This is a genomic window from Serratia sp. MF1(2023), assembly GCF_030954545.1.
Lineage (GTDB): Bacteria > Pseudomonadota > Gammaproteobacteria > Enterobacterales > Enterobacteriaceae > Serratia > Serratia sarumanii.
Map to the genome: position 1 here is coordinate 55392 of NZ_JAVHUX010000009.1, position 55829 is coordinate 111220.

Sequence of the window (55829 nt, forward strand, 5' to 3'; positions counted from 1 at the left end):
CTTTACATTCAAGGCTGCTCGCCGGGCAACGCAGGCGCACGTGCATGTGCGCGCGGTGACCGAACCACGGCCGCACCTTGTGCAACCAGGCGCGATCGGCGCCGGCATCCAGACACAGACGCTGTTTGATGGCCGGATTGACGAAGATGCGCGTCACGTCCGCATCCTGCGCCGCCAGCTTAATCAGTGACTCGATCTGCGGCTGCCATTGGCGCGCCACTACCTGCTTGCCGTCCCCTGACACCAGATCGATCGGCTGCGGCTTCAGCAACTGCTGCGCGCTCCAGCGTTGACGCGGCAGCTGCAGCCAGATGTCGACGTCGAGCCCCGACTGGTGGCTGGCGTGGCCGCTGCTGAAGCGCCCGCCGGCCGGCATCGCCATATCGCCGATCAGCACCGTGCCCAGCGCTTTCTGGTTCGCCTGGCTGCTGAGGCGCTGAATGAACGCCAACAGATCCGGGTGGCCGAAATAGCGGCGCTGGTCGGTACGCATCACCTGGTAGTTCGGTGAGTTCAGCGGCAACGGCTGGGCGCCGATGACGCAGCCGTTGGCGAAACCGCCCACCGCCTGCGGCGCGCCGGCCACCGGACGATCGATTTTCTGCCACGGCGTCAGCGCCATGGCGGAGGCGGAGGCCGTCAGGGCCACCAGGCCCAACATCCAGTTTTTCATGGCGATTACCAGCGCGGCACGTCGGAAACCACATCACCGTTTTGCGCACGCTGGCGCAGCAGGTGATCCATCAGCACGATCGCCATCATCGCTTCGGCGATCGGCACGGCGCGGATACCCACGCACGGATCGTGGCGGCCGCGGGTGACCATTTCCACCGCTTCGCCCTGGCGATTGATGGTGCGGCCCGGCACCATGATGCTGGAGGTCGGCTTCAGCGCCAGATGCGCCACCACCGGTTGGCCGCTGCTGATACCGCCGAGAATGCCGCCGGCATGGTTGCTCTGGAAGCCTTCCGGGGTGATTTCATCGCGGTTTTCGCTGCCGCGCTTGGTCACCACGGCAAACCCGTCGCCGATCTCCACGCCTTTCACCGCGTTGATGCTCATCAGCGCGTGCGCCAGATCGGCGTCGAGGCGGTCAAACACCGGCTCGCCCAGGCCAACCGGCACATTTTCAGCAATCACGCTGACCTTGGCGCCGATGGAGTCGCCCTCTTTTTTCAGCGCGCGCATCAGTTCGTCCAGCGCTTCCAGCTTGTCCGGATCCGGGCAGAAGAACGGATTCTGCTCAACCTGATTCCAATCTTTCAGCTCGCAGGTCACGTCACCGATCTGCGCCAGATAGCCGCGCACCTGCACGCCGAACTTCTGCTGCAGGTATTTCTTGGCGATAGCGCCCGCCGCAACGCGCATGGCGGTTTCACGCGCCGAAGAGCGGCCGCCGCCGCGGTAATCGCGCAGGCCGTATTTCTGTTCGTAGGTGTAGTCGGCATGCCCCGGACGGAACACGTCTTTGATAGCGCTGTAGTCTTGCGAACGCTGATCGGTGTTCTCAATGATCAAGCCGATGCTGGTGCCGGTGGTCACGCCTTCGAATACGCCGGAGAGAATGCGCACCTGATCCGGTTCGCGACGCTGGGTGGTGTAACGCGAGGTGCCCGGACGACGGCGATCCAGATCGTGTTGCAAATCGGCTTCGGTGAGCGGGATGCCGGGCGGCACGCCGTCGACAATACAACCCAGCGCCACCCCGTGAGATTCACCGAAGGTGGTGACGCGGAAAATCTGCCCAATACTGTTTCCTGCCATCACGGCTCCTTACCGTTAGTCTTTTATCGTTATGAGGCCCGCCGTGCGGGCCTTGAAAATGCGGCTTAGCTGCGATAGAGGCTGAAGTGTTCCTTGCAATCCACCAGTTGCTGCTTGGTCAGCATGAACACGCCGTCACCGCCGTTTTCGAACTCCAGCCAGGTGAACGGAATATCCGGATATTGTTCCATCAGGTGTACCATGCTGTTGCCCACTTCACAAATCAGCACGCCGTCGTCGGTCAGGTAGTCCGGCGCGCAGGCCAGGATGCGGCGCACCAGCTTCAGGCCGTCGCTGCCCGCCGCCAGGCCCAGCTCCGGCTCAAAGCGGAACTCCTGCGGCAGATCGGACATGTCTTCCGCATCGACGTACGGCGGGTTGGTGACGATCAGATCGTACTGGATCGCGGGAACGTCGCGGAACAGATCGGAACGGATCGGGATCACCTGGTGTTCGACGCCGTGCGCCTGAATGTTGCGCTCGGTCACCGCCAGCACCTCGCTGGAGATGTCCACCGCGTCCACTTCCGCTTCAGGGAAAGCGTAGCCGCAGGCGATGGCGATACAGCCGCTGCCGGTGCACATGTCGAGGATATGGCGCGGCGGGTGCGGGATCAGCGCGCTGAAGCGATCGTTGATCAGCTCGCCGATCGGCGAACGCGGCACCAGCACGCGCTCGTCGACGTAGAATTCCATGCCGCAGAACCAGGCCTTGTTGGTCAGGTAGGCGACCGGGATGCGCTCGTTGACGCGGCGGATCACGCGCTCAACGATGCGATGGCGCTCGCTGGAGGTCAGACGGGCGGTGTGCATGTCCTCCGGAATGTCCAACGGCAGGAACAGGCTTGGCAGCACCAATTGCACCGCTTCGTCCCACGGATTATCGGTTCCGTGACCATAATAGATATTGGCGGCGTTGAAGCGGCTTACCGTCCAGCGCAGCATATCTTGAATGGTGTGCAGTTCGTTCACTGCTTCGTCGACGAAAATTTTGTCCAATTTGCCCTCCGGCAGGCGCTGTGTTTCATGATTTAGCCGCATAGTTTGCCATGAAGCCCGCGACAAATCACGCTTGCCCCTCGCGCTTTTCACTCTGGCCCGAGTTTTGCGTCGACAGCGCTCATTCACAAGGTAAACTAGCGAAATAAACGATTTCCGGTGAATGAAGCATGAAGAACAAGCCCCCTCTGAGCCAAGACGAACAACAGCTCTTCAGAGAGTCGGTGGCGGGCGCGAAAAAGCTGCGCCAGGACACCATCGTCCACCGCCCGCCGAAACCCAAGGTCAAACAGATTGCCCCGCAGCGGCTGCTGCAGGAGCAGGTCGATGCCAGCTATTATTTTTCAGATGAATACCAGCCGCAGCTGGAAGAAGAAGGCCCGACGCGCTACGTGCGCCCCGGCAGCAGCCCGTATGAGCTGAAGAAGCTGCGACGCGGCGATTACTCGCCGGAGCTGTTTCTCGATTTGCACGGCCTGACCCAGCTGCAGGCCAAGCAGGAACTGGGGGCGCTGATCGCCGCCTGCAAACGCGAACACGTGCACTGCGCCTGCGTGATGCACGGGCACGGCAAGCACATTCTCAAACAGCAAACGCCGCTGTGGCTGGCGCAGCATCCCGACGTGCTGGCGTTTCATCAGGCGCCGAAGGAATGGGGCGGCAACGCCGCCATCCTGCTGTTGGTGGAGCTGGCCGAGTAGCCCCCGCCGCAGAAACGACTCAGGGCGATGTCAGACATCGCCCTGAGTTTATTCCGCACCGCATCCGCGGTTCACACTTTGGCCATCACCTGCGACGGGCTGACCTGCCATTCAAACTTGCCGTAGCTGCCGTCCGCCGGCAGATCGACGTTGGCAATCGCCGAGGTCGCGAACATCGGCGGGCACTCGCCTGGGCACAGTTCGGCCACCAGATAGCCCACCAGCGGCAGGTGCGACACGATCAGCACCGAGCTCACCCCTTGCATCGCCAGCGCCTGCAGATAGCTGCCGACCTGTTCGGCGTTGCCGCCCGGCGTCAGCTCGGGCAGCACTTCTTCGCCCTCCGGCAGCGTCAAGGCTTCACGCACCGTCGCCAGCGTCTGTTCGGCCCGCAGATAGGGGCTGACCAGCACGCGTTCAATATCCACAGACTTGGTGTTCAACCAGGCCGCCATCTGACGGGACTCGTCGCGGCCGCACAGGGTAAGGGGCCTTACCGCATCGCTGGCTGCCTCGAGCGCCGCCTCTCCGTGACGCATAATCAAAACTTGCATATTGCACCGCTGTTGTTGACAAAGTAACGCTATACAGAAACGCCGTGCGTGCTGTACCGCCGAGTTTTACAACCCAAAGCCAAAGCTTTAAAACGATAACGCGCCGTCTCTTTATGGCGGCCGGGCATTTTGCCTGAAAGTTTGCCTAAAGAAAACGCTGTTTTTTACAGCAATTCTCCCCGGGCAAACCTCGATTGCTCACAGAACAATCAATTCAACGGGTTAAATTTTAACCTTTCCGCCATGAAATTTATTGATGGCGGTCAAGCTAACTTACCGCTGCCGCAGCCTCGCTGTACAGCCTCACCGGCTGACGCTGTTGCAAGGAGTGATGGCGATCACAACGCGGCCCTGTTGCAACTATAGTGCAAATCGGGCCGCCCTGCGTTCAGCTCCCCAGCGGGTAAAAGCGCTCGCCCTGCTGCGCCATGCGCTGCAGGCGTTCGCACGGGGCGAAATGCTCGCCGTGCTGCTGACGCAGGTAGTCCAGCGTCTTCACCACTTTCTCGGCGCCAAGCTCGTCCATATAGCGGAACGGGCCGCCGAGGAACGGCGGGAAGCCGATGCCGAACACCGCGCCGATGTCGCCATCGCGCGCGCTGCGGATCACGCCTTCGTCCAGGCAGCGTGCCGCTTCGTTCAGCATCATCATCACGCAGCGCTGAGCGACGCTCGCCGGCAGCATGTGCGCCTTCGGCGTGACGCCGAGCAGCGTATACAATGAGGTATCCGCACGTTTGCGCCGCTGCCGCTGCTGCCCTTCGCTCGGGTAGAGATAGAAACCGCGGCCGTTCTTGCGCCCTTTGCGCCCGTCTTTCAGCACCGCATCGAACGCGGCAGGCGCGGCGAAGCGGGGCCCCAGCGCCTCGACCAGCACGGGAATGATTTTGGTGCCGACGTCGATGCCCACTTCGTCCAGCAGGGTGATCGGGCCGACCGGGAAACCGAAGTCCACCAGCGCCTTGTCCAGCGACTCAATCGGCTCGCCTTCCAGCAGGCAGCGCGCCGCTTCGTTGATGTACGGCGCCAAGATGCGGTTGACATAAAAACCGGCGCTGTCGCCCACCACGATGGCGGTCTTGCCCTGCTTGTGCGCCAACGCCACGGTGGTGGCGATGGTCTCTTCGCTGGTGCCGGCGTGCGGGATCACTTCCACCAGCGGCATCTTGTCCACCGGGCTGAAGTAGTGCAGGCCGATCACCTGCTGCGGCCGCTCGGCCTGTTCGGCGATGCGGCCGATAGGCAGCGAGGAAGTATTGGAGGCGAACACGGTATGCGGCGCGCAGTTGGCTTCTACCTCGGCCACCATCTGCTGCTTCAGCGCCAGATCTTCGAACACCGCCTCGACCACGATATCCACCTGTTCAAAGCCAGTGTAATCGGTAGAGCCGGAGATCAGCATCATCTGCTTTTGCCGTTCCGCCGGGCGCATGCGCCTGCGGCGCACCCGCTTGCCGAGCACGTCCCAGCTGTATTTCAGCGCATGGTTGATACCGGTTTCATTGATGTCTTTGATGCGAACCGGCAATCCGCCGCGGGTGGCGGTGACGCAGGCGATGCCGCCGCCCATCAGGCCGCCGCCGAGAATGCCGACGCGATGCAGGGCGTGCGGCTGGGCATTGCCGCCCCGCTCCTTTTTCAGCGCGGTGGAAGCGAAGAACAGGCTGCGCAGCGCCGCCGACTGCGGCGTCATCGCCAGCTCGCCAAAGGCGCGCGCTTCGGCCTCATAGCCGCTGGCGCTGCCGTGATCCAGCCCGGTGCGCACCACCTGAATGATGCGCTCCGCCGCCGGGTAGTTGCCGTGGGTTTTCGCCAACGTTTTCTTGCGCACGATGCTGAACAGCAGACTTCTGCCCAGCGGGCCGTTGAGCAGGCGATCCTGCCACGGCAGCTCGCGCTGATGCTTCCAGCCCTGCTTCACCCGCTCGATGGCGGTCTGCAACAGAATCGACTGCGGCACGGCGTCGTCCACCAACCCCATGCGCAGCGCCTGGCGGGCGCGAATGTGCTTGCCGGCCAGGATCATGTCCAGCGCCTTGGCGGCGCCGATCAGGCGCGGCAGGCGCTGCGTGCCGCCGGAGCCTGGCAGCAGGCCCAGCTGCACTTCCGGCAGCCCGAGCGCGGTTTTGTCATCCAGCGAACAGACGCGGCCGTGGCAGGCCAGCGCCAGCTCCAGGCCACCGCCCAGGCAGGCGCCGTGAATGGCCGCCACTACCGGCACCGGGAACGCGGCGATCTGCGCCAGCGTGCTCTGCCCTTTCCTGGCCAGCGTTTCCGCCTCTTTGGCGCTGGTGCAGGCGGCAATCATAGTGATGTCGGCGCCGGCGATAAACGAGTCCGGCTTGCCGGAAACGATCACCAGCCCTTCCAGCGCAGTATGCTGCTGCGCCCGGATCAGCACGTCGTTGACCTGTTCGACGAACTCGGCCTTGAGCGTGTTCACCTTGTCGCCCGGCACGTCGATGGTGATCACGCCGATGTTGTCGGGGCGAATCGTCAGCTGAAAGGCCGACGGTTTGGCGCGCTGTTCATGCAATGCGTTTTCGAAGCTCATCATTCCACCTCCACGATCATCGCGGCCCCTAACCCGCCGGCGGCGCAGGCGGTGGTCAGGCCCAGCCCGCCGCCGCGGCGTTTCAGCTCATGCAGCGTCTGGGTGATCATGCGCGCGCCGGTGGCGGCGAACGGGTGGCCATAGGCGATGGAACCGCCCAAGACGTTGAATTTGTCCATGTCCACCTCGCCGATCGCCTGGCTGCGGCCAAGCTTCTCACGGGCGAACTCTTCGCTGGCGAACATCTTCAGGTTGGCCAGCGTTTGCGCAGCGAAGGCTTCATGCATGTCGATGAGCGTCAGATCGGCCAGACCGATGCCGGCGCGATCCAGCGCCAGCGGCGTAGCGTAGGAAGGCCCCAGCAGCATGTCTTCCCACACGTCGATGGCGGCGAAGGCGAAGCTGCGCAAATAGCCCAGCGGCTGCAGCCCCAGCTCTTTGGCGCGCGATTCGCTCATCATCAGCACCGCCGCCGCGCCGTCGGTCAGCGGCGTGCTGTTGGCCGCGGTGACGCTGCCATGCTTGCGATCGAACGCCGGCTTCAGCTTGGCGTAGGAAGCCAGGCTGGAATCTTTACGGATGTTGTTGTCTTCAGAAAGCTGCGCGCGGTAAGGCGGCACATAGGCGGTCATCACCTCGTCGCGCAGCCACCCTTCCCACCAGGCCTTGGCCGCCAGCTCGTGGGAACGGTGCGCCAGCGCATCCTGCGCCTCGCGGGTGATGCCGTGGCTCTTCGCCATCTGCTCGGCGGTATCGCCCATGCGCAGGCCGGTGGAATACTCCGCCACCGCCGGCGGCACCGGCATCAGATCGCGGAATTTCAGCCGGCTGAACAGTTTGAGGCGCTGCGACAGCGTGCGCGCCTTGTTGACGTCCACCAGCGTGCGCGCCAGCGCCTTGCTGACGCCGATCGGCAAGACGGAAGAAGAATCCGCCCCGCCGGCGATGCCAACGCTGATGCTGCCGGCCATGATGCTCTCCGCCACGTTGGCGATCGCCTGGAAGCTGGTGGCGCAGGCGCGCGACACGCTGTAGGCGTCGGTATGGACGCTCATGCCGGTGCCGAGCACGATTTCACGCGCGATGTTCGGCGCCTCGGGCATTTGCACCACCTGGCCGAACACCAGTTGTTCGATAAGCTGCGGATCGATGCTGCTGCGCGCCAACAGCTCGCTCACCGCCGTTTTCCCTAAATCCACCGCCGGAATGCCGTGATAGGCAGTCGCCTGTTTGGCAAAGGGGGTACGCAGTCCATTCACAATCGCAATGCGGTCACCATGACGGGTCACCAACGGCAGTGCCTTACTCATAAATGCTCCTGAAGAAAATAACGTCAGCGCAATGGGCAGAAAGAGGTCTGACCTGATGAGGTCATTGTTAACCAAACGGTTACATTTGGCAAATCGGCAGAGATCAAAACTGCGAGCAGGCGCACTTTCTATCGGGGGCGGTGTGGGGAAAGGCAATCCCCGGCACGCGGCAGGCGGCGCCGGGGTAAAACGGGGATTAACGCAGGCCGAGCTGGAAGATCAGGGTTTCCGCTTGGCAGGCGAAGGTAAAATCGGCCTCCAACTGCACGCCGCCGTCAACCGGTTTAATGCTACTGCTGATGTCACAAGGGTCGGATTCTACCGCGCGCGCCTTTTCGCTCAGGGCGGCCAGCATCGCCTCCGCATCTTGTTGATTGCTGAACACCTGGCTGTAGGACGCGGTGCAATCGGTGTTATCCATCACGGTGCCGACATCCACACAGCAACACGCGGCGGTTTCCTGGGCGCTGCATTTATTAATTGCATCTGACATGATTGGTTCTCCTCAAAGGCCTCGGTTATCAGCCCAAATTGCCGTTTTACTCACCGGCACAAAGCTACAAAATTCTGCAGGTATTTTACGCTTCCACGCCGGCAATCACTAGCACTTACTTTTAATGGGTGTTTTAAGTGATGGAAATCACAAATAAAAATGAGCGCCTGCTAAGGAATGGTAAGAATTTTGTTATTTACCGCTGGCGTTTTGTTAAGCAGATCTCTTTTTTGATATCAGGTTGGAAATATTTCAAAAACAAACTTGCAACATTTTCACAGGTCAGACCTATACTTCAGCCACTGGTCTGATTTGTCTGAACGATAACGGACCCTACAATCCCGCGCTCCTTGTTACCTCGTGTAACAATAGTTTAAATAATAAACACATAATGAGGTTTTGGTCATGAGCCAGAAAAACCTATTGACTAAATCAGCTCTCGCAGCTGCAGTGGCAATTATCTCTTCAAACGTGTCTGCCGCAGGATTCCAGCTGAATGAGTTCTCATCAGCTGGTTTAGGACGTTCGTATTCTGGCGAAGGCGCCATGGCGGATACGGCGGCCTCGGCAAGCCGCAACCCGGCTTTGCTGATGATGTATACCCGCCCGGAACTTTCTTTCGGCGCGGTCTTCATCGACCCGGACGTTGACATTACCGGTCAATCCCCTTCCGGCGCCAGTTTGGATTCGAAAAACATCGCGCCGACCGCCTGGGTGCCGAACCTGCATTATGTTCACCCGATTAACGATCAGTTCGCCGTAGGCGGCTCGGTCACCAGCAACTACGGTCTGGCGACAGAATTCAACGACGGCTATACCGCCGGCGCTTACGGCGGCAAGACCGATCTGACCACCCTCAACCTGAACCTCAGCGGCGCATACCGTCTGAATCAACACTTCAGCTTCGGTCTGGGCTTCGATGCGGTGTACGCCAAAGCCAAACTGGAACGTTACGCCGGTGAACTGCCGAAGCTCATCGCCGGTTCCGGCCAATTACCGCCGCAGCTAGCCGGCCCTGTTTCGCAGATCCCGGCAGATACCCAGATTTCGCACCTGAAAGGCGACGAATGGGGCTTCGGTTGGAACGCCGGTATTCTGTACGAAGTGGATGAAAACAACCGTTATGGCCTCACCTACCGCTCTGAAGTGAAAATCGACTTCGACGGCGACTACAAGAGCAGCCTGCCTTCAGCCTTCAACCCGCTGCTGGCCTCTCAAGGTCTTCCGTGGGGCACCAACGGCAACACCATTCCGGGTTCTCTGAGCCTGCACCTGCCGGAAATGTGGGAGCTGTCCGGTTACAACAAAGTGGCGCCGCAGTGGGCCATTCACTACAGCCTGGCCTACACCAGCTGGAGCCAGTTCCAGGAGCTGAGAGCCACCGGCAACAACGGCCAAACGCTGTTCGAGAAGCATGAAGGCTTCAAAGACGCTTACCGCATCGCGCTGGGTACCACCTACTTCTACGACGACAACTGGACCTTCCGTACCGGTATCGCCTTCGATGACAGCCCAGTGCCAGCACAGAACCGTTCGATTTCCATTCCGGATCAGGATCGCTTCTGGCTGAGTGCCGGTACCACCTATGCGTTCAACAAAGACGCGTCGGTCGACGTCGGCGTTTCCTACATGCACGGCCAGAAAGTCACCATCAAAGAAGGCCCTTACACCTTCAACTCTGAAGGTAAAGCCTGGCTGTATGGCGCCAACTTCAACTACCGCTTCTAATCTCGCCTGAGATGGATGCCAAAGCGCCCCGCGGGGCGCTTTTTCTTTGCCTGCCGCGTGCCGCCGGCATAAAAAACCCGCCTGCCGGCGGGTTTTCATTGGCGTGACGCCCGTGATTACTGCGAGTCGATCTCGTCCAGTTCGCCCTGAATCGCCTTGGCGTTCGGGTTCTCTTCCGGCTTGAGCGAGCCGCCGTTGGCGATGAAGTCGTGGCGCTGGAAGTAAGCTTCGCGCACCATGATGTAAGGATCGGAGGAGTTGCGCAGCAGGCCGTCGGAATCCAGCAGCTGGGCGCGGGTTTCGATCCCCTCGACCACCCATTTGCCCGCCGACATCCAGAAGGTGAGGTAGCTCAGCATCGGATACAGCGTATCCGCAAAGTCGCCGCCGTCTTCACGCAGGGTGAAGCTGCCGTAGCCCGGCAGCATCACGTACGGGCCGTAACCCACATCGTAATGCCCCAACGTGCTGCCGAAGCGGTTCGGCTCTTCGCGCGCCAGTTTCGGGTTGGCCATGCCGGCCACGTCGATCAGGCCGCCCATCCCGAGCAGGGTGTTCAGGAAGAAGCGGTTGAAGTGAATCATCCCGCGGTAAGGGTCGCCCTTGAGGAAGGCGTTGACCATGCTGGCCGGCTCTTCCAGGTTGGAGGTGAAGTTGCTGATGCCGTTACGCGCCGGCATCGGCACGTAGTCACGCCAGGCCACCGCGACCGGACGCAGGATATAGGGATCCAGGACGTTGTAGTTGAAGTCGAACATCGTCCGGTTGAATCCTTCCAGAGGATCGGAACGCCCTTGCGGATCGTTGTCTGGCGCGCTGGCACAGCCCACCAGTAATACCGTTGCGAATGCCACCCCAGTCAGGCGAAAGTTCATATTTTTCTCCATAAAAACACGTTCGGTCTTATTTTTCAGTGACCTGCTTGTTTATCTGAACGCTAACCTGCTCTTTACCGCTGAATGTCTGCAGCGAGCTTTCGCCGAACCAGTCCCCCGGCTGCGGCGTGGCCAATCCGTCCTGTGAGAGGCGCACACGCACCTGCACCTGATGCTGCGCCGAGAGCAGACGCTCGGGCATCATGGCGTTGCCGTCATCCAGTGAGAAAGACAGCGGAAAACGGCTCAGCGGCAATTGTTTTACCGCCACCGGCACCGGGCTGACGCCGTCAGTGACCGAAATGACCAGCGTCCCCTGCGCCGGCAAGGCTTTCGCCGCCTGCGGTGACAGCGAAACGGTCACATTCAGTTTAACATTTTCTCCGCCTGCCTGGGCTTTTGCTTGTGCAATGCTGCGCTTTATCACTTCCGCGCGCGGATCGTTGGCCGGCAGCAGCTCCAGCATCACCTGCCAGGCACCGATCGCCTGCTTGAAATCGCCCTGTTCGAAGGCATTGAACGCCAACAGGCTCAGCACCCGCGGATCGCCGTGGTTTTCCGCGATCATGCGCCGCAGCAGCTGCGTCGCCTGCTTGTTATCCTCCGGATCGTTGGAGCGCGTCAAGACCTCGGCATAGCCGAGCCGCACTTCCAGACTATTCGGATCCAATTGATAAGCATGGGCAAACGCCTGCGTGGCGGTGGTGGCGTTGTTCAACGCCATGCCGACGCGCCCCAGCATCATCCAGTCGTTGATGTTGCGATCGTCCTGCTGCAGCGCGGTGCGCAGCCCCAGCCCGAGGCGGGCGATCTCTTCCATGCTCAGCGGTTTGGCGCGCTCATTGGCAACGCGCTCGCGCAATTCCGGCATTTGCGCCTGCACCAGACGCCAGTCCAGCACCTGCGCCAATCCGCCGGTTTTCAGATAAAAGCCAACGGTCACCGCCAGCAATAACAGCACGCCCGGCACCAGCGCCCAAGGATTGATCGGTTTCGCCTGCGCCGCTTGCTCGGCCGGGATGTCGTTCAACAGGTTCTGTTGCAGCTCTTTCACCAGCTCCGGGCGCTCGGCCACCACGCCCTGCTGCTCGTCCTGCTCCAGCTCGCTGAGACGATCCTGATAAAAAGCCTTGTTCAACGCATCGCGCGTGGCGGCGCTCTGCTTGCCGTGGCGCATTGCCGGCACCACCAGCAACGCGGCGGCGCCGGCCAGCAACACGCAAATAATCAGCCAAAAAGCCATTAGGGTTTCTTCCTGTCAGTCTCTTGCAACAGCGCCGCCAGGCGCTGCCGTTCCCGTTCGGAGAATACATCGTCCACCGCCGCGTCGGGCCGGCGCCGAGCGCGCAGGATCACCACCGCCCCGCCGATCAGCACGAACAGCAGCGGGCCGATCCACAAGATCAGCGTCGCCGGCGTCACCGGCGGTTCATAGGTGACGAAATTGCCGTAGCGCGCCACCATGTAATCAATGATCTGCTGCTTGCTTTGCCCCTGCATCATCAGCTCGTACACCTTGATGCGCATGTCGGCGGCGATGATGGCGTTGGAATCGGCAATGCTGTTGTTTTGACATTTCGGGCAGCGCAGCTGTTCGGTCAACTCGCGATACTGCTGCTCCTGCTCGACGGAGTTGAAGCGATAGGTATCGATCGCCGCGGCGGCGCTCCAGCTCAGCAGCGCGGCGCACAGCAGGACAATCAGCCTCATGCCTCACCTCCGTACTTTTTATACAGCGGCAGCACTTCCTGCTGCCAGACGCGCTCGTTCATATCGCCGGCGTGGCGATAGCGAATAATCCCCTGGCCGTCGATGAGAAAGGTCTCCGGCGCGCCGTAGACCCCGAGATCCAACCCCAGCATGCCGTCGCCGTCGTACAGGCTGAGGGTATAGGGATTGCCGAGGGAATTCAGCCAGGTCACCGCCTTGGCGCGATCGTCTTTATAGTTCAGGCCGACCACCCGCACGCCGCGCGCCGCCAGCGTGTTGAGATACTGGTGTTCCGCGCGGCAGGTCGGGCACCAGGTGGCCCAGACGTTGAGCAATATCGGCTTGCCGTCGCGCAGCACCGCCTGATCGTAGGTTTTGCCGGGCTGATCCAGCGATTCCAGCCTGAAGGTCGGCACCGGTTTGCCGATCAGCGCCGATTCCAGCATGGTCGGATCTTCGCCGCCGGCGTTGCGCGTCAGCTGCACCATCAGCGCCGCCACCAGCAGCAGGAAGAGTACCAACGGGATAAACAGCAGCTTGCGCTTCATGATTGCGCCTCCAGCTTGCCTTCGCGCTTGAGTTTTTTGCTCATGCGGTAACGCGGGTCGAGGATGCACAGCAGGCCGCCGATCGCCATAAAGACGCCGCCGAACCAGATCCAGCGCACAAAGGGTTTGTAATACAGGCGCACCGCCCAGGAACCGTCCTCCAGCTCTTCGCCCAGCGCCGCATACAGATCGCGGCTGAAACCGCCGTCGATCGCCGCCTCGGTCATCATGCTGCGCGCCACGCTGTAGTAGCGTTTCTCCGCGCGCAGCGTCGCCTCCGGCTTGCCGTTGCGCGTGACGTCGATGATGCCGACGCCGCCGCTGTAGTTCGGGCCGCGAATGTCGTGCACGTCGCGGAACACGAAGTGATAGTTGTGGATATCCACGCTGTCGCCGGCCTTCATCCGCACGTCGCGCTCCACGCTGTAGTTCTGGCTGAAGGCGATGCCGATCACCGTCACCGCCACGCCGAGGTGGCCGAGCACCATGCCCCAGTGGCTGCGGGACAGCTGCCGCAGGCCGCGCCAGAAACCGTGACGGTGGGTGGCACGCTCATGCAGTTCCATCAGCGTCAGGATGATCACCCACAGCGCCATGATCAGGCCCACCACCGTCATGCCGGCGATACTGTCCTGCAGCAGCCACGGCAGCAGAATCGACAGCGCCAGCGTCGCCAACAGCGCCACGCCGAGGCGGCGCCACAGCTTGCTCGGCTCATCGCGGCGCCAGCGCACCAGCGGGCCGATGCCCAACAGCAGCGCCAACGGCGCCATCAGCCAGGTGAACATGGTGTTGAAGAACGGCTCGCCGATCGAAATGCTGCCCAGCCCCAGCTGTTTGTGCACCAGCGGCAGCAGCGTGCCCAACAGCACCACCAGCATGGCGGCGATCAGCAGCACGTTGTTGCCCAGCAGGAAGGTCTCGCGCGAGAAGGTGTCGTGCTGCACCCGGCTGCGCACCTGGCCGCCCTTGACCGCGTACAGCAGCAACGAACCGCCGATCACGATCACCAGATAGGCGAGGATAAACATACCGCGCGCCGGATCGGAGGCGAAGGAGTGCACCGAGACCAGCACGCCGGAGCGCACCAGGAAGGTGCCCAGCAGGCACAGCGAAAAGGCAGTGATCGCCAGCAGCACCGTCCAGGCTTTGAACGTGCCGCGTTTTTCGGTCACCGCCAGCGAATGCATCAGCGCAGTGCCGGCCAACCACGGCATAAAGGAGGCGTTTTCCACCGGATCCCAGAACCACCAGCCGCCCCAGCCCAGCTCATAGTAGGCCCAGGCCGATCCGAGCACGATGCCCAGCGTGAGAAACACCCAGGCGGCGGTGGTCCACGGGCGTGACCAGCGCGCCCAGGCGGTGTCGAGCCGGCCGGCCATCAGCGAGGCGATGGCGAAGGCGAAGGCGACCGAGAAGCCGACATAGCCCATATACAGCAGCGGCGGGTGGAAGATCAGGCCGATATCCTGCAGCAGCGGGTTGAGATCGCTGCCGTCGATCGGGAAGTTCGGCAGCGTGCGGGTGAACGGATTGGAGGTCATGATGATGAACAGCAGGAAACCGGCGGTGATCATCCCCATCACCGACAGCACCCGCGCCACCGCATCCTGCGGCATCGCCCGGCTGCACAACGCCACCGCCAGCGACCAGCAGCTCAGCAGCAGCACCCACAGCAGCAGCGAACCTTCATGCGCCCCCCAGGTGGCGGCGATGCGGTAATACACCGGCAGCCGGGTATTGGAGTTGGTGGCCACATAGGCGACGGTAAAATCGTTGACCACGAAGGCGTGCACCAGGCACAGGAACGCCAGCGCAATCGCGGCGAACATGCCGTAGGTCAGCGGCCGGGCCACCGCCATCATGCGGCTGTCCTGCCGCGCCGCGCCCCACTGCGGGTAAATGCTCAGCAGCAGCGCGATCGCCAGCGCCAGGCACAGCAGAAAACTGCCCAGTTCCGGCATCATGACTTGGCGCCCTCCGCCTGCGGCGCGTTATACGCTTCCGCCGGGCCTTTGTGGTTCTCTTTCATCGCGTCGGCCACTTCCGGCGGGGTGTATTTCTCGTCGTGTTTGGCCAGCACTTCGCGCGCATTGACCACGTTGCCCTCACCCAGCACGCCCTGCGCCACCACGCCCTGCCCTTCGCGGAACAGGTCCGGCAGAATGCCGGTGTAGGTCACGCCGATCGCGCCGCGCGCGTCGTAAATCTTGAAGCTGACCTGCAGCGTATTGGGATCGCGTTTCACCGAGCCCGGCATCACCATGCCGCCGATGCGCAGCCGCTGGCCGACCTCGGGCTTCTCATGATTCTCGCCCTTGCCCTGCAAAATTTCACCCGGGGTATAGAACAGATCGATATTGGAGCGCAGCGCGTACAGCATCAGGGTCGCGGTCAGCGCGATGCCGATCAGCACAACGATCGCCAGATAAAGGCGGCTTTTACGACGTGGATTCACAATGATTTCTCCCGCGGTGCGGCGGATTTTTGTTTTGATTGTTGCGCATGGCGAATGCGCCGCTCGCGCGCCTGACGGCGGCCGATCTCGGCGAGCAGCTGGCGCCGTTGCCAGACGGTGTGCGCCACCAGCCCCAATAGCGAAATCAGCGTGGCGGCGACCGCCAGCCAGACATAGAAGGCGTAACCGCCCATGGCGAAAAACGCCGACCAGGAATCGAATGCGGCATTCATGACTGACGCTCCTTATTCACCAGCCCGGCGACCCACGGGCGCTGGCGTTCCTGGAACAGGATCAGATTGCGCAGGCGCATCAGCGTCAGCGTGACGAACAGCAGCAGGTAGCCGAGGATCGCCCAGCGCAGCGGGGTGCGCATACTGGGCGCGATGGACTGCTGCATGTTGGTCGAGCCCTGATGCAGCGTATTCCACCATTCGACCGAGAAATGGATGATCGGGATATTCACCACGCCCACCAGCACCAGAATCCCGGCGGCGCGGCCCGCCAGGCGGCGGTCTTCGAAAGAGTTATACAGCGCGATGACGCCCATATAGAGGAACAGCAGCACCAGCTCGGAGGTCAGACGCGCATCCCACACCCACCAGGTGCCCCACATCGGCTTGCCCCAGGCGGAGCCGGTCACCAGCGCGATAAAGGTGAACACCGCGCCGATCGGCGCCATCGCCGCCACCACGGTATCGGACATTTTCATCTGCCACACCAGGCCGATAAACGCCGCCACCGCCATCGAGGCGTAGATGCCCATCGACCACATGGCCGCCGGCACGTGAATATAAATGATGCGGAAGCTGTCGCCCTGCTGATAATCCTTCGGCGCGAAACCAAAGCCCCATGCCCAGCCAAGCAGCAGGCAGGCCGCCGCCGCCAGCCCCAGCCAGGGGATAAAGCGGCCGCAGACGTGATACAGCCGTTCAGGCCGCGCCAGTTGATGTAACCATTTCCACATTGTCGTCAGTGCTCACGGTAATTTTTATGCGTCGGCCGCCCCGAGGGTTCGAAACGGCGAAAATCTTCTGCGGGGTACGCTCTTGTCGGCCTTGCCCGTCTGTTCATTCAATACGTTAGCTAGTGTACGCTCACCCGCAGCGCCGCCGCGGTGGCAAATGGCGCCAATGTCACGCTGCCCGCCAGCATCGCGCCGAGTATCGCCAGGTAACCGTCGATCGGCATGCCCATCGAAGCGGCGTCGATCGCCCCGGTGGCGAAGATCAGCACCGGAATATACAGCGGCAGCACCAGCAGGCTGAGCAGCACCCCCCCTTTGCGCAGGCCGACCGTCAACCCCACGCCGATAGCGCCGATCAGGCTCAGCGTCGGCGTGCCGAGCAGCAGCGTCCCCGCCACCGCCAGCCAGGTCTGCATATCGAGCGACAGCAGCAGCGCCACCAGCGGCGACAGGATCAGCAGCGGCAGACCCGTCACGACCCAGTGAGCACACACTTTGCCCAGCACCGTCATCGGCAGCGGCGTCGGCAGCAGCAACAGCTGCTCCAGCGAGCCATCGAGGAAATCATCGCGAAACAGCCGCTCCAGCGACAGCAGCGAAGCCAGCAGCGCCGCCACCCACACGATGCCCGGCGCAATGCGCGCCAGCAGCTGCGGCTCCGGGCCAATCCCCAACGGGAACAGCGTGATCACTATCAGGAAAAACCACAGCGGGTTGACGATCTCCGAGCCTTTACGGCAGGCGATCTTCAGTTCGCGGCGCACCAGGGTCAAAAACATCACAAACTCCCCGCGTCGTGTTCCGCCAAACGAACTTTGCCCACCGTTTGGCCGACGCCGGCCAAATCCTGATGGGTGGTCAACAATACCATGCCGCCCCGCTGCGCATGTTGTTCAAAAAGGCTAATCAACTCGGCCACGCCCTGTTTGTCGATCGCCGTCAGCGGTTCATCGAGGATCCACAGCGGCGCCGCGCTGAGCCACAGCCGCGCCAGCGCCACGCGCCGCTGCTGCCCGGCGGAAAGCTGCGCCACCGGCAGATCTTCGTAACCCACCAGCCCCACCTGCTCCAGCGCGCGCCAGATGGCCTGATGCTCGGCCGCGCCGCGCACCGCCTGATAAAACTGCAGATTTTCGAAGGGCGTCAATACGGCTTTGATGCCGGGCTGATGGCCGATAAACAGCAAATCTTGCTGGTAATTCGCGCGATCGCGCAGCGTGTTGCGCCCGCGCCAGCACACCTCGCCGCCGTCCGGCCGCGCCAGGCCGGCGAGAATGCGCAGTAAACTGGTCTTGCCCGCGCCGTTCGGCCCTTCTACCTGAATGATATCGCCCGGCTGAACTGAAAAGCTTAGCTCGCTAAACAGGATGCGCTCATCGCGCACGCAACTCAGACTTTTGGCTTCCAGCATCGGGGAACTCATATTTTTCTTTGGGATAGCGAATCATAGCATAAGCCTTTCCCCGCACGCAGCCCGCGGCGGGCGCGCCGACGGGCCAATATGGCGAGCAGGATCAATAATGCGTGGAAAAAATCGGCGGATTTTAACTCTTGTTACCTTTTTCTGTATTTCGCCGCATTTAACTACGCTTAATGACGTGAACTCACCCTTATGAAGCAGGAGCGACAGCATGAACGAACAGCGACGCCAGGAGCACGAGCCGGATGAGACGATGCAGGTAGAGAGCAAAGAACAGGAACAGGGCAAGCGCGAAATCGAAGTCAGGGAAGAAAATCTGCCGTCGCGCGCGGCGGCGGTGCATGAACAGATCCGGATGGAAGGCGAAAAAGAGCTGGAGCGCGACTGGCTGGCATTGCTGTGGTCGGCGATCGCCGCCGGGCTGTCGATGGGCGCCTCGCTGGCGGCAAAGGGCATTTTCCACGCCCGCCTGCCGGACGATCCCAGCCGCTTTTTCATCGAGAACCTCGGCTACACCTTCGGTTTCATCATTGTCATCATGGCGCGCCAGCAGCTGTTTACCGAAAATACCGTCACGGCGGTATTGCCAATCATGCATAAACCCACGCCGCGCAACCTGCTGATCCTGCTGCGCCTGTGGGGCGTGGTGCTGCTCGGCAACCTGATCGGCACCGGGCTGGCGGCGCTGGCGTTTACCCATATGCCGCTGTTCGACGCCGAGACGCGCGGCGCCTTCATCAGCCTGGGCGAAGAGGTGATGCGCCATACGCCGGGAGAAATGTTCGCCAACGGCATCCTGGCCGGCTGGATCATCGCCACCATGGTGTGGATGTTCCCGGCCGCCGGCGCGGCGAAAATCTGGGTGATCGTGCTGATGACCTACCTGGTGGCGATTTGCGATCTGACCCATATCGTGGTCGGTTCGGTCGAGATCCTCTATCTGGCGTTCAACGGCGCGATTGAATGGCAAGAATTCATTTACCCGTTCGCCCTGCCGACGCTGGCGGGCAACATCATCGGCGGCACCTTTATCTTTGCGCTGATAAGCCACGCGCAGATCCGCAACGATTTGAGCGCCAAAAATCGGGCGGCGCGCCTGCAAGAGGAAAAACGGCGCCACGGCGGGGAAAAACCGTGATCGCCGTCGGTTAGCCGAGGAAATTTCGGCATGAACTGGCGAGGTATTGAGCAAACGCGCCGCTAAGCGCTTATTCTGCGGGTAAAAAAAGGTATAATGCCCCGGCAGCTTCGGTTGCCGGCCCGCAGCGTCCCCGTAGTTAAACGGATATAACAAGCCCCTCCTAAGGGCTAGTTACTGGTTCGATTCCAGTCGGGGACGCCATTCTTTCTCATCCAGCCATTCCCCGTCATCTGCACGCGCAATCCGCCCTTTTCCCCCGTTCAGATTCGATTTCCCCCGAGCGTTATGATTGGCATTAATTAAAAAACTTAATATCCGTCGGAGTAGAAACCGTCGTTGCCTGCCCTCTGGCCTGCAACTCGCCCTTCTCATCATCGAAATCGAACAACATAACGGTATTGGTAAACACATTCGTCACATAGAGATGGTTACCGCCGGCATCGAAAGCGAGCGCACGCGGTTCAATGCCGCCGGCCTCATAGCGCGTTGGTGCGCCCGGCAGCCCATCCTCGCCAATTTTTAATACCAGCAGGTGGTTATCGGCACCGCGATTGGTGGCAATAAGATATCTGCCGCTCGGGCTGAGGATTATTGCCCCACCGCTTTTCGCCTCCGCTGAATCCTGCCCGCCGTGCAGTTTCACCTTCCCTTGCCGCGTCAATCGATGGTCGCTGACGGCAAACACCTCGATTTCACTCGCCATTTCAGTGATGACGTAGGCGTATTCCCCTTCTGGCGAGAACGCCATGTGCCGTGGGCCGGCGCCGGGTGCGAAGGCGACATCGCGCGAAGCATCCGCCTGCAAAGGCTGCGCGTTGTCCGAGCGATAGCGGTAGGCGCGCAGCTTGTCCCCGCCGAGATCCGCCGCGTACAGGTATTGGCCATCGCGGCTGAAGGTGGTGGAGTGCGCATGGCCCCCTTCCTGGCGCCCCTGCACGGTGCCGGAGCCGGGCGTGAACGGAAAATGCTGCCCCCGTTCCCCCAGTTTGCCGTCGCCGCCAATCGGTAATACCGTCACCCCCGCGCCGCCTTTGGCGACGGAGTAGTTGGCGACAAACAGAAACTTGCCATCCGGGCTGAGGGTGGCATGCGTCGGCTGCCGGCCCGCGCTGCTCACCGTATTCAGCACCCGCACGGCGCCGTCTTTGTCTATCGCCAAGGCAGTGACCGTTCCCGCGTTCTCCTCATTGGTGACATAGGCGAAACGGCCATCGCGAGATTTTACGATCCATGACGGGCTTTTCATTTTAATCACGTCGAGCAGCGTTAATGTGCCGTCGCCATTAACCGCCAGACGATAGAGGCCTTCACTGGGGTGCGCCGGTTTCTGCACCGCAGGCGCATCCGGAATATGGGTCCAGGTGCCGACTAACGCTATTTGCTGATGCTCCCGATTATTTGCCATCGCATTTCCTGAAAACATGAAAAGAGTTAATGCCAACGCGAATTGAATGGCCTGCCTGGCTAAACCGGCCACGCTCGCTCCGCCAGACACAGACAATGTCAAAGGTAGCATACGGCGCGCATAATGACGCTTATTCATCGAATCGGGGGATTTCTCTATACTCATGATGTTTCCTTTTCTCAACGCTACGCTACAGGAATAAGTATATCGACATTGACGACGCGACTGTGTAAATGCTCATGTCTATATAGTTCGATAAAAAAACTTTCTCTCACCTTGACATTGATAGCCGGCAGATAGGCGTCATAGATATCTGCAAAAAAATCAATGTACTCAGACAACTCACCCATAAAGGGGATGACAATATATTTCCCTCTGGGTATGTAGAAATTGAAGATAGAATGAAAAACCTCTTGCTCCTTACCGTTTGAATGCCATTTTCCCGCTCTGTTGTTTTCCGCACGATAAGCCTTCCCATGCTTGCTTAACCATTTCTCATTAGTCTGCGTAATGTCACCGGCATCTCTGTATTTCCTTATGGAGTGGAAGATCAATGCCTTGTACTGCTTTAACAGCTCGATATCATCCGGCATGACCGTGTGATAAAAATAGGGTTTCTTGTCAATGCCATACGGTGGGATCTGGGTGGAAAAATCCCATCCCCGGCTGTTCCTAAAGCTGTTGGGCGTTTCGCCAAAGAAACGTTTAAACGCCCGCGTGTAACATTGCTGAGAGGCAAAGCCCGATGCCAAGGCGACATCCAATATGTTCCCTTGATGTTGTTTAAGCAAGATTGCGGATCGGCTCAGTTTTCTGTTTCTGATATAAGTCCCTAACGTAATGCCAAAATAATGTTTAAACAGCCGCTGTAAATGCCATTTAGAGTAACCCGAGATAATAGACACTTTCTCAACGGAAAGTCCCTCTATAATATTCTTCTCCATATACTCTAACACCTGTAAAAGAATATCTTTTCGATAGTCCATGCGCGCTCCTTGCTTTTATAAAAATCGTGTCCTTTTCATTAAAATCGTTAACCAACCAAATCAAGTCATTAAGATTAATCCTAAAAAAATCACCCTGACAACACCATTTTTACGGCATGGGAAAAGTCATCATATAAATAACTGAAAATGATCATGTTATATAAATACGCTTGCGAAAAACACGTGAATAAAAAATGCGCCACGCAAAGTGCATCCATTAAAGATGCATTTGCCCCGCCGTGGCAAATCACACTTTATGTTAATTGTTTTATCTTAAAGTGTTTTTTTGCGTCCCAATTGCATGACCAAATAGGAATTTCATCATTGCAAATTAAAATGCATTTTATAATCAGGCTGACTGATAAAACTTATTGAGACTAATAAATAAAATCATGAGCAGCGTTTGAAAAGAAGATAGGGACAGGCTCATTTTCTGAACATCGGGCCAGAAAATCACAGATCATAATAGGGAGCTTCTTTTATCTTTTTCCTGCGCTGAGAAGAACCGATGTTTTAACACATCTTGCTCGATGCCCTATTTTACCCTCCACGCCAATTGGGGCGCTACTTTGCCCACCGTGAACCGCCGGCCCTCCAACGTAAAAGCCTCGTGCCGACTCGCACCGTGCGTTGTTGCCAGAATAGCCTGATTGCCCAGTAAAAAGCCCAGCCTATAAGGCCGGGCCTTTCATTAACGGCCTGATTAATCAGCCAGGTTGTCGATCTCTGCGGATCTGTGCTTGCGCAACAGATACAGCAGCAAAGATACCCGCCGCTCGGTGCGTTCCGGGGTATCCGGCGGCAGGTTGTAGCGCAGGGTGTAGCGCTCGTTATTCTCGTTGCAAAAATCGATGACGAGCACGGGAGCAGAGGCCCCCGCTACTTTTCGATAATTCAGCGAGATGCACGACAGGTTTTTTTTCATCTCAACTTACCGCGACAGTGCGGCGGGTTGATTCGGCAATCCGCCCCACGCCGGCGCTCAGCGCGGCGCCCAACAGCAGCATCAACAGCGAACCCCAAGCGGCGCGCGACAGCTGTTTGGCCGCTTCGTCGGCCGCTTCACGCGCTTTCTGCTCGGCCTCGGCCTTGAGTTTTTCCACTTTCTGCACCGCCTGCTGGTAAGCCTGAGCATAGTTATCGACGATTTGGCTCGCTTCATCGCGGCTTTTGCCGGTGCGCGCCGCAACGATATTCACCAGCGCATCCTTGTCGGCGGCGCTCAACGTCGGCTCACCGGACTGCTTGACGCGGTCGAACCACTGCTTGAGCTCGGAGGCGGCCTGCGCCGGATCGGCAGCCGCGTCCATGGCCGATTGCTTGCCGTCGGCGGTCGCCCTATCGGCCTTCTGTTCCAACCGAGCCGGATCCAGTTCCGGCTTGCCGGTCTGCTTGAGCGTGGTGTTCAACTGGTTTTCCAGGCTTCCCCAGTCAAGGCTGATGCCCTTTTTATCCAGCTGTTGCTTGAGGCCTTCGCCCACGTTTGGCGCCGCCGCCGCCAGGCCGCTGCCCGCCAGCGAAAGCCCTTTGCCCACCGCGCTGCCCGCCAGCCCCACCACGCCACTCGCCAATGAAACCACCAGCCAGGTGGTCAGCAAGGTGGTGATCGCCCAGCTCAGCAGACCATGCAAGCCGCCGCGGTTCGGTGCGGTGCGGCCGGCGACGAACGCGCCTGCGGCCAGCGACGCCAGCGTTGAAACCAGCAGCCAGATCCCGGTGCCGGTGCCAAAGCCGCTCAGCGGGTTACCCTTTTGCATCATATCCACGGCCTGGGCGCCGATAGCCGTGCCCAGCACGCTGAAGATCAGATAAGTCACCAGCGCCACGGCACTCCCGGCCAATATCGAGCCCCATGACACCTGAAACGCAAAGCGATTTGATTCATAGACAGTGGTCATCGTTGTTCCTTATATTTTCTGGACAAGTGATTGCACGCACGGCGGATAACCGCGCAGACAGATGCAGTCTGCCGCGCGGCGTCGTCGGCCGTCCCGGTTCATTTGCGCCAGAATGACTAGTGCATTCACACCCTGCGAATACGCACGTTATGCACTAAGCTGCTCAGCGAGTAGCGTAACCCGCGGCCCCGGTCAGAGGCCGCTCCCTTCTGTCTAGCGGAGAACACATGAGCCAATCCGTCCTGGCCAGCGAAACCCACCGCGGCCACCTGCAGCAAATCATCTCCGGCTTGTCCGACGGCGTGATCCTGACGGATACCGATCGAACGCTGCTCTGGGCCAACGAGGCCGCGTTGGCCATGCATGGCGTGAGTCATCAGAAAGCCCTGGGGGCCAATGCCGGCGAGTACGCGGCGCGTTTTGCCCTGCGCTATCGCAACAATCATCCGCTGGCTTTGGAACAGTATCCGCTGAACCGGGTTGCCGATGGCGAGACCTTCACCGATGTGGTGGTGGAGGTTCGGCAGGCCGACGATCCGGACAGCTTCTGGGTGCACCGCCTGCGGAGCCTGATTATCACCGATGCGCAGGGGCAACCGGAGCTGCTGGCGCTGATCCTGAGCGACGCGACGGAGTGGGCCAGCGCCGAACAGCGCTTTGAAAAAACCTTCAACGCCAATCCGGCGCCGGCGGTCATTTGTCGGCTAAGCGACCTGCGCTACGTCAAGGTCAATCAGGGGTTCCTCGATATGACCGGTTACCAGCGTGAACAGGTCATGGGCCGTTCGGTTTATGAACTCGACGTTTTGGAACAGGCGGAGCACAAAGATCTGGCGATACAGCGCCTGGGGGAAGGCGCCACCATTCCGCAAATGGAGGCCGAACTGAAACTGCCCGGTGGCGGAAGCAAGCTGGTGGTGGTTGCCGGCCAACCGCTGGACATCAATGAAGACGACTGCATGCTGTTCACTTTTACCGATCTCGAACCCCGGCGCCAGGCGGAATCGGCGCTGCGGGAAAGTGAAGAGCGGTTCGCCAAGGCATTTCGCCTGAGCCCGGTGCCGACGTTGCTGTGTACCGCGCACGAGCGGCGCGTGCTGGACGTCAACGAAGCCTTTACCCGCACCACCGAGTACGACGCCGAAGCCTTGATCGGCAAGACGATCGATGAGATCCCGTTTATTGACGATCCCGAGGCGAACCGCCGTTTGTTTGCCGCGCTGGAAAAAAGCGGCAACGTCGAAGGGCTGGACATCCGGGTGCGCAAGAAAGGGAGCGAGTCGATCGACTGCGTGGCCTCGGCGGATGCCGTCAGCATCCACAATGCGCCCTGCTACCTGCTGGTGCTCATGGACATTACCGAACGCAAACGCTCGGAGCTGGAGCTGGTCAGCGCCATCGAAGAAGTGATGCAGGACGCCTCCTGGTTCAGCCAAACCCTGATTGAAAAACTGGCCAACGTGAAAAGCATCAACCGGCCCGACCAGGCCGGATTGACCGCCAGCGATCTCACGCCGCGCGAGCGCGATGTGCTGGAATTGATTTGCGAGGGGCTGCCGGACAAGAAAATCGCGGCGCGTCTCAATCTGGCGCTCAACACCATTCGCAACCATGTCGCGACGGTCTATTCCAAACTTGGCGTGCACAGCCGCAGCGAAGCCATCGTCTGGGCCAGAGAACGCGGGCTGTTTACCGGCGGGCTGGCCGCCAGGAACGGAAAGTAGCCTGCAAATGCACTATCCGCACCGATGCAAACGCCCCTTATAGGCTCAAAGTGAAGTGCATAACATGGAGGTGCAAATGCAGGCTTTCGCCCTGTGCGGAAGCCTAACGGATCGAACCTTAGGAGCGCATCACAATGAACAGCGAAAAAGCCAATGGCATGATGGAAAAAGTGGCGGGCAAGGCGCAGGAAATGGCGGGCGACGTCACCGGAAACCCACGTTTGCAGGCCGAAGGCGCCACGCGCTATGCAGCGGGCGCGCTGCAAGAAAAATACGGCGACGCCCTGAGCTGCGCCGGCAGCATGATGAAGAAAAACCCCCTCGCCGCATTAGCCCTCATTGCCGGCGCTGGCCTGTTGACCGGCCTGCTGCTGCGCCGCCGTTGATACGCGCCGGCGAGCAAACCGCTTTTCCCTGAACGCCGCGCCCGGTTAACGACAACCGGGCGCGGTGCTATCGGCCAACGGGCAATGCCGTGCGAGCATATGGCCTTTTCGATTTATTCATCCGTTACGCCGACAATGATGATTAACGGCTATTCAGCGGCATCGGGTTATTATGGCGAAACGGCGATATCCCTCATGGAATAGACGGCATTCTTTTTCATACCGTCGCACGCCGCCTTTACTCACTGCTTAACGACAGCCATTTTATTTTCCTCGCGTATTCCTGATTTTTATCGTCTTCTCAACCCAAACCCCTCGGCGGTTATTTACGGTCTTGGTGCAATAAATCGGCTTACCCTCAACATCATTAAAACCATCAGGTTAAAATTCGACTCCATTCGTCAACCTGGGTTTATCCTCCTCTCCATTAAATGTTAAGATCGCTGTATTGCGCGCACGGAGAAATAGCATGTTCCCCACTAAAAAACATTCACAGCGGGCCACCCCGCTGACCAGCTATCAATTTTCCCGGCTGCATACTTTCGAATGCGTCGCCCGTCATTTATCTTTTGCGCTGGCGGCGCAAGAATTGTCGATCACCCCCAGCGCCGTAAGCCACCGCATTAATTTGCTCGAAAAGGAGTTGGGTTTTCTGCTATTCCAACGCTTTCATCGCAGAATTACCCTGACGCCGGAGGGCGAGCGCATGCAATGGGCGCTGGACAGCTCCTTCAACACGCTGAATCAGGAAATTCTGGACATCAAGAATCGCGAGCTGACGGGGACATTGACCCTCTACTCGCATCCGTCTCTGGTGCAATGCCTGCTGCTGCCGCGCATCGGCGACTTTATCGCCCAGCACCCCACCATTCACCTCAACATTCTGACCGGGCAAGAGATCATCAACCTGGCCAACCGCGGCGTGGACTTGGCGATGTACTTCGGCAAACTGCCCTCGGGGCGGCATCTGGACGAGGCCTTTATGCAGGAATCGATGGTGCCGATCTGTACGCCGCAGTACGCCGCCGCACATAGCCTGTACGATGCGCCGGAAAATTTGGCCCACTGCACGCTGCTGCACGATCGCTACAACTCCGGCGAAGACGAGTGGCAAACCTGGTCGCAACACTTTGCGCTGGGGCTGGATACCGACAGCAAAAGCATGGAGTTCGACCGTTCCGATCTCGCGGTGCTGGCCGCCACGCGGCACCTTGGCGTCGCCATGGGGCGGCTCAATCTGGTGCAGGACTGGATCAAAAGCGGCGAGCTGATCATTCCGTTCACCGACATGACCGTGCCCTGCGAGCACTGCTATTTTACCTCGACCATCTCCGAGCGGCAGTGGCCGAAAATCCTCGCGTTTAAGCAGTGGATCATGAAAATCGCCCCTCTGGTCTGATGGCCGGAGGGCTAGCGCGTTATTTTAGGGGAATAAGAAAAATTCAGCGCGCAGGCATAGAGCCGGCCGGCCTTTGAATAAGAGATATATTTGCGGTTTTTATCCCAGGCCAGCAGGGAGTTATTGGCAAAATAATAAACCTCCAATTGCATCCCATTAGCCAACCTCGACCAGCCTCGGCTTCGTATCACGGTAAAATCACCGTTATCGCCGAGCGTAATCAGCGGCACGCCCCAGGCATAGCGGGATATTTGCAGCTGAATAATGAATTGGCTTTCGCAGCTTATTTGGTAGTTCTGTACATCAACATCCATAATTTATATTTTTGGTGCCACCCTTCGGTAAAAATAAATAAGATAAGAACAACTCACCACGCTTAACACCAGCGCGATCAGCAAACAGGCGCACAGCGTGGCGCGATCTCAGGTGAAGCGCTGGCCGCGGCGGCAGCCCAGCCGTCGATTCCGATTCTCGCATTCATAATAGGGTTCTCGCCGCCGCGAGAATAATAACAGGCTACCGTCGCGTTATTCTTTGTACACCACGATTTCCTGATAAAGCTTAATCACCTCACCATCGCTGTCGACGGAGTCGGTATATTCGGTTTGCTGCGCCAAATGAATCACCTTCCATCCTTTGCGTGCTAATTCGGGGATCGTCAGGCGCCCCACGCCGCGGCAGGAAAACAGGGTGTCGTCAGACAACCTGAGCTTGCTAACCTCTGCATAATCATAAGCTTGAGAATGGCAAACGTGCGACTCCGCCGCCATCGCCGGCAGTGAAAACAGCCCCACTAACAACATTAACAGGTTTCTCATGGCGACCTCCCAATCGCTTATTCATGCCGGCCGATTACGCAGACAAAGGCTGACGTTAATACGCCGGCGAAAGGCTCGAATTAATTCTCTCTTGCACGGCTGAAATTACAGGCTGGCGCCGGTGACTGACAAATGAAAAATATAAACCTTGGCGTTAGATGAATTCATCCGAATCGCCAGACATGCGCAACGGCCCTTTTCACCGCACAAAATGGTTAAAAACCGGTCGATAATTAGCAAGAAAAGTAATTCTTTATGTCACTGTTTATGTTACAAATGCCGCCCGCCGCTAACACACCAAAAAAAACCGTCAAAATGCGTGAAAACGCAGCGCTTTGCGCAAAACATCGGCATGGCGGCGCTGATGGGGCGGTCATACATAAAACAGGGATAACACATGGCAATCAAATTGCGCGTATTGACTCAAGCGGTGGCGCTGGGTCTGGCGATCGGCAGCGCGTCGTTCGCCGCTCAGGCGGAAATCACCCTGCTGAAGCAGGATCCGCAGGCCGGCGATCCGCTCAGCCGCCTGAACTTCACCGTTGGCGGCAGCATCCGTCCACAGTTCAACAACATGACGGGCGACGGCGACAAGGGCTCCTACAAGCGTAACGGCTTCGACGGCGGCACCCGCTTCCGTTTCGCGGCGGACTACTACCTGTTCGACGATATCAGCTGGATCAGCTACTACGAGCTGGGCGTGAACATTCCGGCGCTGTTCGACTGGGATCACCACTATGCCGACGGCGCGAGAAACACCAGCCGCCGCATGCTGTACACCGGCCTGAAAAGCAACACCTGGGGCCAAATGACCTTCGGCCAGCAGAACAGCGTTTACTATGACGTGGTGGGCGCCAAGACCGATATCTGGGACTACGACATGCTGGCCCAGGCGCCGGGCAACGGCATCAACGGCGACTACGACGGCTCTTACCGTTCACGCAAGATGCTGAAGTACAAGAACCGCTTCGGCGATGCGGACGTTTATGCCTCGTACCTGTTCAGCGACAGCGACTACCTGCCGGGCAACGGCCTGCGCTATAAGCGCAAAGGCGGCGGCTCACTGGGCGTGGACTACCACATCACGCAGGATCTGACCTGGGGCACCGCCTGGAACTACACCCGCGCCGAAATGCGCAATCCGTCCACCAGCGGCAGCAAGAGCTACGATCAGCACATCGTCGGCACCGCCCTCAGCTGGAAACCGGACAACTGGACGCTGACTTTCGGCGGCGGTTACTACCACGACTTCCTGACCACCAAGAAAGCCGACATCAACAATTACTTCGCCGGCGATGCCTGGGGTATCGAATACCTGGCCGGTTATACCGTGCCGGTGGGCCAGTACGCGGTGAAATCGGTGATGCCGTACTTTATGGGCGATCGCCTGGAATACATCAGCGGCCGCAACTACCAGCGCATCGACAACGGCCTTGGGGTTACCGTGCAGTTTGACTACGGCTTCCGCGTTGACGTAGAGCACGTGCTGACATCGAGCACCGACAACCTCGGCGATATGACCGTGGTGCGTCTACGCTACGATTTCTGATTGTTCCGCACGTAAAAAAGGCCGCGCAAGCGGCCTTTTTCGTTATTGAAGCAGCGTCAGAAGCCGCCGCGCGCCGAGCGCCCTACCGCTTCGCCCAGCTGCCATACCGCCATGGCGTAGTGGGTGCTGTGGTTATAGCGGGTGATGACGTAGAAGTTCGGCAGGCCGTACCAATACTGGTAGCCGGTGCCGACGTCCAGCCGCAGCAGGCTGGCTTCCTGATTGTCGCCGAGCGAACCCTGCGGGCTTAGGCCGGCTTCCGCCAGCGCAGCGACCGAGTAGCGGGTCTTGAAGCCGTTTTCCAATCCCGGCGCCTGGCCGTTGGCCTGAATCGCGACCGGCTCGCCTTTGGACCAACCGTGCGCCTTGAAGTAATTGGCCACGCTACCGATGGCATCGACCGGATCCCACAGGTTGATATGACCATCGCCGTTGAAGTCGACCGCATAGCTCTTGAAGGAAGACGGCATGAACTGCCCATAGCCCATCGCGCCGGCGAAGGAGCCGCGCAGTTCGAGCGGATCGTCGCCCTCGGTGCGCGACATCAGCAGGAAGGTTTCCAGCTCGCCGGCGAAGTAATCGGCGCGGCGCGGGTAGTTGAAGGCCAGCGTCGCCAGTGCATCGATAATGCGGGTTTTACCCATTACGCGGCCCCAGCGGGTCTCCACGCCGATAATCCCCACGATGATCTCCGGCGGCACGCCGTACACCTGCCAGGCCCGCTGCAGCGCATCCTGATATTGATTCCAGAACACCACGCCGTTTTGCACGTTATCCGGCGTGATGAACTTGTTGCGGTAGCGCAGCCAGGAACCGTTCGGGCCGGTAGGCCCCTGGGTAGACGGTTTCGGCGCCTGCCTGTCCATCAGCCGCAGCACCGAATCCAGGCGCCGAGCCTGCGCCAGCACGTCGTGCAGCTGCTGTCGATCAAAGCCGTGTTCCCGCACCATCTTATCGATAAAGCGTGCGGTATTCGGGTTATTGGCGAAATCTCCACCCAGCGGCGCGCCGCTGTGCGCCGGGCTCAGCAAAAAGCCGCCCTTTACCGGGGTGCCCTGCGGCGTAGCGGTGGTACTGGGTTTCGGCGTGCTGCTACAGGCAGCAAGCAAGGTAATCAGCGGTAAAAGCGCAACCAGGTGACGCATCGGATATCCATATAGCCATGCAAGAGATAAGTGGGAGTTATGTTAATGCATTGTTCAACGCGAACAAACAGGATTATGCCGCCAATTACCACGCCAGGTAGCCAAACGTGCCAAATTGTGACGTTTTGCACGGTGAAAGGACGCCCGGTGCGGCCGCGCGGAATCTCAACCGCGACTAAATGAGAAAAATTATCACCTTGACGCCCCCTTTTACCCCGATAAAATGCCCGGCTGCTTGCCACCCGGCTATCGCCGCAATGATCACGACAATGGACTGTGATGGAATCTCTCGGACAACTCGCCAAAGACCTGTACCGTGGGCGCATCTCGCGCAAACCCTTTGTTTTCTCGCTGGCGATCTTCGCCATTGGCATCGTGTTGCTGTCGTTTCTGTCGACCTACCTGGATAAAAACCATTTTCGCGCCCATGCGCACGGCGATACCGAGGAATTCGTCTCAGTGCTGCTGTATCTGCTGTGCATTATGGTCTGGGCGCTGTTCTGTTTCGGCCTGGTGGCGTGGTTCATGGCCAAAACCGCGTTCCGGCTCAACGATATCGGCCTGCCCGGCTGGGCGCTGGCCGCAGCGTGCTATGTTTGCTCGGTGCTCAACAACTACTCCCCCGGCCCGGTGGCGCGCTGGCTGCCGCTTTTCAGCCTGGCCGTCATGATCTGCGCTCTGCTGTTGCCGCCGGGCGGGCTGCGCCGCAGGCCGGGCGGCGACGCTGACGATTAACGCAGCTGCACCACCTTGTTCGTGGCCGGTTCGGCCGCCGTCAGCCTGCCGCTGACCTGGCTGATGCCGCCGCCGCTGTTATGGGACACCACGGCGATCGGCAAACGCCGCAGCTGCCGGGTCAGCTCGGGCGTGATATAGCCGATGTGGGTGTTCTGTTGCTGCTTCCGCCAGCGGTCGGCTGCCCTGCGACGGGAGAAATACTGGTTGTATTTGGCCCAGGCGATCAGCGTGACGGCATTGAACAACGCCACAATGATGTACAGCGAGATCACTTCCAGCAGCGACAGGGCGGAGCCCACCCCGTGCTGATCCATCACCGACATCAGGCCGCGGCTGAACAGATAAAGGAAGCCGCACCAGGCGAAAAGCGTCAGCAGGCTGTCTACCACGCGCGGCAACAGGCCGCGTTCGGAATAAATCAGGACGTCCGTCATTCTTTGATCCTCCCAATGCCCCGGTCGGGGCTGATCCAGCGCGCACGCCCGCGCCGAGCTTTCAACATCACTTTGGAAAACGCCACCAGCGTGGTCAGCAGGCTGAGCAGCCAATACACCAGCGGATACCAGATGATCCAGAACAGCGAGCGGCCGAAGCCCTTCTCATAGCGCTTCTCCAGCAGCAGGCTGACGGTGAACTGCAGCAGGCACACCACGCCCAGCACCAGGCCGGTAAACGCCGGCGTCAGCAACGAGTGAATGCGGATGCCCTCCGGCAGCGGCACCGCCAGCCCGACCAGGAAAATCAGCACGCTGACCAGGTAAGTGAACGCCCACAACGTGGAGAGGCAATACTCGGCGAACAGCAGCCACATATGCCGGTGCTCCCAGGCCCACAGGTTGCGCAGATTCTTTAAAAACACCTCGGCGCCGCCCTGCGCCCAGCGCAGGCGCTGCTTCCACAGCCCGCGCAGGGTCTCCGGCATCAGGATCCAGCACAACGCCCGCGGTTCGAAGAAGATAGCCCAGTGCTTGAGCTGCAGTTTCCAGCTGATGTCGATGTCTTCGGTGATCATGTCCTGGCTCCAGTAACCGACATCGGTAAGCGCTTGCTTACGAAACGCGGCCACCACGCCGGAGATGGTGAACAGGCGGCCATAAACGCGCTGCGTGCGCTTGATAAGGCCGATGATCGATGAAAACTCACCGACCTGGATGCGGCCGATCAGCGTGGAGCGCGTGCGGATGCGCGGGTTGCCGGTCACCGCGCCGACGTGCGGATTGGCCAACAGCGGCGCCACCAAATAGGCCGCCGCATCGCGATCCAGCAGCGCATCGCCGTCGATGCACACCAGATACTCGCTGCGCGCCGCCGCCGCGCCCGCCTGCAGCGCGATCGCTTTGCCCTGATTTTGCGCCAGATGGATCACCCGCAGCCGGGGGAACTCCAGCGTCAACTGATCCAGCACCTCGGCGGTGTCATCGCTGGAGCCGTCGTTGATGGCGATCACTTCGATATTTTCATAGCGCTGCGCCATCGCCGCCGAAATGGTTTCACGCGCGTTCAACCCTTCGTTGAAACAGGGGATCAGCACGCTGATCGACGGGTTGCCCGGCAGCGCCGGCGCGGGCATGTCCGGGCTCCAGCGCCAGTGGCGCTCGCGGTGCAGCCAGAAATAGATGCCGCCGGCGATCCAGATACCGGACATGAACAGCGGCCAGAAAAACACGAAGTTGAGCAGCACTTCGCCGGTAAACAGCAGGACGATGCCGAAAGGCACGCTCAACACCAGACACAGGATGAATAAGGCAATTAAACGATCGGTCATGGCAGTGGGAACCAGGCTGAGGACAACACCGGGCGAACGGCATCCAGCTTAGGCCGATCGTCGAGGAAGTTGTCGGGGTAATAACCAAAGCTCTGAGCGCCATTGCGCTGCAGGCGACGCATCCATTCGGCCAGCAGTTGACCGTCATCCAGGCTGATCCGGCGCTCCTTGCGCCAGTCGACGGCCTGCAACTCAAACACCGTTTTATCGAGCGCGCCGGGGTAAGCGGCCACTTTGCCCACCAGTTGATCCAGCCAGCGGCCGCTGTCGGCGCGCGGCACGTTTTCCATCAGCGGCATCGCCATCGGCGCCACCCAGTCGTAGGCCTGCAGGAAATCCGCCAGATTCTGGCCGAACCAGGCTTCGCTGGCGGGATCGAGCACCGGCATCGCATAGATGTTGCGCGCGGTTTGCACCTGCGGGCCGCGGATCGCCCGCACCCGCTCGGTCAGCGACTGGGTAAATTCGATCAGCGCCCGGCTCTTGAAGCGCGTCCAGCGCGCCATCGCCTGCGGATCCTGGCGTATCGCCGCCACCGAATCGGCGAAGCCGGCCTGGCGGTAGGCCGCAGCGGCGTCGGGGCCGGCGTCTTCGAAGTCCGACAGCAGGGCATCGTCGTGGAACAGGATCCCTTTGAAGGTGGCGTGAGCCGCCAGATCCTCGTAGATCTCACCGATGCGCTGGCGCGCCACCGGGCTGAACGGCGACAGGCGGCGGTACTGCTTGTCGTCTACCGACAGCTGCCCGTTTTGCGGATCGAGGCGCTGTACGCGCGGCACGTCAGATCCCAGCTCGAACGCCAACACCGGCATCCAGGCATACACGGCCACGCCGGTGCGCGAAGAGAGCTGCCAGGAGACCCGGTTGAACAGGTCTGCCTTCATCGGCAGCCAGCGGTTGGGGAAATAGAGCTCGCGCACGTTGCCGTCGCCTTTTGGATCGGCGAACGCCTGCAGGAAAACGGTATTGATGCGCAGGTCGTAGATGCGCTGGATCAGCTTGTCGAGGTTTTTGGCCTGCTGCTGCGGATCGGGATCGTAAAGGTAGTCGAGATCGACGTGCGCCACCCGCATGATCTGCCGGTTCTGTATCTGCGTCAGCTGCTGGGCGAAGCTCGTCAGCGACGGGTTGCCGGCCACCAGCATGCGCGGCACGTTCTCAGGCGCGTTGACGTCTGCCAGCCCGTTCTCCAGCGTCAGCGCCATGCGGTAACCATGCTTGCGCGCGATGTCCAGCGCCACGCCGCCGGCCGCGCCGTACGGCCAGACCCAGACGCGCGGCGCCTTGCCGGTGGCGGCGGTGATGCGCTGGGTGATCAACGCCACGTCTTTCTCGATGCGTTGGCGATATTCCGCCTCGCTTTCGTAGCGGCCCTGCTTGGCGTCGTACAACCGATTGGCGACCGCCGGTTCGGTATTGCCCTGCGGGTTGGCGATACCGCCGTAATGCGAAGCGTAGGTGTGCGCGCCGATCTCCACCAAGCCGGAGTCCGACACTTCCCGCACCTGCTGCCAGGTGAGGAAGCGATCGCGCGGCGTCATCAGGCCGCCGAAATCGACCGGCTTGTCGGCCGGCGCATCCAGCCAGACGCCGACCGGCGCCAACACCGCCGGCCAGTTGTAGGCCTTCAGCAGCGGAAAAACCCGGCTGTAGAAGCTGCGGTAGCCGTCGTCGAAGGTCAGCAGCACCGCCTTGTTCGGCAACGCCGGGCCGCCGTTTTGCGCCTGCAGGATCTGCTCGACCGACACCGGCTGGTAGCCGTTTTGCTTCAGCCAGGCGAACTGTTCGTTGAGCGCGCTGGTGCGCACCGACATGTAGCGCTGGTCCGCCGCGCCGTCTTCCACGTCGTGATACGCCAGCACCGCGTAACGGTTGGCCGGCCACGGGCGTTCCATCGGCCCCACGGGCCGCTCCGCCGGCGGCGTGAAGCGCGGCACGTCCGCCTGGCTGCAGGCGGTGGTCAGCAACGCGGCCAACACGAAAAGCGAAGATCGAATAAGCATGATTATTCCTTTAAAAACGATAATTCAGATCAAACGTCACGCCGATGTTGCGCTCGCGCTTGCCGTCGTAAGGATGCTTCTCAAACTGCAGCATCGCGCCGGCGTCCAACACCCCGTTCCAGCTGATGCGCTGGCCGTAACCCAGCTGGGTGATCGGCTTGCGCGCATAGTCCCGCTGCCAATAGCTGCCGGCGCCGGCCTGGAACTGCTGGCTCCACTCGGTCTGATAATGGCGATACAGGGTGTGATCGAGCGTTAACGACGGCAGCAGCGTGAAGTCGCGCTTCGGGTTGTAATACGGCACGTTCTCCTGGCTGTTGCGGCTGCCGGACAGCGTCAGGTTCATGTCCAGCCGATAACGGGCGCCGGCGAGCAGCCGTTGCCGCCCTTCCAGGCCGTATTCCAGCCGGTTGTTGCCGTCCGAGAAGTGCGAAGGCGCCACGCTGGCGCGCAGCTCGCGGCTTTCGTTCTGCTGCCAACGCAGCCACAGGTTGCCGCCGTTGGCGCTGATGCCGTTGGTCAACGCGCGCAGCGGCGTCTCGGCCGACAGGCGCGCCACCGAACCGCCGAGGCGCCATTGATCATTCAGGTCATACCAGGATGAGAGGCGCAGGCCGAGCTCATTGCCGTGGCCGTAGTTGCGGTTGGCCACCTCGGCTTCCAGCCACAGATCGCGCGAGCGCCACTCGGCGCCGGCGCTGAGATCGCGGTTGATGCCCTTGCCCTCGTCGAACTGGCCGGTGTTGAATCCCCAGCCGGTGAACAGCCGCCAGTTGTCGTCGATCGGCGGTGAATAGAGCGCGGCGTGAATGCCGAAATCGTGGCTGCCGCTGACCGGCCCGTCGGAATCGATGCCCTGATTGCCGCTGATGCGCAGTTCAGACATGTGGTGAATGCGGCGCGAACGCTCGAGCTGCTGAACGGCAACGCTTTCCGGCGCGCGTTGGATGACGTCGTCGGCCAGCAAATCCAGCTGCCGCCACTCCTGCAATTCCTGTGCGACATAGCCCTGCTGGATCTCCAACGGCAGGCTGCGCGGCTCCAGCCCTTCCACCTGCTTCAACTCGTCCTCGGCGCGGCGCGGCCAGCCGCGCGCCAAATAAACGCTGGCCAATGAGATGCGCAGCCCCTGATTGCCCGGCGCCGTGCGCGCCAGATGGGTCAGCTGCCGTTCGGCCTCGGCCAGATCGCGTTGATAAACCCGTGACTGCGCCAGCAGCGATTGGCCGACCAGCCAGTCATCGTTGTAGGCCAGCGTCGGCAACTGGTACAGGCGGGTCGCGTAGGGATAGCGCTGGCTGACGCGCTGCGCCAGCAACGCCGCCCGATCGATGCGTTCGTCCTCCGCCTGCGCGTAAAACAGATCGGTTTCGTCTTCGGCGGTCACCGCCTGCGGCGCGGCGGCGTTCAGGCGGCTGAAAATGGCCTGCGCCTTGTCCGGCTGCTGCAGGTAGAGGTAGGCGGACGCCGCCCAGCGCTGGGCATAATCCGGCACCGTGCGCCCTTCCGCCTGCAAGGTTTGATACTCGCTCACCACATCGGCCATGCGATAACGCGCCAGCAGCGCGCCCAGGCGATCGATACGCGCCTGCTGGTAGCTGTCCTGCGCCTCCGGCAGCGGCCGCCACTGCATCAGCAGTTGGTCATAGCGCGCCAGCGCGCGGTCGGCGATGACGAAGCGTTCCTGTTCGCCACGAGCATCGATAAACGACAGCCGCACCAGTTCGGCGGCTTCATCCGCCTGCAGGCGCCGCTGCTGCGCGGGCGGCAATGCCAGCCCCTGGCTTGCACGCAGCGCCGGATCCGCGACCCGGTTCGCCGCCAGCAGCGTCACGTAATAAGCCTGAATGCCGGCGTCGGACGGCGCCAGCGCACGGGCGCGGGTCACGTTTTCCAACGCCGCCCAGCTGCGGCCGGCGGCCTGATCCACATAGGCGCGCGTCAGATACCACGTCGCCGGTTCCAGTAACTTCTCCGCTTTGGCCGCTTCCGTTTGCGCCTGCGCATCCCGCCCGGCATCCGCCAGCGTCATCACGTAGCCACGCTGCAGGCCGCCGTCGGCGGGAGCGAGCTGCAACGCCGCCCGCCACAGGCGCAGCGATGGTTGCCACTGCTTAAGATTGCGGTAGGCGCGGGCCGCCGTCGCCAGGCTGGCGCTATCCCGCTGCAGCGCGGCGCCGTCGGCACGCCAGAGTGCGACCACCTCTTCGTCATGGCCGGCCCAACCGGCCACCTGGATATAATCGGCTCGCTGCTGCAGGCTCAACCCCTCCCGAGCGCGCCGCTGCGATAAATACGCCAACACCGGCGCGGTATCGCCCGATCTGGCCTGACGGATCAGCGCGTCATAGCGCTCATCCGCCAGCGCGGCGGCCGGCAGGGATAAACCGATAAACAGCAATGACGCCGCATATTTGGTGACGTGGCGTTCGGTAAAGCGTAATGAACGCGAGTTAACTTTAGGCACGAGGTATTCCTTTAATCCGTGAGCTGCTGTCCTGGCAGAGCGCAAATGCGAGCAGGCACCCGAAAAGTCGGCTAGAGCCGTCGGGTAATAAGCATGGAGTAATGAATATTTCTGTCTGGCGCACGCTTAAATAGAATCGAATGCGCCTTTGCCTAAAAAGAGTATTTTATAAAGCTGCCGGTGAATACCGCGGCCAGGTGATATCTGCCTGAAACTGGAATTTCACAATTGTTAATAAGTGAAATAATAAAAATTAAACCACCACGAATCAAACACATGAACTTTTATCATGATCAATATTCTTATTTTCACCCTTCCGTGTGAAATTGTATAAAAACCGGCGTGATATTTGATTTTAATTCTCATTATCACCCATCAACAGGGATATTAATCCAAACACCTAATTAAATAATCTGCCTTCATGGAAAAAATAATAAGAATATTGCTCACCAGGAAATTAAATTTGCCTGCTAATAATTATTATTTTCAATTTAAATTCCCCCACGGCTGCGTTCATGCTGGCTATCTCCCGGGCATGCCGTCACAATAGCGCCTCATTCAGGCCTCAATCAGGGATTGCCATGTACAGCCACTACCCCGCCCATTACACCTTCGATCGCGACAGCGATGCCTGGCAGATCGGTTTTCACGACTTCCCCGAGTGGCAATCTGCCTGCTATAAACGCGAAGACATCGAGCTGGAAGCGCAGGAAAGCCTGCTGGCCGCCATCGCCGCCGCGATGGACGAAGGGCTGCCCCTGCCCGCCCCTTCCCCTGTGCAAACCGATGATCTGAGAGTACATCTGCCGACGCTGGTGGCGCTGAAGATCGAGCTGCACAACGCCATGCTGCGCAAAAACACCGGCAAAGCGGCACTGGCGCGCAAGCTGGGATTCAACGGCGGGCAAATGGAGCGGTTGCTGGATATCGGCTACGCCTCGAAGGTTGAGGCGTTGGAGCAGGCGCTGTATCTGCTGGGCTACGAAGTGCGCGTGACAATAAGCGAAGTTTGCCAATAGGTTAGCGGCAGGTAAGCGAAATATTATCCAACGGGGCTAAATTTTCCCCGTTTTGCGCCGATATGATCGCTACCTAATCACTTGTCGCAACAACGAAGGCTAAAAATGGAGTGGAGTCGCCGTCATATTTGGGCCGTTATTCTGCTGTCTTGTCTCGTTTTTTGGGTCATTTTGGCGACCGGCATCAACGCCGTCGCCTGAGCGCCTGCCGCCGCATTGCAATACCTCGATTTTATAGCCCGCTGCGGCGGGCTACTTCCTGGCGCTTGCCCATAAAAAGCGTTATAAAACAGCCCTCACTGTGCAAAAAACAGCCAAAAATTGTGATCAAAAACACAGTATTGAAATCAGACCAGTATTGAGAGTACATTAGCGCCGATCCTGTCGCGGTTCGGATTTTACCTCACGGAGCATGAGGCGCGACAACCGGACAACCCGCGCTCGAGGACGTTGTTCTTTCGCTTGGAAGAATCCGCCCGACAAGCAGGTTGCCCATAAAATACTCAGCACAACAATCGGGATCATTGCTGGCGAGGACTCCAGACAGGAGTTGTTCAGTGAAATATTTTTTGATGGGCGTGTCATTCATGCTGGTTGCCTGGGTTGGCACCTTCATGTTGATGGTTGCCTGACAGCAGCCTGACCAGGAACACAGCCAAAGGGACGCGCAAGCGTCCCTTTGTCGTTTCGGCTAGCGATCATTTGCCCGGCATCATGCGGCGCAGGGTGTCGTCCTTGCGCAGATAGTGATGATACAGCGCCGCCAACGCATGCGCGCCAATGATAAAGTAGCCAACGTTTGCCAGCGTCTCATGCACCGTTTTGACCAGCTGGCGCATCACCGGATCCGGCGTCATCCACTGCGGCACCGGCCAGCCCAGCAAAGACCACGATTTTCCGCCGTAGGCCAGGGTTAACATGCCCAGCAGCGGCAACATCAGGAAGACCACGTACAGCAGCCAATGGAAGATCTTGGCGCCCACTTCCTGCCATTCCTCCAGCGGGGGCGTGATCGGCGGCGCAGCGCGGAAAGCGCGCACCGCCAACCGAATCAGCATCAGGGCAAAGACCGATACCCCGAAATTAAAGTGCAGATTTTTGACCACCGGCCCCCACGCCTCCGGCATCGAATCCTTCAGCAACATCGCCGAATAGGTGAGGATCACCAGCAGCAGCGTCAGCCAATGTAAAACGATTTGCGATCGCGCGTAGCGGTTACTCATACACTCAGTCCAAAAAATAAAACTCAGCGTAGTCGAGCATAATGGGGAAATAATGAAGAAAACCTTGGGACGGAAAAAATAAGGCCGGGCGAACGCCCGGCCTGACAGGATTATTTGGCGCTGCCGCCTTTCCCCGGCTTCAGCAGCCCGTCCGCGCGGAACATCGCCTTGATGCCGCGCACCGCCTGGCGGATACGGTCCTGGTTCTCGATCAGCGCGAAGCGCACGTGGGTATCGCCGTAGTCGCCGAAGCCGATGCCCGGCGAGACGCAGACCTTGGCTTCCGCCAGCAGGCGTTTGGCGAACTCCAGCGAACCGAGGTGGGCATAAGGCTCGGGAATTTTCGCCCACACGTACATCGACGCCTTAGGATTTTCCACCATCCAGCCGGCCTCATGCAGCCCCTTCACCAACACGTTGCGGCGCTGCCGATACTGCTCGGCGATATCGCGCACGCACTGCTGATCGCCCTCCAGCGCGGCGATGGCCGCCACCTGCAGCGGCGTAAAGGTGCCGTAGTCGTGATAGCTCTTGATGCGCGCCAGCGCGCTGACCAGCTCGGGGTTGCCGACCATGAAACCGATGCGCCAGCCGGCCATGTTGTAGCTTTTCGACAGGGTGAAGAACTCCACCGCAATGTCTTTCGCCCCCGGCACCTGCATGATCGACGGCGCTTGCCAGCCGTCATAGACGATATCGGCATAGGCCAGATCGTGGATCACCAGCACGTTGTACTGCTTGGCCAGCGCCACCACCCGCTCGAAGAAATCCAGCTCCACGCACTGCGCGGTCGGGTTGGACGGGAAGCCGAGTATCATCATTTTCGGGCGCGGAATGGTTTCCCGAATGGCGCGCTCCAGCTCACCGAAGAAATCCACGCCGTCCACCAGCGGCACCGAACGCACCTGGGCGCCGGCGATCACCGCGCCGTAAATGTGGATCGGGTAGCTGGGGTTCGGCACCAGCACGGTATCGCCGTGATCGAGGGTCGCCAGCATCAGGTGCGCCAGCCCCTCTTTCGAACCGATGGTGACGATGGCTTCGCTTTCCGGATCGATATCCACCTGATAACGGTCGGCATACCAGCGCGAAATGGCGCGACGCAGGCGCGGAATGCCGCGCGAGGTGGAATAACCGTGGGTGTCGTCGCGCTGGGCGACGGCGCACAGTTTTTCCACGATGTGCGGCGGCGTCGGGCCGTCGGGGTTACCCATGCTGAAGTCGATAATATCCTCGCCGCGACGGCGCGCGGCCATCTTCAGTTCGGCGGTGATGTTGAATACGTAAGGGGGAAGGCGTTCAATGCGCGTAAAACGGCGCTGTGGACTGTTATCAGCCATAGGGGATTCCTCGATAGACGTTAGCGCCCGGACCGTCCGAGCGACGCTGGCCAGCGAACTGACCGAATATCGAACATAGCGCAGCGCCGACGAGCTTGTCGATACCCGGCGCGATATTTTTATTTGCCGCCCTGAAACTCCGCCGCCAGCAGCCCGAACAGCCAGTCGTCGCACCACTGCCCCGCCAGACGGTAGTTGTCGCGCAGCGTGCCTTCCAGCTGAAAACCGCACGACTCCAGCAGGCCGCGCGAAGCAAGGTTGCCCACGGTCACGGTGGCGGTCAGCTTGTGAAAACCGCAGGCGTTCACCGCAAAATCCAGCACCGCCCGCAGCGACTCCTTGCCATAGCCCTTGCCCTGGCCGGCAGGCAAACTCCCGTATCCCACTTCCGCCTGCCGATACGGCACCCACTGCGGGCGAAAGCCGGTAACGCCCACCGCCTCCCCGCTGTGCTTCTCACGCATCACCAGGCACAGCCACTGCTCACCGTGTTTGTCCCAGGCCGGCAGCCGCTCCTCGAACCGGGCGCGGATCTCCGCTTCGCTGCGCGGATCGGAGATGTAACGGATCACCTCGGGATCTTGGTACAGGCGCAAAAACAGCGGCCAATCCTCGGCGGTTATCGACTGTAAGTGCAGACGTTCAGTGACCAGCTTCATAAAATCTCCGAAAAACGAAAAATAGGAACTTACGAATGAAAGATATCTCTTTATTTTCCCCGATTGGTTGCCGATAATCATTCACGTTAAAACCACAAAACCATAACGTCTTGCCCGATTCCCTACAACCGCTCGCCGCAGTCACTCACGCGGCACGAGGAGAACACCATGGCCTCTTTAGTCATCGACGATATTCCGCAGACGATCGTTAACGTCAAGCGCCAGCTGCGCCAGGCATTGCCGAACTACCGCGACGTATTTCTGGCGCTGGAAGAGAACATCCGCGGCCAGGTCGAACAGATCCGGCGCGAGCTGGCCGCCGGCCACAATCCGGTGCCGCAGATCGACGCGGAAGATATCCTGCAGCAGCGCGTCAGCGAGCAGCAGATAGCGCTGATCAAACAGCGCGGCGCCTGCGCCATTCGCGGCGTGTTTCCCCGCGCCAAGGCCGAGGGCTGGAACCGGGAAATCGGCGACTACCTCGAGCGCAACAACTTCGTCGAGCGGTTGAAAAACGCCGCCGAAGACAACTATTTCGGCAAGCTGGCCGCCAGCAAACCGCAGATCTACGGCATCTATTGGTCGAAACCGCAGGTCGAGGCGCGGCAGGATGCGCGCATGCATGCGGTGCAGGTGTTCCTCAACAGCCTATGGGCCACCGAGAGCAACGGCAAACAGCATTTCGATCCGACCCGCGTCGCCACCTATGCCGATCGTACCCGCCGCCGCCCGCCGAACTCCTCGTCGCTGGGTCTGTCGCCGCACGTCGACAGCGGCACCATCGAGCGCTGGCTGGACGAAAACTTCCGCTATGTGTATCGCCACGTTTTCTCCGGCGACTGGCAGCAGTACGATCCCTTCGCCGCCGACGGCCGCACCGAGGTGCGCGAGATAGCCTCGCCGGCGGTCTGTTCGATGTTCCGCACCTTCCAGGGTTGGACGGCGCTGACGCCGCAGCGCACCAATGCCGGCACGCTGAACCTGGTGCCGATCGCCAATGCCATGGCCTATGTGCTGCTGCGCGCGCTGCAGGACGACGTCGCAGACGACGATCTGTGCGATGCGGCGCCGGGCCGCGCGCTGTCGATCTCGGAAAAATGGCATCCCCTTTTATTAAGTGGGATTTCCCCTATTCCCGATCTGGAGCCGGGCGACACGGTATTTTGGCACTGCGACGTGATCCACGCGGTGGAGAACGAGCATAACGGTGAGTTCGACAGCAACGTGATGTACATCGCCGCCGCGCCGGGCTGCGAGAAAAACGACGCCTATCTGCAGCGCCAGCTGCCGAGCTTTATCGACGGCAGAACGCCGCCGGACTTCGCCCCCGACGACTTCGAGGTGGATTTCGACGGCCGCGCCACCGCCGACCTGCTGACGCCGCTGGGTAAAGCGCAGCTCGGCATGGGCTGATCCCCCGCCCGTGGCGCGCGCCACGGGCCCCTTTCGCTGTGGTATACTGCCGCCATCCGTAGGCCGCAGCGAGAACCCGTCGTGCACCCTTTTTTTGAAATGCTGTTGGCGGTGTTTGATCGCGCCGCGCTGATGTTGATCTGTCTGTTTTTCCTGACCCGCACCCGGCTGTTCCGCCAACTGCTGCAAAAAGAAGACCATACGCCGCTCGAGCTCGGCATCGTCACGGCGATCTTCTCGCTGTTCGCGCTGTTCAGCACCTACTCCGGCATCAACGTCGAAGGATCGCTGGTCAACGTGCGCGTCATCGCCATCATGGCCGGCGGCATCCTGTTCGGCCCCTGGGTGGGGATCGTCACCGGCATCGTCGCCGGGGTGCACCGCTATCTGATCGACATCGGCGGCATCACCTCGGTGCCTTGTCTTATCACCAGCATCATCGCCGGCATCAGCGCCGGCTACATCAACCTCAAGGTGAAAAAAGAGCAGCGCTGGCGCGCCGGCATCGTCGGCGGCATGCTGTGCGAATCCCTCACCATGCTGCTGATCGTGCTGTGGGCCAAGCCGACCGAGCTTGGGTTGGACATCGTGTCGCAGATTGCCCTGCCGATGATCCTCGGCACGGTGTGCATCGGCCTGATCGTGCTGCTGGTGCAGAGCGTCGAGGATGAAAAAGAGGTGATCGCCGCGCGCCAGGCCAAGCTGGCGCTGGATATCGCCCACAAGACGCTGCCCTATTTCCGCAACATCAACAGCGAATCGCTGGCCACCATCTGCGATATCATCCGCCAGGACATCCGCGCCGACGCGGTGGCGATCACCGATACCCATCAGGTGCTGGCCTACGTCGGCGTAGGGCGCGAAGCCTACCCGATCGGCCGCGAAGGGCTGAGCCGCGTCACCCGCGAAAGCATTCGCCACGGCAAAATCATCATCAAGAACAACCTGGAAAACCCGGCCGCGCCGCAGATCCATTCGCAGCTGGTGGTGCCGCTGTGGGAAAAAGGCGAAGTGACCGGCGCGCTGAAAATTTACTACTGCCACGCCCACCAGATCACCAACACGCTGAAGGTAATGGCGGTCGGGCTGTCGCAGATCATCTCCACGCAGATCGAGGTTTCCCGCATCGAGCATCTGCGCCAGATGGCGGACAAAGCCGAAATGCGCGCGCTGCAGAGCAAGATCAACCCGCACTTCCTGTTCAACGCGCTGAACGCCATCTCTTCCTCTATTCGCCTGAATCCGGACACCGCGCGCCAGCTGATCATCAATCTGTCGCGCTACCTGCGCTACAACCTGGAGCTGAACGACGAACTGATCGATATCCGCAAGGAGCTGCATCAGATTCAGGACTATATCGCCATCGAACAGGCGCGCTTCGGCGCCAAGCTGACGGTGATTTACGACATCGACGACGACGTCTCGGTGCGCATTCCCAGCCTGCTGATCCAGCCGCTGGTGGAAAACGCCATCGTGCACGGCATCCAGCCCTGCAAGGGTAAAGGGGTGGTGGTGATCGCGGTGAAAGATCAGGGCGATCGGGTGAAGATTTCGGTGAAGGATACCGGCCACGGCATCAATCAGGAAACCATCGACCGGGTGGCGCGCAACGAGATGCCGGGCCACAATATCGGCCTGCTCAACGTGCACCACCGCGTGTCGCTGCTGTATGGTGAAGGGCTGCATATCCGCCGCCTGGAGCCGGGCACCGAAATCGCGTTCTACATCAGTAAAAACGGCGGCAAGCTGCATCAGGAACCGAGCGCGCCACCGGTCGGGGAGGCCTCATGAAAGCCATCATCGTGGAAGACGAATTCCTCGCGCAGGAAGAACTCAGCTACCTGATCAAGAAACACAGCAATATCGATATCGTCGCCAGCTTCGAGGACGGCCTCGACGTCCTGAAATACCTGCAAACCCACCAGGTCGACGCCATTTTCCTCGACATCAATATCCCGTCGCTGGACGGCGTGCTGCTGGCGCAAAACATCAGCAAGTTCGCGCATCGCCCGTCGATCGTGTTCATCACCGCCTATAAAGAGCACGCGGTGGAAGCGTTCGAGATCGAGGCGTTCGACTATATCCTCAAGCCCTATCACGAAGCGCGCATCGTCACCATGCTGCAAAAGCTGGAGGCGCTGCATCAGCGCCCCGCCGGCGCGGCGGAACCGGCCAACGCGCCGAGCCGCGGCAGCCACAGCATCAACCTGATCAAAGACGAGCGGATCATCGTTACCGACATCAACGACATCTACTACGCCGCCGCCGATGAAAAGGTGACGCGGGTCTATACCCGCCGTGAAGAGTTCGTGATGCCGATGAACATCACCGAGTTTTACGGCCGGCTGCCGGAAGCGCATTTCTTCCGCTGCCATCGCTCTTACTGCGTTAACCTGGCGAAGATCCGCGAGATCGTGCCCTGGTTCAACAATACCTACATTCTGCGGCTGAGCGATCTTGAGTTTGAAGTGCCGGTCAGCCGCAGCAAGGTGAAAGAGTTTCGCCAGCTGATGCGCCTGTAAGCGCTTACCAGCGCGGGCCCGGACGGTAGTAATAGCCGGGCGGCGGCGGTGGCGGCATGCGGTAATGCGGCCGATCTCGCCAGTCGCGCCGCGGCGGCCCGTAGTAAATCACCCGTGGCGGCGGGCCATAATAGTACCCGCGCGGGCGTTCATACCGGTGGTGATCGGCCCACCAGCGCGGATCGCGCCAGCGATAGCCGTCCCAGTAGTGGCCGCGATTATCGCGATCGCCGATATGCAACGACAGGCCCGGCACGTTCACACCGATGGACACGTCGGCCTGGCTCGCCAGCGGCAGCGCCAGCAGCGCGGCCAGTAACAACAGCGTTTTTTTCATTTCATGGACTCCTGCAGAGCGGACCTCGTCCGATCGCAGATAACATAGTCCCGCGCTCATCGCCGCTCTATAGGCGCAATGCCGATTTACGCCATTCAGACGCATCCTTCACAATTTCACCACAATCGTTCACCGGCAGTTAACAATAAATCGTTGATATCTTTGATGTAGATCACGTGTCACCCACGGCATTTCACGCGCTTTTCGGCGCTAAAACGGCAACTCACGCCGCATAACATGCATTTCATTCCTTCCGCCGTGCAACTCATTCCCGATCCGCCGCCCGCTGGGGGGGCCGGCCATATAATAAGCCCATACCGCGGGAACACAGCTTCACCCCGCAAATTTCAGCCAGCGGCTCACGCCCGGCAACGCACACACAGGAAGGAGACCGGCCATGAACACCAAACCGGCAAATCGCAGCTTAATCGTTCTCGGCACCATCATCTGTCAGATGGGCCTGGGCACCATCTACACCTGGAGCCTGTTCAACCAGCCGCTGGTCGACAAGTTCCACTGGGGGCTGGCGGACGTCGCCACCACCTTCTCCATCACCAGCTTCTTCCTGGCCTTCGCCACGCTGTTCGCCGGCAAGCTGCAAGAACGCTTCGGCATCCGCAATCTGACGCTGTGTTCCGGCATCCTGGTCGGCCTGGGCCTGATCGCCAGCGCCCACGTCAGCTCGCTCGACATGATCTACCTGCTGGCCGGCGTGGTGGTGGGCTTTGCGGTCGGTATCGCCTACATCTCCACCCTGTCCAACCTGATTAAGTGGTTCCCGGCCAATAAAGGCCTGATTTCCGGCATCTCCGTCGGTGCCTTCGGCAGCGGCAGCCTGCTGTTCAAATACGTCAACGCCGCCCTGATCGCCGACGTCGGCGTTTCCGGCGCCTTCTTCTACTGGGGTGCCATCGTGATGGGTCTGATCGTCGTCGGCTCCCTGTTGCTGAAAGAGCCGGTGCTGGCGACCAACGCCGCGCAGCAAGGCGCCAACGGTCTGGGCAACGACTTCAGCGTGCGCCAGATGTTGGCCACCAAAGAAGCCTACCTGCTGTTCACCATCTTCTTCGCGGCCTGCATGAGCGGTCTGTACCTGATTGGCATCGTGAAAGACATGGGCGTTCAACTGGCCGGGATGGATTTGGCCACCGCCGCCAACACCGTGTCCGCCGTCGCCATCTTCAACACCGCCGGCCGCATCATCCTGGGTACGCTGTCCGATAAAGTGGGCCGCATGCGCGTCATCAGCTTCACCATGCTGGTTACCGTGCTGGCGATTGTCGCCCTGAGCTTCATGACCCTGAACCACACGCTGTTCTTTATCTGCGTCGGCGCGGTGGCCTTCTGCTTCGGCGGCAACATCACCGTGTTCCCGGCGATTGTCGGCGACTTCTTCGGCCTGAAAAACCACAGCAAGAACTACGGCATCATCTACCAGGGTTTCGGCCTGGGCGCGCTGGCCGGTTCGTTCGTCGCCAAATACTTCGGCGGCTTCCACGCCACCTTCATGGTGATTGGCGTCCTGTCCGCCGCCTCCCTGCTGATTACGCTGTTCATCAAAGCGCCGAAAGCGGTGGAAGCGGAAACGGCAGAAACCGCCCAGACGGCGGAGCTGGCCAAAGCCTGATCCCCCGCGAAAACGACAAGGGGCGCAACCTGCGGGTTGCGCCCCCTTTTTTTATCGTGCTGCCGCGTTGCTTACAGCTGCATGCCCAGCGTCTGGCGCAGATGCGCGCCGGCCCCCAGCAGGCCCGGCTGACCGTGCGTTATCATGAACACCGGGATGTCTCGCACATAGTCGCGGAAGCGCCCCTTGTCTTCGAAGGCGGCGCGGAAGCCCGAGGCCTTGAAGAATTCCATAAAGCGCGGCACGATGCCGCCGGCGATGTACACGCCGCCAAAGGTGCCCAGATTCAGCGCCAGGTTGCCGCCGAAGCGCCCCATGATCACGCAAAACAGCGACAGCGCGCGGCGGCAATCGATGCAGCTGTCGGCCAGCGCCCGCTCGGTGATGTCCTTCGGCTCCCATTTTTCCGGCAGGCGGTTGTCCGCCTTGACGATGGCGCGATACAGATTGACCAGGCCCGGCCCGGATAGCACGCGCTCGGCGGAAACGTGCCCCACTTCACCGCGCAGCACCTCCAGAATGATGTCCTCTTCTTCGCTGTTCGGCGCGAAATCGACATGGCCGCCCTCGCCCGGCAGGCTGACCCAGCGGCGATCGACGTGCACCAGGTGGGCGACGCCCAGCCCTGTGCCGGCGCCGTACACCGCGATCGGTTTGCCCGGCTGCGCATCGCCGCCGCCAAACTGCAGCACATCGTCCGGCGAAAGCATCGGGATCGCCATCGAGACGGCGGTGAAATCGTTGATCACTTCCAGGTGGCTCAGCCCCAGACTGGCCTTCATTTCTTTGATCGAGAACGCCCAGCTGTGGTTGGTCATCGCCACCCAGTCTTCGGTCACCGGGCAGGCGATCGCGATACAGGCGTCCTGCACCTCGATATCGCACGCTTTCAGGTATTGGCGGATCACCGCCTCCAGGCTGTCGAACTCCAGGCCGGAATAGGTTTTCGCCTGGGTAATTTCACCCGTCGCAACAGTGCACAACGCCAGGCGGGCATTGGTGCCGCCAACATCACCCACGAGGGCATAGGTCATTGATTTCGTCTCCGCAAAATGAAAAATAAAAAGCTGCCCACACTGTAAAATCCTGCTGCGAAAACAACAATCACCCGCCCCGGATCTGCACCCCAATAGCGATCCGGATCACAAAAAACGGTTCAGCTTGCCCGCGACGCCGCGCCTTGAAACAAATTGCGGCAAAAAACGCCCCCCGGCGACTGTTAACCGTCATCGCCGCCGGGCAATATCAATGCGTGCCTGCGCGCCGATAGTCTGGCAAGCTGTGGCCACAGCCCAACCACCCGCTCTCCCTGCCCTGCAGGGAGGCATCGACAAGGGATTACCCATGCTGCATCCGCGCGCCAATGCCATGTTGGCCTTTGCTTTGCCTGCGCTGATTATCGGTTCCGCTTCCAGTCTGGTGCTGCTGCTGGTGATGAAAGTCGCCGCCGCGCTGCAGCAATTACTGTGGGTGACGCTGCCCGATGCGCTGAGCCTGGATGCCCAGTCGCCCTGGTGGCCGGTCGCGATGCTGACGCTGACCGGCGTGGCGGTGGGCCTTATCGTGCGCTATATGCCGGGCCACGCCGGGCCGGACCCGGCGACGGAATCGCTGATCGGCATGCCGCTGCCGCTCTCCGCCCTGCCGGGGCTGGGGTTGGCGCTGATCGTCGGCCTGGCCGGCGGCGTCAGCCTGGGGCCGGAGAACCCGATCACCGCCATCAATATCGCGCTGGTAGCGGCCGCCGGTGCGCGCCTGCTGCCGAAGGTGCCGCGCATGGACTGGATCATCCTGGCGGCTGCGGGCACCATCGGCGCGATGTTCGGCACGCCGGTCGCCGCCGCGCTGATCTTCTCGCAAACCCTGGCGGGCAATAACGAAACGCCGCTGTGGGATCGCCTGTTCGCCCCGCTGGTGGCCGCCGCCGCCGGCGCGGTCACCACCCAGATGTTCTTCGTGCCCAATTTCGCCCTGCAGCTCGACGCCTACGACGTGACGCGGCTGCCGGACATCTTCAGCGGCGCCATCGTGGCGCTGATCGCCATCGCGCTCGGCATGGTGGCGCTGTGGTGCTTCCCGCACGTTCACCGCCTGTTCCATTCGATGAAGAATCCGGTGTTGATGTTAGGGCTGGGGGGTTTTGTGCTGGGCCTGCTGGCGCTGGTGGGCGGAGAGATTACCCTGTTCAAAGGGCTGGATGAAATGAAGCGCCTCGCGCAAGACGACGGCTATTCGGTGCCGGCGCTGTTGGCCATTACCCTGACCAAGCTGGCGGCGCTGGTGATCGCCGCCGCCAGCGGCTTTCGCGGCGGGCGCATCTTCCCGGCGGTGTTCGTCGGCGTGGCGCTGGGACTGATGCTGCACCAGCACGTTCCCGCAGTGCCGGCGGCGATCACCGTCTCCTGCGCCATCATGGGGCTGGTGCTGGTGGTGACGCGCGACGGCTGGCTCAGCCTGTTCATGGCGGTGGCGGTGGTGCCGGATCTGCACCTGCTGCCGGTCTTGTGCATCGTGATGCTGCCCGCCTGGCTGGCGCTGGCGGGCAAACCGCTGATGCTGGTGAACCGCCGGCAACCGCCGCACGACGATTAGGCCAGCGCGAACGCCGCGGCAGCGCGGGCGTGGATCGCGGTGGTGTCGAACACCGGCACCGAGGCATCCTGCTCGCTCACCAACAACCCTATCTCGGTGCAGCCGAAAATAATCCCCTGCGCGCCCTGCTGCTCCAGATCGCTGATGATCCGGCGATACTCGTCGCGCGAGGCGTCGCGAATTTTACCGAGGCACAGTTCGTCATAGATGATGCGGTGTACGATGTCGCGATCGGCGCTGACCGGCGTCACCACCTCAATGCCGTGCAATTCCTGCAGGCGGCCACGGTAGAAGGTCTGCTCCATGGTAAAGCGCGTGCCCAGCAGCCCGACGCGGCGAATGTTTTTTTCCCGCACCTGCAGCGCCGTGGCGTCGGCGATGTGGATCAGCGGCAGGCCGCTGGCCTGCTCGACCGCCTCCGCCACCTTGTGCATGGTGTTGGTGCAGATCACGATGGCTTCGGCGCCGGCGGCGCGCAACACCACCGCGGCGGCGGCCAGCAATCGGCCGGCGCCGTCCCAATCGCCCTGATGCTGCAATCGCTCGATCTCCTGAAAATCGACGCTGTAGAGCACGATTTTGGCCGAATGCAGCCCGCCGAGGCGCGCCTTTACCTGCTCGTTGATGGTGCGGTAATACGGAATGGTGGATTCCCAGCTCATGCCACCCAGCAAGCCCAACACTTTCATTTTTCTTTCCTCAGCCTGTTGCGACAGTCCTCTGACCTTACCTGAGAATCGCCGGGCTGACGACGCCTTATTCAGCGCCGGAATTGATCGGCTGGCGCGCTTCGAACCAGCGCTGGCGCAGCGTGTCGTACAGCCAGTTATAGGCCATGGTGTACGGCAGGAAGAACAGGAAGAAACCGATCTCCAGCATAAAGGCCTGCAATACGGAAATATTCAGCAGCCAGGCGGCGATCGGCACGCCGATCAGGATAAAACCGGCTTCAAAGCCGACGGCGTGCAGCACACGCACCTTCAGGTTGCGGACGACCCGGCTGACCGGCCACAGACGGTCGAACACCGTGTTGTAAACCATATTCCAGACCATGGCGATGGTCGCCAAGGCCACCGCCAATGCGCCGATTTGCACCATCGAACGATTAAGCAGCCATGCCCCCAGCGGAGAAACGATCATCACGGCAATCACCTCGAAACCAACGGCGTGGACGATACGTTCAATGAGAGACTTGTTTTGCAGTTGCATACATCACCTTTTTTCCGACAGTTGTTGCGAAAGTCAGGTGATTATCATCGCTTTTTTGGGTAGATTAAAAATAGATACCATCGATAAAGTAGATAGTTTATGCACTATTCCCCGGAAGCGCTGCACGCGTTTGTCGAAGCCGCCGCCCTCGGCTCGTTTTCCGCCGCCGCGCGCAAGCTGCGCAAAAGCCAATCCACCATCAGCACCGCCATCGCCAATCTGGAGGCCGACCTGGCGCTGACGCTGTTCGATCGCAGCGCGCGCCAGCCGGTGCTCACCGCCGCCGGCCGCAAAGTGCTGGGGCATGTGCAGGCGATCCTCGCCGCCAGCGAGCGGCTCGACGCGCTGAGCATTCAACTGGCGGGCGAGGTCGAACCGCGCCTGAGCATGGTGTTCTCCGATACCTATCAACCCAAGCATCACGATCAATTGATGCAACAATTCGAACTGCGTTACCCGGAGATTGAGCTGGAGTGGATGATCGCCGAAGATGGCGACGTTATCGATCTGCTGCAAAGCGGCCGCGCGCATTTGGGCATGGTGGAAGTGCAAAAAAGCTACCCGCCGGATATCGCCTTCTCTCGTTTGCCGGAACAAACCGACATGGGGCTGTTTGTCGCCCACCAGCATCCGCTGGCGCAGGCCGCCGCGCCGACGCCGGAGCAGTTGTCCAGCACCCGACAGCTGATCCTGAACACCTACACCGGCGCCGAAGCGGCCAGACAAGGCGGCCTGGTTTGGTCGGCGCCCAGCTATCTGCTGCTGCTGGAGATGGCGGAACAGGGGTTCGGCTGGGCGGTATTGCCGCACTGGCTGGTGCAACAATACGGCCACAATATGCTGACCGAGCTGCGGCCGCGCGGCTGGCCGAAAATGATCTCGGTGGATGCGGTATGGTCAAAACTGACCCCGCCGGGCCCGGCGGGGTTCTGGGTGCTGAAGCGCCTGCTGGGCGATTCCCTGCCTTAAGCGGCGGCGTTGCGCGCCTGGATGGCGCGCGAAACGGTGTCGAGCAGCTCGGGAATGTCCATCTTCGGCAGCATCACTTCAATGAAGGCCAGCCGCTCGCCGTCGGCTACCTCGCGCAGCGCCTGGCGCAAGCCGTCCGAATCGCTGACCCGCAGCGCCTTCACCGGCCGCTCGCCAGCCAGCGCAGGCGGCAACTGCGTCCAGTTCCAGCGCGCGATGTCGTTATAACGTTGCTCCGGCCCGTGGATGGCGCGCTCGACGGTATATCCCTGATTATTCAGCACGAAGATCACCGGTTTAAGTCCGTCGCGCAACATCGAACCCAGCTCCTGCACGGTCAGCTGCGCGGCGCCGTCGCCAATCAGCAGCACTGCCCGGCGCTGCGGTTCGGCGGTCTGCACGCCGAACGTCGCCGGCAGGGTATAGCCGATCGATCCCCAGAGCGACTGCACGATCAACCGACAGCCGCGCGGCAACGTCAGCGCCGCCGCACCGAAACAAGCGGTGCCCTGATCGGCCAGCACGATATCCCCGGGCCGCAGGAAATCCTGCATCTGCCGCCAGAAGGCGTGCTGATCCAGCCCTTCCCCATCGCCTTCCGGCAGCGCCGGGCGGACGATCGGCGGCAACGGCCAACGCGACGCCAGCGACAGGCTCAGGCGATGTAGCGCCCGCACCGCGTCGCGCATCGGAATGCGGCTAAAGCGCTGCCGCCCGACCCAGGCTTCGAACGGCTGAATGTCGATGCATTTTTCCACCGGCAGATGATGCGTGAAACCGGCGGTAATGGTGTCGGTCAAACGCACGCCGACGTTGATCACCACATCGGCGTTTTCGATAAGCTGTTTCACCGCCGGATCGCTGGCACCGCCGCAGTAGGTACCGACAAAACCGGCGCGGTTCTCATCCAGCACGCCTTTGCCGAGCAGCAGCGTAGCGTGCGGAATGTCGACCTCCTGCAGCCACTCGTCCAGCGCCGCTTCGGCGCCGAAGCGATCGGCCAGGAAGTCCGCCAGCAGCGATACCCGCCGCGCCGACAGCAGCTTTTCGCGCGCCGCGGCGATAAACGCCTGCAATGCGCTGCGCGACAGTTTGGCCTGGCGCAGCATCAGCGGCGCCGGTTTACTCGGCAGCGGCGCCTGCGCGACGTCGCTGGGCAACATCAGGTAAACCGGGCGATGCTCCAGCAAGGCGGCGCAGATCAGGCGGTCGATCTCCTCTGCGGCGTTGTCGGCGGTCAGGTCGGCCTGCGCGACGGTTACCTCTTTGGCTATGCGGGCGAAGTGGGTGAAGTCGCCATCCCCCAGCGAATGGTGCAGCAAATCACCGGCGCGCTGAGCGCGCTGCGCCGGCGTGCCGACCACGTGGATCACCGGCAGGTATTCGGCGTAGCTGCCGGCCACCCCGTTTAACGCGCTCAGCTCGCCGACGCCAAAGGTGGTGAGCAGCGCGGCCGCCGGTTTGCAGCGCGCATAGCCGTCGGCGGCGTAGGCGGCGTTCAGCTCGTTGGCGCAGCCTACCCAGGTGATTTGCGGATGGGCGAGGACGTGATCGAGGAATTGCAGGTTGTAATCCCCCGGCACGCCGAAGAAATGACGGATGCCGATTTGGGCCAGACGATCGAGCAGATAATCGGCCACCGTATAGGTCTGAGTCATGATCATCACCTGTCTGCAGCTGGAGCGATTACCTTTAAGTATCGAAGATGCTGTTCAAATTTCGAACAAGGATTCCTGCATCGATCGGCAACCTGGCGTTACATGCCGGCGCTGTGATCGTTCCCCCGGCAGAGCGGTGTGAAAGCGTATACACTCAAAGCACTTCACCTCTCGCCGACAAGGATAACTATGTCCTACCCCGCCTCCCCCTCACGTTATCAAGACATGGAATACCGGCGCTGCGGCCGCAGCGGGCTGAAGCTGCCCGCCGTCTCGCTCGGACTGTGGCACAATTTCGGCGACGCCACGCTGTACGACAACGCCCGCGGCCTGATCCGCTGCGCCTTCGATCGCGGCATTACCCATTTCGATCTGGCCAATAACTACGGCCCGCCGCCCGGCGCCGCCGAGGAGAACTTTGGCCGCATACTCAACGCCGATCTGCGGGCCTGGCGCGATGAGCTGATCGTCTCATCCAAAGCCGGTTACACCATGTGGCCCGGCCCCTACGGTGATTGGGGCTCGAAAAAGTACCTGGTCGCCAGCCTCGATCAGAGCCTGAAGCGCATGGGGCTGGAGTATGTGGATATCTTTTATCATCATCGGCCGGATCCGCAGACGCCGCTGGAAGAAACCATGGCGGCGCTGGATTTGTTGGTGCGCCAGGGCAAAGCGCTGTATGTCGGCCTGTCCAACTACCCGGCCGAGCGTGCGCGGCAGGCATTCGACATTCTACAGCGGCTCGGCACGCCGTGCGTGATCCACCAGCCGAAGTATTCGATGTTGGAACGCGGGCCGGAGACGGCGCTGCTGGATACGCTGGCGGAGCATGGCGTCGGCTCGATCGCCTTCTCGCCGCTGGCGGGCGGCCTGCTGACCGACCGCTACCTGCACGGCGTTCCGCAAGATTCCCGCGCCGCCAGCGGCAGCCGCTTCCTGCAACCGGAGCAGTTGACCGCCGAGCGGCTGGACAAGGTGCGCCGCCTCGATGCGCTGGCGCGGCAACGCGGGCAGAAGCTGTCGCAAATGGCGCTGGCCTGGGTGCTGCGCGGCGATCGCGTTACCTCGGTGCTGATCGGCGCCAGCAAGAATGCGCAGATAGAAGACGCGGTGGGCATGCTGGCCAATCGCCACTTCAGTGAAGAAGAACTCGCGCAGATCGAGAAAATCTTATTGTAATCGCTTACAAATTCCGCCGCTCAATCGAGCGGCGATACCCCAGAAAAATCTCAAATCTTGGCCTTCGTCGCCGTTTTCAGAGTGGCTCTCAGATTCAACCCTATGCGCCGGCGCTATGATGCCGATATTGCAGCAAAAATAACGATAAGGCCGCTTTTTTAAACTGATGAACGCGCTTCATAAAGTGACAAACGGCCAGGCCGCGCAAGCGGAAAGGAGAAGTCATGTTTAAACCTCTGCTCTTGGCCGCCATCTTGGCGGCGACGGTACTGCCCGCCGCACAGCAGGCGCACGCCGAAGGGATCAGCATCGATCTGATGCCGGGCGTTTCACTGCGCATCGGCGATCGGGACAATCGCGGCCGTTACTGGGACGGTTACGACTGGCGCGATCGCGACTGGTGGCAAGGCCATCAGGGGCGCTATCTCGGCGACCGCAGCCGCCGCGGTTACTACTGGGACGGCTATCGCTGGCGCGACCGCGACTACTGGCGCAAACACTATTACTATCATGAAGGACGCTATCGTAAATACGACAGGCATTACGATAAGCACCCCTGGAAGAAAGAGAAAAAGCAC

54 protein-coding genes and 1 tRNA gene (2 of these 55 cut by a window edge) are annotated in these 55829 nt (G+C 60.6%); 19 read left to right on the top strand and 36 right to left on the bottom strand.

Translation table 11 applies throughout. The annotated features are described in order from the left end of the window. The 3 genes from mepA to prmB all read right to left on the bottom strand — a co-directional run. Window positions 1-673 carry the 5' portion of a penicillin-insensitive murein endopeptidase gene (gene mepA / locus REA38_RS05935; protein ID WP_060457089.1) on the bottom strand. 155 nt of this gene lie to the left of the window's left edge, so only the first 673 of its 828 coding nucleotides appear in the window; the start codon lies at window positions 671-673; its stop codon lies off the left edge, out of view. Window positions 674-678: 5 nt separating this feature from the next. Further along, window positions 679-1764 carry a chorismate synthase gene (gene aroC / locus REA38_RS05940; RefSeq protein ID WP_308885331.1) on the bottom strand — a complete coding sequence of 362 codons (1086 nt, stop codon included), beginning with the start codon at window positions 1762-1764 and terminating at the stop codon, window positions 679-681. A 65-nt stretch (window positions 1765-1829) separates the two neighbouring features. Beyond that, the gene (gene prmB / locus REA38_RS05945; protein WP_028127753.1) at window positions 1830-2762 is read right to left on the bottom strand and encodes a 50S ribosomal protein L3 N(5)-glutamine methyltransferase; all 933 of its coding nucleotides are present in this window, start codon (window positions 2760-2762) and stop codon (window positions 1830-1832) included. 170 nt (window positions 2763-2932) lie between these two features. Between prmB and smrB the strand changes: the two genes are divergently transcribed. Continuing rightward, complete coding sequence (gene smrB, locus REA38_RS05950; protein WP_033635388.1) at window positions 2933-3463, top strand: endonuclease SmrB; 531 nt, start codon at window positions 2933-2935, stop codon at window positions 3461-3463. Window positions 3464-3534: 71 nt separating this feature from the next. Here smrB and sixA read toward each other — a convergent pair whose 3' ends face one another. The 4 genes from sixA to REA38_RS05970 all read right to left on the bottom strand — a co-directional run bounded on the left by sixA (window position 3535) and on the right by REA38_RS05970 (window position 8374). Next, entirely contained in the window at window positions 3535-4017 is a 483-nt protein-coding gene (sixA, locus tag REA38_RS05955; RefSeq protein ID WP_004936230.1) for a phosphohistidine phosphatase SixA, read from the bottom strand. Between the two features lie 388 nt (window positions 4018-4405). Then, entirely contained in the window at window positions 4406-6571 is a 2166-nt protein-coding gene (fadJ, locus tag REA38_RS05960) for a fatty acid oxidation complex subunit alpha FadJ (RefSeq protein ID WP_308885372.1), read from the bottom strand. After that, the gene (gene fadI, locus REA38_RS05965) at window positions 6571-7881 is read right to left on the bottom strand and encodes an acetyl-CoA C-acyltransferase FadI (RefSeq protein WP_308885335.1); all 1311 of its coding nucleotides are present in this window, start codon (window positions 7879-7881) and stop codon (window positions 6571-6573) included. Before fadI ends, fadJ begins: the two co-directional genes overlap by 1 nt. 196 nt (window positions 7882-8077) lie before the next feature. Continuing rightward, window positions 8078-8374, bottom strand: coding sequence for a YfcZ/YiiS family protein (locus REA38_RS05970; protein ID WP_072145088.1), 297 nt, complete (start codon window positions 8372-8374; stop codon window positions 8078-8080). A gap of 405 nt (window positions 8375-8779) precedes the next feature. Between REA38_RS05970 and fadL the strand changes: the two genes are divergently transcribed. Then, window positions 8780-10102 (top strand): long-chain fatty acid transporter FadL, encoded by a 1323-nt coding sequence (gene fadL, locus REA38_RS05975; RefSeq protein ID WP_033648086.1) that lies wholly within the window; start codon window positions 8780-8782, stop codon window positions 10100-10102. 116 nt (window positions 10103-10218) lie between these two features. On the opposite strand, the gene mlaA is transcribed toward fadL, so the two are convergent. The 10 genes from mlaA to ccmA all read right to left on the bottom strand — a co-directional run bounded on the left by mlaA (window position 10219) and on the right by ccmA (window position 18071). Then, window positions 10219-10977, bottom strand: coding sequence for a phospholipid-binding lipoprotein MlaA (mlaA, locus tag REA38_RS05980; RefSeq protein ID WP_033635394.1), 759 nt, complete (start codon window positions 10975-10977; stop codon window positions 10219-10221). A gap of 28 nt (window positions 10978-11005) precedes the next feature. Continuing rightward, entirely contained in the window at window positions 11006-12220 is a 1215-nt protein-coding gene (ccmI, locus tag REA38_RS05985) for a c-type cytochrome biogenesis protein CcmI (protein ID WP_308885338.1), read from the bottom strand. Beyond that, window positions 12220-12687, bottom strand: coding sequence for a cytochrome c-type biogenesis protein CcmH (locus tag REA38_RS05990; protein WP_308885339.1), 468 nt, complete (start codon window positions 12685-12687; stop codon window positions 12220-12222). Before REA38_RS05990 ends, ccmI begins: the two co-directional genes overlap by 1 nt. Beyond that, complete coding sequence (locus REA38_RS05995) at window positions 12684-13235, bottom strand: DsbE family thiol:disulfide interchange protein (protein ID WP_308885340.1); 552 nt, start codon at window positions 13233-13235, stop codon at window positions 12684-12686. Before REA38_RS05995 ends, REA38_RS05990 begins: the two co-directional genes overlap by 4 nt. Further along, complete coding sequence (locus tag REA38_RS06000; RefSeq protein ID WP_308885342.1) at window positions 13232-15202, bottom strand: heme lyase CcmF/NrfE family subunit; 1971 nt, start codon at window positions 15200-15202, stop codon at window positions 13232-13234. The genes REA38_RS05995 and REA38_RS06000 overlap by 4 nt, the downstream gene beginning before the upstream one ends. Beyond that, a complete protein-coding gene (gene ccmE, locus REA38_RS06005; protein WP_004936264.1) occupies window positions 15199-15693 on the bottom strand; it encodes a cytochrome c maturation protein CcmE in 495 nt (164 codons plus the stop codon). The genes REA38_RS06000 and ccmE overlap by 4 nt, the downstream gene beginning before the upstream one ends. Next, a complete protein-coding gene (gene ccmD, locus REA38_RS06010; RefSeq protein ID WP_004936267.1) occupies window positions 15690-15926 on the bottom strand; it encodes a heme exporter protein CcmD in 237 nt (78 codons plus the stop codon). The genes ccmE and ccmD overlap by 4 nt, the downstream gene beginning before the upstream one ends. Then, the gene (locus REA38_RS06015) at window positions 15923-16660 is read right to left on the bottom strand and encodes a heme ABC transporter permease (protein ID WP_308885344.1); all 738 of its coding nucleotides are present in this window, start codon (window positions 16658-16660) and stop codon (window positions 15923-15925) included. Before REA38_RS06015 ends, ccmD begins: the two co-directional genes overlap by 4 nt. A gap of 119 nt (window positions 16661-16779) precedes the next feature. Continuing rightward, complete coding sequence (gene ccmB, locus REA38_RS06020) at window positions 16780-17439, bottom strand: heme exporter protein CcmB (protein ID WP_025303731.1); 660 nt, start codon at window positions 17437-17439, stop codon at window positions 16780-16782. Next, entirely contained in the window at window positions 17439-18071 is a 633-nt protein-coding gene (gene ccmA, locus REA38_RS06025) for a cytochrome c biogenesis heme-transporting ATPase CcmA (RefSeq protein WP_033653721.1), read from the bottom strand. The genes ccmB and ccmA overlap by 1 nt, the downstream gene beginning before the upstream one ends. 220 nt (window positions 18072-18291) lie before the next feature. Here ccmA and REA38_RS06030 point away from each other — a divergent pair, with 220 nt between their 5' ends. Beyond that, entirely contained in the window at window positions 18292-19218 is a 927-nt protein-coding gene (locus REA38_RS06030; protein ID WP_033648092.1) for a formate/nitrite transporter family protein, read from the top strand. 129 nt (window positions 19219-19347) lie between these two features. Then, window positions 19348-19422 (top strand) — tRNA-Arg (locus tag REA38_RS06035). Between the two features lie 94 nt (window positions 19423-19516). Here REA38_RS06035 and REA38_RS06040 read toward each other — a convergent pair. From REA38_RS06040 to REA38_RS06055, 4 genes are all read right to left on the bottom strand, one after another. Continuing rightward, complete coding sequence (locus REA38_RS06040; protein WP_308885347.1) at window positions 19517-20791, bottom strand: lactonase family protein; 1275 nt, start codon at window positions 20789-20791, stop codon at window positions 19517-19519. A 20-nt stretch (window positions 20792-20811) separates the two neighbouring features. Further along, window positions 20812-21612: a helix-turn-helix domain-containing protein gene (locus tag REA38_RS06045; protein ID WP_033635401.1), complete on the bottom strand. Its 801-nt coding sequence runs from the start codon at window positions 21610-21612 to the stop codon at window positions 20812-20814. Between the two features lie 703 nt (window positions 21613-22315). Continuing rightward, window positions 22316-22537, bottom strand: a complete 222-nt coding sequence (locus tag REA38_RS06050; protein ID WP_004936288.1) for a hypothetical protein — start codon at window positions 22535-22537, stop codon at window positions 22316-22318. Window position 22538: 1 nt separating this feature from the next. Further along, window positions 22539-23510: a hypothetical protein gene (locus REA38_RS06055; RefSeq protein ID WP_161726356.1), complete on the bottom strand. Its 972-nt coding sequence runs from the start codon at window positions 23508-23510 to the stop codon at window positions 22539-22541. Between the two features lie 227 nt (window positions 23511-23737). Here REA38_RS06055 and REA38_RS06060 point away from each other — a divergent pair, with 227 nt between their 5' ends. From REA38_RS06060 to dsdC, 3 genes are all read left to right on the top strand, one after another. Next, on the top strand, window positions 23738-25234 hold the full coding sequence (locus REA38_RS06060) for a helix-turn-helix transcriptional regulator (RefSeq protein WP_033653717.1): 1497 nt from the start codon (window positions 23738-23740) through the stop codon (window positions 25232-25234). Between the two features lie 134 nt (window positions 25235-25368). Beyond that, a complete protein-coding gene (locus REA38_RS06065; RefSeq protein ID WP_033648096.1) occupies window positions 25369-25620 on the top strand; it encodes a CsbD family protein in 252 nt (83 codons plus the stop codon). Between the two features lie 469 nt (window positions 25621-26089). Next, on the top strand, window positions 26090-27019 hold the full coding sequence (gene dsdC / locus REA38_RS06070) for a DNA-binding transcriptional regulator DsdC (protein WP_039564894.1): 930 nt from the start codon (window positions 26090-26092) through the stop codon (window positions 27017-27019). 11 nt (window positions 27020-27030) lie between these two features. On the opposite strand, the gene REA38_RS06075 is transcribed toward dsdC, so the two are convergent. Continuing rightward, window positions 27031-27333, bottom strand: a complete 303-nt coding sequence (locus tag REA38_RS06075) for a hypothetical protein (protein WP_103829968.1) — start codon at window positions 27331-27333, stop codon at window positions 27031-27033. A 213-nt stretch (window positions 27334-27546) separates the two neighbouring features. Beyond that, window positions 27547-27837 (bottom strand): hypothetical protein, encoded by a 291-nt coding sequence (locus REA38_RS06080; protein ID WP_015378635.1) that lies wholly within the window; start codon window positions 27835-27837, stop codon window positions 27547-27549. 397 nt (window positions 27838-28234) lie between these two features. Here REA38_RS06080 and REA38_RS06085 point away from each other — a divergent pair, with 397 nt between their 5' ends. Further along, on the top strand, window positions 28235-29386 hold the full coding sequence (locus tag REA38_RS06085; protein WP_060422001.1) for a porin: 1152 nt from the start codon (window positions 28235-28237) through the stop codon (window positions 29384-29386). A gap of 56 nt (window positions 29387-29442) precedes the next feature. Here the strand turns inward: REA38_RS06085 and mltB are convergent, their stop codons facing one another. Then, window positions 29443-30531 carry a lytic murein transglycosylase B gene (gene mltB, locus REA38_RS06090; protein WP_033648101.1) on the bottom strand — a complete coding sequence of 363 codons (1089 nt, stop codon included), beginning with the start codon at window positions 30529-30531 and terminating at the stop codon, window positions 29443-29445. Window positions 30532-30810: 279 nt separating this feature from the next. On the opposite strand from mltB, the gene REA38_RS06095 reads away from it, so the two are divergent. Beyond that, a complete protein-coding gene (locus REA38_RS06095) occupies window positions 30811-31266 on the top strand; it encodes a DUF805 domain-containing protein (protein WP_060430732.1) in 456 nt (151 codons plus the stop codon). Here REA38_RS06095 and pgaD read toward each other — a convergent pair. Genes pgaD through pgaA form a run of 4 tightly spaced genes read right to left on the bottom strand, consistent with a single transcriptional unit; the run spans window position 31263 to window position 37504 of the window. Next, window positions 31263-31703 (bottom strand): poly-beta-1,6-N-acetyl-D-glucosamine biosynthesis protein PgaD, encoded by a 441-nt coding sequence (gene pgaD / locus REA38_RS06100; protein WP_049197208.1) that lies wholly within the window; start codon window positions 31701-31703, stop codon window positions 31263-31265. The genes REA38_RS06095 and pgaD overlap by 4 nt on opposite strands. After that, window positions 31700-33034 carry a poly-beta-1,6-N-acetyl-D-glucosamine synthase gene (gene pgaC, locus REA38_RS06105; RefSeq protein WP_041036130.1) on the bottom strand — a complete coding sequence of 445 codons (1335 nt, stop codon included), beginning with the start codon at window positions 33032-33034 and terminating at the stop codon, window positions 31700-31702. The genes pgaD and pgaC overlap by 4 nt, the downstream gene beginning before the upstream one ends. Beyond that, window positions 33031-35037: a poly-beta-1,6-N-acetyl-D-glucosamine N-deacetylase PgaB gene (gene pgaB, locus REA38_RS06110; RefSeq protein WP_033653711.1), complete on the bottom strand. Its 2007-nt coding sequence runs from the start codon at window positions 35035-35037 to the stop codon at window positions 33031-33033. Before pgaB ends, pgaC begins: the two co-directional genes overlap by 4 nt. 10 nt (window positions 35038-35047) lie before the next feature. Next, the gene (pgaA, locus tag REA38_RS06115; protein ID WP_308885351.1) at window positions 35048-37504 is read right to left on the bottom strand and encodes a poly-beta-1,6 N-acetyl-D-glucosamine export porin PgaA; all 2457 of its coding nucleotides are present in this window, start codon (window positions 37502-37504) and stop codon (window positions 35048-35050) included. Window positions 37505-38085: 581 nt separating this feature from the next. Between pgaA and REA38_RS06120 the strand changes: the two genes are divergently transcribed. Together REA38_RS06120 and ypdK are read left to right on the top strand one after the other, a co-directional pair. After that, entirely contained in the window at window positions 38086-38523 is a 438-nt protein-coding gene (locus REA38_RS06120) for an antitoxin HicB (RefSeq protein ID WP_060452513.1), read from the top strand. A 557-nt stretch (window positions 38524-39080) separates the two neighbouring features. Then, on the top strand, window positions 39081-39155 hold the full coding sequence (gene ypdK / locus REA38_RS06125; RefSeq protein ID WP_099782600.1) for a membrane protein YpdK: 75 nt from the start codon (window positions 39081-39083) through the stop codon (window positions 39153-39155). Between the two features lie 66 nt (window positions 39156-39221). Here the strand turns inward: ypdK and REA38_RS06130 are convergent, their stop codons facing one another. The 3 genes from REA38_RS06130 to REA38_RS06140 all read right to left on the bottom strand — a co-directional run bounded on the left by REA38_RS06130 (window position 39222) and on the right by REA38_RS06140 (window position 41745). Beyond that, window positions 39222-39746 (bottom strand): cytochrome b, encoded by a 525-nt coding sequence (locus REA38_RS06130; protein WP_308885353.1) that lies wholly within the window; start codon window positions 39744-39746, stop codon window positions 39222-39224. Between the two features lie 110 nt (window positions 39747-39856). After that, complete coding sequence (gene alaC / locus REA38_RS06135; RefSeq protein WP_039564884.1) at window positions 39857-41086, bottom strand: alanine transaminase; 1230 nt, start codon at window positions 41084-41086, stop codon at window positions 39857-39859. Between the two features lie 119 nt (window positions 41087-41205). After that, a complete protein-coding gene (locus REA38_RS06140; protein WP_308885355.1) occupies window positions 41206-41745 on the bottom strand; it encodes a GNAT family protein in 540 nt (179 codons plus the stop codon). Between the two features lie 168 nt (window positions 41746-41913). On the opposite strand from REA38_RS06140, the gene REA38_RS06145 reads away from it, so the two are divergent. The 3 genes from REA38_RS06145 to REA38_RS06155 all read left to right on the top strand — a co-directional run bounded on the left by REA38_RS06145 (window position 41914) and on the right by REA38_RS06155 (window position 45680). Then, window positions 41914-43158, top strand: coding sequence for a DUF1479 domain-containing protein (locus tag REA38_RS06145; RefSeq protein WP_033648109.1), 1245 nt, complete (start codon window positions 41914-41916; stop codon window positions 43156-43158). Between the two features lie 99 nt (window positions 43159-43257). Beyond that, window positions 43258-44949, top strand: coding sequence for a sensor histidine kinase (locus REA38_RS06150; protein ID WP_033635418.1), 1692 nt, complete (start codon window positions 43258-43260; stop codon window positions 44947-44949). Beyond that, window positions 44946-45680, top strand: a complete 735-nt coding sequence (locus tag REA38_RS06155; protein WP_047571107.1) for a LytTR family DNA-binding domain-containing protein — start codon at window positions 44946-44948, stop codon at window positions 45678-45680. Before REA38_RS06150 ends, REA38_RS06155 begins: the two co-directional genes overlap by 4 nt. A gap of 4 nt (window positions 45681-45684) precedes the next feature. On the opposite strand, the gene REA38_RS06160 is transcribed toward REA38_RS06155, so the two are convergent. Beyond that, on the bottom strand, window positions 45685-46017 hold the full coding sequence (locus REA38_RS06160) for a DUF2502 domain-containing protein (RefSeq protein ID WP_025303752.1): 333 nt from the start codon (window positions 46015-46017) through the stop codon (window positions 45685-45687). Window positions 46018-46414: 397 nt separating this feature from the next. Between REA38_RS06160 and REA38_RS06165 the strand changes: the two genes are divergently transcribed. Then, window positions 46415-47644, top strand: coding sequence for an OFA family MFS transporter (locus REA38_RS06165; RefSeq protein WP_033653703.1), 1230 nt, complete (start codon window positions 46415-46417; stop codon window positions 47642-47644). Window positions 47645-47715: 71 nt separating this feature from the next. On the opposite strand, the gene glk is transcribed toward REA38_RS06165, so the two are convergent. Next, window positions 47716-48678, bottom strand: coding sequence for a glucokinase (gene glk / locus REA38_RS06170; RefSeq protein ID WP_033653702.1), 963 nt, complete (start codon window positions 48676-48678; stop codon window positions 47716-47718). A 310-nt stretch (window positions 48679-48988) separates the two neighbouring features. Here glk and REA38_RS06175 point away from each other — a divergent pair, with 310 nt between their 5' ends. After that, window positions 48989-50236, top strand: coding sequence for an ion channel protein (locus REA38_RS06175; RefSeq protein WP_033648113.1), 1248 nt, complete (start codon window positions 48989-48991; stop codon window positions 50234-50236). On the opposite strand, the gene REA38_RS06180 is transcribed toward REA38_RS06175, so the two are convergent. Both REA38_RS06180 and REA38_RS06185 read right to left on the bottom strand, forming a co-directional pair. Continuing rightward, the gene (locus REA38_RS06180; RefSeq protein ID WP_308885360.1) at window positions 50233-50925 is read right to left on the bottom strand and encodes an aspartate/glutamate racemase family protein; all 693 of its coding nucleotides are present in this window, start codon (window positions 50923-50925) and stop codon (window positions 50233-50235) included. The two genes, REA38_RS06175 and REA38_RS06180, sit on opposite strands and share 4 nt — an antisense overlap. 67 nt (window positions 50926-50992) lie before the next feature. Continuing rightward, a complete protein-coding gene (locus tag REA38_RS06185) occupies window positions 50993-51445 on the bottom strand; it encodes a multidrug/biocide efflux PACE transporter (RefSeq protein WP_060451745.1) in 453 nt (150 codons plus the stop codon). Between the two features lie 99 nt (window positions 51446-51544). Between REA38_RS06185 and REA38_RS06190 the strand changes: the two genes are divergently transcribed. Continuing rightward, on the top strand, window positions 51545-52414 hold the full coding sequence (locus tag REA38_RS06190) for a LysR family transcriptional regulator (protein ID WP_033653700.1): 870 nt from the start codon (window positions 51545-51547) through the stop codon (window positions 52412-52414). On the opposite strand, the gene REA38_RS06195 is transcribed toward REA38_RS06190, so the two are convergent. Next, on the bottom strand, window positions 52411-54072 hold the full coding sequence (locus REA38_RS06195; protein ID WP_094860001.1) for an alpha-keto acid decarboxylase family protein: 1662 nt from the start codon (window positions 54070-54072) through the stop codon (window positions 52411-52413). The genes REA38_RS06190 and REA38_RS06195 overlap by 4 nt on opposite strands. Window positions 54073-54261: 189 nt before the next feature. Between REA38_RS06195 and mgrA the strand changes: the two genes are divergently transcribed. Beyond that, on the top strand, window positions 54262-55251 hold the full coding sequence (gene mgrA / locus REA38_RS06200) for an L-glyceraldehyde 3-phosphate reductase (RefSeq protein WP_049214195.1): 990 nt from the start codon (window positions 54262-54264) through the stop codon (window positions 55249-55251). 224 nt (window positions 55252-55475) lie between these two features. Then, a protein-coding gene (locus REA38_RS06205) for a DUF2502 domain-containing protein (protein WP_308885361.1) crosses the window boundary here: on the top strand, window positions 55476-55829 show its 5' portion. It continues 57 nt past the right edge of the window; 354 of the gene's 411 nt are visible here — the first part of the coding sequence; the start codon lies at window positions 55476-55478; its stop codon lies off the right edge, out of view.

What these genes read in the sequence shown, in the direction of transcription:
- REA38_RS06145 (WP_033648109.1), top strand. Translation starts at nt 41,914, where the DNA reads ATGGCCTCTTTAGTCATCGACGATATTCCGCAGACGATCGTTAACGTC.
- REA38_RS06175 (WP_033648113.1), top strand. Translation starts at nt 48,989, where the DNA reads ATGCTGCATCCGCGCGCCAATGCCATGTTGGCCTTTGCTTTGCCTGCG.
- ccmI (WP_308885338.1), bottom strand. Translation starts at nt 12,220, where the DNA reads ATGGCTTTTTGGCTGATTATTTGCGTGTTGCTGGCCGGCGCCGCCGCG.
- REA38_RS06195 (WP_094860001.1), bottom strand. Translation starts at nt 54,072, where the DNA reads ATGACTCAGACCTATACGGTGGCCGATTATCTGCTCGATCGTCTGGCC.
- REA38_RS06015 (WP_308885344.1), bottom strand. Translation starts at nt 16,660, where the DNA reads ATGTGGAAATGGTTACATCAACTGGCGCGGCCTGAACGGCTGTATCAC.
- REA38_RS06045 (WP_033635401.1), bottom strand. Translation starts at nt 21,612, where the DNA reads ATGGACTATCGAAAAGATATTCTTTTACAGGTGTTAGAGTATATGGAG.
- REA38_RS06140 (WP_308885355.1), bottom strand. Translation starts at nt 41,745, where the DNA reads ATGAAGCTGGTCACTGAACGTCTGCACTTACAGTCGATAACCGCCGAG.
- pgaB (WP_033653711.1), bottom strand. Translation starts at nt 35,037, where the DNA reads ATGCTTATTCGATCTTCGCTTTTCGTGTTGGCCGCGTTGCTGACCACC.
- mltB (WP_033648101.1), bottom strand. Translation starts at nt 30,531, where the DNA reads ATGCGTCACCTGGTTGCGCTTTTACCGCTGATTACCTTGCTTGCTGCC.
- sixA (WP_004936230.1), bottom strand. Translation starts at nt 4,017, where the DNA reads ATGCAAGTTTTGATTATGCGTCACGGAGAGGCGGCGCTCGAGGCAGCC.
- REA38_RS05970 (WP_072145088.1), bottom strand. Translation starts at nt 8,374, where the DNA reads ATGTCAGATGCAATTAATAAATGCAGCGCCCAGGAAACCGCCGCGTGT.
- REA38_RS06075 (WP_103829968.1), bottom strand. Translation starts at nt 27,333, where the DNA reads ATGGATGTTGATGTACAGAACTACCAAATAAGCTGCGAAAGCCAATTC.
- REA38_RS06060 (WP_033653717.1), top strand. Translation starts at nt 23,738, where the DNA reads ATGAGCCAATCCGTCCTGGCCAGCGAAACCCACCGCGGCCACCTGCAG.
- pgaD (WP_049197208.1), bottom strand. Translation starts at nt 31,703, where the DNA reads ATGACGGACGTCCTGATTTATTCCGAACGCGGCCTGTTGCCGCGCGTG.
- glk (WP_033653702.1), bottom strand. Translation starts at nt 48,678, where the DNA reads ATGACCTATGCCCTCGTGGGTGATGTTGGCGGCACCAATGCCCGCCTG.
- REA38_RS06120 (WP_060452513.1), top strand. Translation starts at nt 38,086, where the DNA reads ATGTACAGCCACTACCCCGCCCATTACACCTTCGATCGCGACAGCGAT.
- smrB (WP_033635388.1), top strand. Translation starts at nt 2,933, where the DNA reads ATGAAGAACAAGCCCCCTCTGAGCCAAGACGAACAACAGCTCTTCAGA.
- fadL (WP_033648086.1), top strand. Translation starts at nt 8,780, where the DNA reads ATGAGCCAGAAAAACCTATTGACTAAATCAGCTCTCGCAGCTGCAGTG.
- REA38_RS06190 (WP_033653700.1), top strand. Translation starts at nt 51,545, where the DNA reads ATGCACTATTCCCCGGAAGCGCTGCACGCGTTTGTCGAAGCCGCCGCC.
- REA38_RS06160 (WP_025303752.1), bottom strand. Translation starts at nt 46,017, where the DNA reads ATGAAAAAAACGCTGTTGTTACTGGCCGCGCTGCTGGCGCTGCCGCTG.
- mlaA (WP_033635394.1), bottom strand. Translation starts at nt 10,977, where the DNA reads ATGAACTTTCGCCTGACTGGGGTGGCATTCGCAACGGTATTACTGGTG.
- REA38_RS05995 (WP_308885340.1), bottom strand. Translation starts at nt 13,235, where the DNA reads ATGAAGCGCAAGCTGCTGTTTATCCCGTTGGTACTCTTCCTGCTGCTG.
- REA38_RS06000 (WP_308885342.1), bottom strand. Translation starts at nt 15,202, where the DNA reads ATGATGCCGGAACTGGGCAGTTTTCTGCTGTGCCTGGCGCTGGCGATC.
- REA38_RS06055 (WP_161726356.1), bottom strand. Translation starts at nt 23,510, where the DNA reads ATGACCACTGTCTATGAATCAAATCGCTTTGCGTTTCAGGTGTCATGG.
- REA38_RS06155 (WP_047571107.1), top strand. Translation starts at nt 44,946, where the DNA reads ATGAAAGCCATCATCGTGGAAGACGAATTCCTCGCGCAGGAAGAACTC.
- aroC (WP_308885331.1), bottom strand. Translation starts at nt 1,764, where the DNA reads ATGGCAGGAAACAGTATTGGGCAGATTTTCCGCGTCACCACCTTCGGT.
- pgaC (WP_041036130.1), bottom strand. Translation starts at nt 33,034, where the DNA reads ATGACCGATCGTTTAATTGCCTTATTCATCCTGTGTCTGGTGTTGAGC.
- REA38_RS06030 (WP_033648092.1), top strand. Translation starts at nt 18,292, where the DNA reads ATGAACGAACAGCGACGCCAGGAGCACGAGCCGGATGAGACGATGCAG.
- REA38_RS06050 (WP_004936288.1), bottom strand. Translation starts at nt 22,537, where the DNA reads ATGAAAAAAAACCTGTCGTGCATCTCGCTGAATTATCGAAAAGTAGCG.
- REA38_RS06080 (WP_015378635.1), bottom strand. Translation starts at nt 27,837, where the DNA reads ATGAGAAACCTGTTAATGTTGTTAGTGGGGCTGTTTTCACTGCCGGCG.
- REA38_RS06095 (WP_060430732.1), top strand. Translation starts at nt 30,811, where the DNA reads ATGGAATCTCTCGGACAACTCGCCAAAGACCTGTACCGTGGGCGCATC.
- dsdC (WP_039564894.1), top strand. Translation starts at nt 26,090, where the DNA reads ATGTTCCCCACTAAAAAACATTCACAGCGGGCCACCCCGCTGACCAGC.
- fadI (WP_308885335.1), bottom strand. Translation starts at nt 7,881, where the DNA reads ATGAGTAAGGCACTGCCGTTGGTGACCCGTCATGGTGACCGCATTGCG.
- REA38_RS06150 (WP_033635418.1), top strand. Translation starts at nt 43,258, where the DNA reads ATGCTGTTGGCGGTGTTTGATCGCGCCGCGCTGATGTTGATCTGTCTG.
- REA38_RS06065 (WP_033648096.1), top strand. Translation starts at nt 25,369, where the DNA reads ATGAACAGCGAAAAAGCCAATGGCATGATGGAAAAAGTGGCGGGCAAG.
- alaC (WP_039564884.1), bottom strand. Translation starts at nt 41,086, where the DNA reads ATGGCTGATAACAGTCCACAGCGCCGTTTTACGCGCATTGAACGCCTT.
- fadJ (WP_308885372.1), bottom strand. Translation starts at nt 6,571, where the DNA reads ATGAGCTTCGAAAACGCATTGCATGAACAGCGCGCCAAACCGTCGGCC.
- REA38_RS06165 (WP_033653703.1), top strand. Translation starts at nt 46,415, where the DNA reads ATGAACACCAAACCGGCAAATCGCAGCTTAATCGTTCTCGGCACCATC.
- REA38_RS06180 (WP_308885360.1), bottom strand. Translation starts at nt 50,925, where the DNA reads ATGAAAGTGTTGGGCTTGCTGGGTGGCATGAGCTGGGAATCCACCATT.
- REA38_RS06130 (WP_308885353.1), bottom strand. Translation starts at nt 39,746, where the DNA reads ATGAGTAACCGCTACGCGCGATCGCAAATCGTTTTACATTGGCTGACG.
- mgrA (WP_049214195.1), top strand. Translation starts at nt 54,262, where the DNA reads ATGTCCTACCCCGCCTCCCCCTCACGTTATCAAGACATGGAATACCGG.
- ccmB (WP_025303731.1), bottom strand. Translation starts at nt 17,439, where the DNA reads ATGTTTTTGACCCTGGTGCGCCGCGAACTGAAGATCGCCTGCCGTAAA.
- REA38_RS06185 (WP_060451745.1), bottom strand. Translation starts at nt 51,445, where the DNA reads ATGCAACTGCAAAACAAGTCTCTCATTGAACGTATCGTCCACGCCGTT.
- REA38_RS05990 (WP_308885339.1), bottom strand. Translation starts at nt 12,687, where the DNA reads ATGAGGCTGATTGTCCTGCTGTGCGCCGCGCTGCTGAGCTGGAGCGCC.
- REA38_RS06040 (WP_308885347.1), bottom strand. Translation starts at nt 20,791, where the DNA reads ATGAGTATAGAGAAATCCCCCGATTCGATGAATAAGCGTCATTATGCG.
- ccmA (WP_033653721.1), bottom strand. Translation starts at nt 18,071, where the DNA reads ATGCTGGAAGCCAAAAGTCTGAGTTGCGTGCGCGATGAGCGCATCCTG.
- ccmD (WP_004936267.1), bottom strand. Translation starts at nt 15,926, where the DNA reads ATGAATGCCGCATTCGATTCCTGGTCGGCGTTTTTCGCCATGGGCGGT.
- REA38_RS06085 (WP_060422001.1), top strand. Translation starts at nt 28,235, where the DNA reads ATGGCAATCAAATTGCGCGTATTGACTCAAGCGGTGGCGCTGGGTCTG.